The following is a 57,416-nucleotide window of genomic DNA, read 5'->3' as shown; positions in this document are numbered from 1 at the left end:
GGCGATGCCTTCTCGTTCTTTTCAGACGGTGCGCCGCCCTCTTCCTGCTCGGTGTGCGTGGCTTCATTGCCTTTGACCGCTTCAGGTGGGTCGCTCTTTTTGATGCCATGGGCAATGAAGTTCACCACGTCCAAGCGGGTCACGCCTTGTTGGTGGAGGTAGTACACCGCGTGCGAGTCTTTCTCGCCAAAGATAGCGACCAGCACGTTGGCACCGGTCACTTCTTTTTTGCCATTGCCTGTGGACTGCACATGCATGATGGCGCGCTGAATCACGCGCTGAAAACCGAGCGTGGGCTGTGTGTCCACCTCTTCAGTGCCTGACACCTGTGGGGTGTTGTCGGCGATGAAGTTAGAAAGCGACTTGCGCAGATCGTCGATGTTGGCTGAACAAGCGCGCAGCACCTCGGCGGCGCTGGGGTTGTCGAGCAAGGCGAGCAGCAAGTGCTCGACGGTGATGAATTCGTGGCGTTGTTGACGGGCCTCGACAAAGGCCATGTGCAAGCTGACTTCAAGTTCTTGGGCAATCATGTGTTTTCCTTCTGGCTTGCAACTGAGATTCAAATGTATATGGAAACAAATGCCGTTTATTCAATAGGCCTGTTTGTTTAGTGCAAACGATAGGTGTTGTTTTGGGCTGAGGTTTACTCAATGGGCTCGGCCACGCACTGCAGCGGGTGGCCAGACTTACGGGCCGCATCCATCACTTGATCCACCTTGGTGGCGGCTACGTCTTTGCTGTACACGCCGCACACGCCTTTACCGTCTAGGTGGATTTGCAGCATGATTTGCGTGGCTTGTTCACGGTCTTTGCTGAAAAACTCTTGCAACACCATCACCACAAACTCCATGGGCGTGAAATCGTCATTGAGCATCAGCACCTGAAACATCTGCGGCGGCTTGGTGCGCTGCGTCACGCGCTCTAAAACGACCGATCCGCCATCGTCACGGTCGGGCAATTGGACTTTGGGAGTGGGTTTTTTCGTTGGCATGGTGGCATTCTATCGGTCACCCACCCATAAAAAGCCCTGCACTGGCAGGGCTTTTGGGGTGAAAACGAAAGGAATTACATCTGCGCAATCATCACATCGCCAAAGGCAGAGCAGCTCACCTGCTCTGCCCCGTCCATGAGGCGCGCAAAGTCATACGTGACGCGTTTGGTGGCAATGGCGGCTTCCATGGCACGGATGATGGTGTCGGCCGCCTCGGTCCACCCCATGTGGCGCAGCATCATCTCGGCAGACAAGATCATGGAGCCTGGGTTGACGTAGTTTTTGCCTGCGTACTTGGGGGCTGTGCCGTGCGTCGCTTCAAAGCAGGCCACGGTGTCTGACATATTGGCGCCGGGGGCGATGCCAATGCCGCCCACTTGCGCGGCCACGGCGTCAGAGATGTAGTCGCCATTCAGGTTGAGCGTAGCCACCACAGAATATTCGGCAGGACGCATGAGGATTTGCTGCAAAAAGGCGTCGGCGATCACGTCTTTGATGATGATGCTCTTGCCTGTTTTGGGGTTCTTGACGCGACACCAAGGGCCGCCGTCAATGAGTGTGGCACCAAACTCTTTTTGCGCCAAGGCCAAAGCCCAGTCACGAAACCCACCTTCGGTGTACTTCATGATGTTGCCCTTGTGCACGATGGTGACGCTGGGCTTGTCGTGGTCAATGGCGTATTGAATAGCTTTGCGAATGAAGCGCTCTGTGCCTTCGATGGACACGGGCTTGATGCCGATGGCTGAGCTGTCGGGGAAGCGAATGGTGGTGGCGCCCATTTCGGTTTGCAAGAACGTGATGAGCTTTTTGGCTTCAGGGCTTTGTGCGGCGTATTCGATGCCGGCATAAATGTCTTCCGAGTTTTCACGGAAGATGACCATGTTGGTTTTTTCGGGCTCTTTCAAAGGCGAAGGCACCCCTTTGAAGTACTGCACGGGGCGCAGGCACACAAACAAGTCGAGCGCTTGGCGCAAGGCCACATTGAGCGAGCGAATGCCGCCGCCCACGGGTGTGTTGAGTGGGCCTTTGATAGACACCTTGAACTCGCGCATGGCTTGCGCGGTTTCTTCGGGCAGCCATACGTCGGGGCCATACACCTGAGTGGCTTTCTCGCCTGCAAACAGCTCCATCCACTGAATTTGTCGATTGCCGCCATAGGCTTTGGCCACCGCAGCGTCCACCACTTTGCGCATGACAGGGGTTACATCTTGACCCACACCGTCGCCCATGATGAAGGGGATGATGGGTTGGTCGGGCACATTCAGCGAGGCATCTGCATTGGTGGTGATTTTTTGACCTGCAGCGGGCACTTGGATGTGCTGGTAAGACATGTGGGGCGTTTCCTGTGGTGGGGTGAAGTTGCGTTTCGATTCTAGCCAGCAGGGTAGGCACCATTGGCATGAAAACCGCGTCTGGCCTGCGATACAGTCACCTGTATGAAACGCGTACTGCTCACCCTCCTCTTGTCAGGCTTGGCTTTTTCAACCTTGGCCCAAGACACACCGCAAACCAACCTGACCCGCATCAAGCTGCAAGCGGGCATGTTTCAAATCGACACGCAAGTGGCGCAAACGCCTGAGCAGCGAAGCATTGGATTGATGTTTCGCAAAGACATGCCGCAGCACGAAGGCATGTTGTTTGTGTTCGAGCAGCCCGCCACCCAATGCTTTTGGATGAAGAACACCTTGCTGCCGCTCACCGCAGCCTTTGTGGCCGACGACGGCACCATCGTGAACTTGGCTGACATGAAGCCGCAAACCACCGACTCACACTGCTCTGAAAAGCCAGTGCGCTTTGTGTTGGAGATGAACCAAGGCTGGTTTGCGAAGAAGGGCCTGAAAGCAGGGAGCCGCTTGAGCGGCGTGGCGTTTAAGCCTTAAACCACCACGGCGCAGCAAGCCCAAGCAAATCGCAGCTGTAGCTCTTGCACTGACCCACAAAAAAGCCGCCTAGCAAGGCGGCTTTTTTTTACATCTCAACGAACATCACTGCCCGTTGAAACATGACGATTTAAGCAAAGTTGGCTTCAGCAAAAGACCAGTTCACCAAATGGTCAAGGAAAGTCTCGACGAACTTAGGACGCATGTTGCGGTAGTCGATGTAGTAAGCGTGTTCCCACACGTCCACGGTCAACAAGGCTTTGTCGCCAGTGGTCAATGGGGTGCCAGCAGCGCCCATGTTGACGATGTCCACAGAACCATCGGCCTTTTTAACCAACCATGTCCAGCCAGAGCCAAAGTTGCCCACGGCGCTTTTGACGAAGGCTTCTTTGAATGCAGCGTAGCTGCCAAATTTGGCGTTGATGGCAGCAGCCAAAGCACCTGTAGGTTCGCCGCCGCCTTGGGGCTTCATGCAGCTCCAGAAGAAGGTGTGGTTCCAGATTTGGGCAGAGTTGTTGTAGATGCCGCCGCTGGACTTCTTGATGATTTCTTCGAGCGCCATGCCTTCGAATTCAGTCCCTTTTTGCAGGTTGTTCAGGTTCACAACGTAAGCGTTGTGGTGCTTGCCGTGATGAAACTCCAGAGTTTCTTGGCTGTAATGAGGGGCCAATGCGTCGATGGCGTAAGGCAGTGCGGGGAGCGTGTGTTCCATGAAGTCCTCTTGTGTAAAAACGTGAATTGTAAAAACTAAATGTGTGTCGATGGTGCCACACGCAAATCAACCACGCCGTCGGCAAGGGTTGCTTGCAGGACTTGGCCTTCAGCAGTTTGCGCCACTGACGTGACAGCCTGGCCATCGACATCGCTGAGCCATGCAAAACCGCGTTGCAGAACCAACTTAGGGTCTAGCAGCCCTAAGCGCAATGCGGCGCGGTGCAAGCGTTCGCGGGCGGTAGCTGGGGTTTGCTGCACACCACGGGCCAGGCCACTGGCGAGTGTGGCGAGTTCGTTGTGACAGCGCTGGTTGCGGGTTTGCACGGCTTGGCCTAGCCGCTGTTGCAAGCGCAAGAGCTGCATTTTTTCGGCGCTCAGGCCTTCGGATGGGCGGCCCAAACGGGCTTGGGCACGGTCAAGGCGCTGCTCTTGGGTGTCGAGCTGGCGGTGCACGATGGTTTGCAGGGCACTACCCCACAGCTGCAGGTTAGACAGCAGCTCGGCCTGAGGCACCGCGCACATTTCCGCCGCGGCGGTGGGCGTGGGTGCCCGCAGGTCAGCGCAAAAGTCGGCGATGGTGAAGTCGGTCTCATGGCCTACGCCACTGATGATGGGCACGGGGCTGCTGACGATGGCGCGAGCTAGGTTTTCGTCATTGAAAGCCCAGAGGTCTTCCATGGAGCCGCCACCGCGCACCAACAGGATGACGTCGATGTTGGGCTGTTGGCCAAGCTGCTGCAAGGCTTGCACCAAGGTGGGCGGCGCATCAGGCCCTTGCACCAAGGACGGCGCAAATACCACAGGAATGTGCGGCACACGGCGCTGCAAAGCGGTGGCCACGTCGTGCAAGGCGGCTGCACCGAGCGAGGTGACCACGCCAATGCCACGGGGCATGGTCTTTAGGGGGCGTTTGCGCTCGGCGTCAAACAGGCCTTCGGCTTCTAGCTTGGCTTTGAGTTTCAAAAACTGCTCAAACCATGCACCCTGCCCTGCACGACGCATGTGCTCAACCACCATTTGCAACTCGCCACGCGGCTCGTATACACCCAAACGTCCCTTGATTTCGACGAGTTCGCCGTCCGCAGGACGAAAGTCGAGCATTTGCGCGGCACGCTTGAACATGGCGCAACGCAACTGACCGCTTGCGTCCTTGAGGGTGAAGTAGCAATGACCGCTGGCTGCACGCGTAAAACCAGAAATCTCGCCCCGAACGGCTACGGGGTTAAACCGACTGTCTAGGACATCAGCAACGGCGCGGCACAGAGCACCAACTGCCCAAATACGTGGCGTCAAACCTAGCGATTCAGCGCTTGAAGCGGAGGAGTCATCCACAAAAAATAATTCCAGTTTGTTTTAAATCGCAAATCAATAAAATCACCGATCTACGTAGCAAGCCATTGATTTTAAAAGGATTTTCAGCGCCCAATTTTCAATCATTCTGTTGAATCGGCCCATTCATGCGGCTTCAGAGGGGGTGCACCGAAGCTTATCCCCAAAGTTATCCACAGTTCGTGTGGATGGGCTGCTGGGCCATAATTGGCTCACACAAAATTCTCTGGAGTGTTGGCTTTGTTCACCATCATACAAGCGGCTGGCTGGCCGATTTGGCCCCTTTTGATCTGCTCTATCGTGGCCTTGGCCTTGGTCATTGAACGCATGATGAGCCTGCGCAGCCATTTGGTAGCGCCAGAAGGTTTGCTGGAGCAAGCACTCAAAGCCTCGCAGGACAACCTGCCTTCTGAAGATGCCATGCAGCAACTGCACGACCATTCGGTGCTAGGCCGCATCTTGGCTTCAGGCTTGCATGCCATGAAGAACGAGCCGCTAATCAGCGCGGATGACCTGCGCTCCAGCATGGAGTCGGTTGGGCGCAAAGCTGCACATGAACTGGAAAAGCATTTGGTCGCCTTGGCCACCATCGCCTCGGCGGCACCGCTGCTAGGTTTGCTGGGCACGGTCATCGGCATGATTGATATTTTTGGTTCGCAAGCGCCTGGCACAAGCAACCCCGTGCAGCTGGCACAAGGCATCTCAATTGCCCTGTACAACACGGCGTTTGGCTTGATCATTGCTATTCCTGCCCTGATGTTTTGGCGCTACCTGCGCGGCCGCGTGGATGCGTATGTGCTGGGCTTTGAGCTAGATGCTGAGCGTTTTGCGCGCCACTTGCTCGCCATGCGTGCACGTTTGAAGTAACAGGCGCCACACCCCATGGCCATGAAATTTCATCGCGAAAAGAGCCCCGAGCCCGAGATCAATTTGATTCCGTTCATCGACATTTTGTTGGTGGTGGTGATCTTTTTGATGCTCTCAACGACTTACAGCAAATTCACCGAGCTGCAACTCAACTTACCCGTGGCCGATGCCGCAACACCTCAGGAACGCCCCCATGAAGTGGTTGTGTCGATCAGCAGCGAAGGCCAATTCAGCGTGAACCGTAACTTGGTGAACACGCGTGACGTGCAAGGCCTGAGCCAAGCGCTGGCGCAGGCCACGCAACGCATTGACAGTCCCATGATCATCATCAGCGCGGACGCGCAAGCCAGCCACCAATCAGTCATGATGGTGATGGAAGCGGCACGCCGCAATGGCTTGAACCAACTCACCTTCGCAGCCCAGTCGTCCGGCGGCAAAGCCGACTGACGCCCATGAGCGGCCAACCCACGAAGTTTCTGGTTCCTTTATTGCTGCCCATCAGCTGGCTATTTGCTGGCCTTGTGGCGATTCGACGCGCACTTTACCAACACGGCTTTTACAAACAAGAAACCCTGCCCGTACCAGTCATCGTGGTGGGCAATGTGATGGTGGGTGGCGTGGGCAAAACACCCATCACGATGGCGCTGGTGAACCACTTAAAAGCGCAAGGGCTTCGCGTGGGTGTGTTGTCACGCGGCTACGGCCGCAAGACGTCTAGCACGCTGGCGGTGTCCCCCTCCAGCCAATCACAAAACGTGGGTGATGAGCCTTTGCTGATAGCCCGCAGCTGCCAAGTGCCCGTGTTTGTGGGCAATAGCCGTGTAGACGCTGGTCGTGCGCTGCTGTCGCTGTACCCAGATGTGCAAGTACTGGTCTGTGACGATGGTTTGCAGCATTGGCCACTGGCCCGCGACCTTGAACTCTGCGTCTTTGACGAGCGCGGGGTGGGCAACGGCCACCTACTGCCCGCTGGTCCACTGCGCGAAGCTTGGCCGCGCAAGGCTTTGCGTCACGCCACGTCGGGCCAAGAAGTGCCTTGCTTGGTGCTGAGGACTGCGGGCATTGCAGGCCCGCACGAGTTCGCTGTGCAACGCCACTTGGCAGACTTTGCCGTGCAAGCCAACGGAGCCAAACGCTCGCTCAGTAGCTGGTGGGACACACCCGTGCAAGCCTTGGCTGGCATTGCCAAGCCCGAAAAGTTTTTTGCCATGCTGCGTGAGCAAGGCCTGAATGTGACGCATAGCCAAGCCTTGCCCGACCACGCCGACCTGCAAAACCTGCACATCGACACCGCCCAAGGCGATGTGCTGTGCACCGAAAAAGACGCCGTCAAACTCTGGGCGCACCACCCACAGGCATGGGCTGTGCCCCTGCAAACCACCTTACCCACCGAACTGCTGGCTGCGATTGATTTCCATCTAGCAGCCGCACAACACGCAAAGTTATCATCACCCCATGGACACCAAACTGCTTGAACTCTTGGTCTGCCCCGTGACCAAAGGCCCACTGGAATTTAAACGCGACACGCAAGAGCTGGTCTCGCGCAGCGCGCGCTTGGCTTACCCCGTTCGCGACGGCATTCCTGTGTTGCTGGAAAACGAAGCCCGCACCCTGAGCGACGCTGAGCTGGAAACGTAAATGTCGTTTTGCGTTCTTATTCCAGCGCGCATGGCCTCGTCTCGCTTGCCTGACAAACCACTCGCTGACATCGCGGGCTTGCCCATGGTGGTGCGCGTGGCACAACGTGCCAAGCTGTCTGCCGCATCTCGCGTGGTGGTGGCTGCTGACGACGCCCGTATCGTGGCTGCTTGCCAAGCGCATGGCATTGATTCAGTGCTGACCCGCACCGACCACCCTTCTGGCAGCGACCGTTTGGCCGAAGCCTGCGACTTGCTGGGCCTGCAAGACACCGATGTGGTGGTCAACGTGCAAGGCGACGAGCCCCTGATTGACCCTGCTTCTATTGACGCTGCCGCCCACCTTCTGCAAACGCGCAGTGATTGCAGCATGAGCACTCTCGCCCACGCGATTGACAGCGTGGAAGACTTTGCCAACCCCAACGTGGTGAAGGTGGTGCTCGATGCCCACAACACCGCGCTGTACTTCAGCCGCGCACCAATTGCTTGGTGGCGTGATGGATTCGCAGACGGGGGCCTGAATGGCGGCATCACCGCCCTGCCCAGCCCTGCACCCCTGCGCCATGTGGGTTTGTACGGCTACCGCGTGGGGTTTTTGCGCGAATTCCCGAAGTTGGCGCAAGCGCCGATTGAGGTGACAGAGTCCCTCGAACAACTGCGTGCCATGTGGCACGGCCACCGCATTGCGGTGCACGTCACCGACCATTCTCCAGGCCCCGGCGTGGACACGCCCGAGGATTTAGCACGTGTGAGAGCCCTGCTGAGCTAAGCAGCGTAAGGGTTTCGAAGGGAAGCCCGTGATATCCTCGAGTAAGTAATAAAACGTAGACCATTAGGACCAAGCATGAGACTGATTTTGTTGGGCGCCCCCGGTGCCGGTAAAGGTACACAGGCCACCTTCATTTGCCAAAAATATGGCATCCCCCAAATCTCCACCGGCGACATGTTGCGCGCTGCTGTGAAAGCAGGCACCCCACTGGGCATCGAAGCCAAAAAAGTGATGGATGCGGGCGGTTTGGTCAGCGACGACCTCATCATCAATTTGGTCAAAGAGCGCATCACCCAAGCCGACTGCGCCAAAGGTTTCTTGTTTGACGGTTTCCCACGCACCATTCCTCAAGCCGACGCCATGAAGGCTGCTGGCGTGAAACTGGACTACGTGTTGGAAATCGACGTGCCATTTGACGCCATCATCGAGCGCATGAGCGGCCGCCGTTCACACCCGGCTTCTGGCCGCACCTATCACGTCAAGTTCAACGCACCTAAAGTGGATGGCATCGACGACGTGACTGGCGAACCCTTGGTGCAACGTGCCGACGACCAAGAAGAAACCGTCAAGAAGCGTTTGGACGTGTACAGCGCCCAAACCCGTCCCTTGGTGGACTACTACTCTGGCTGGGCCAAGGCTGACGCCGCTGCAGCCCCCAAGTACCGCGCCATCAGCGGAACCGGTACTGTGGAAGAAATCAAAGAACGCGCGTTCCAAGCTCTCGCAGCTTAATTCGCCTCAAGCATCACGCTTGCAAAGAAAAGCCGCTCTGCTGAGCGGCTTTTTTATTGCGCCACCAAATGCAACAGCAACGCCACGCGCGCTTGCACTGCAGTCAAAGAGCCTGCGTGCGACAACATGTCTGCCTCACGCGATTGCACGCCGCCTTGCGCGCAGCGCGAGGCACGCAGGACCTGCGTGCCCAGCTTTTGAGCGTCTAGCAAAGCTGCTTCTAGATCGTGATGCAAAGTGCCATTGCCAGTACCCGCCACCACCCAGCCATGCGGTGCATCTTGCGCCATCAAGGCTCGGACCAAACGGCCATCGGCGCCGGCATGGTTTTGCACCAACTCCACGCGCGGCCCATGCACACAGCCCAGCACCTGCGCTGCGCTGGGCACACGCAAATGTGCAGGATGCATGACATTGGCTTGCGAGGTGAACGGGTTGCGCTGGTGGCTGTGGCTTTTCTGCACGGCATTGCCTGCATGAACTTGGCCAGCACATACCACCGTCACGCCTTGCGAACCTGGCACTTGCACCCAAGCCAAAGCGTCTTTGAGGTTGCCAGGGCCATCGCTGCCGGGCGCATTGGCGGGCAACATGGCGCAGGTCATGGCCACGGGCTTGGCGGGGTGCAATACGGTTTGTAAAAAGTACGCAGTTTCTTCGAGCGTATCTGTGCCGTGGGTGATGACCACGCCTTGAACATCTTCTTGTTCTAACCAGTGCTCCACGCGAGCCAACAGTCTTTGCCAAACGGCAAACGACATGTCTTTGCTGTCGATTTGCGCCACTTGCTCGGTCAGCAGTTCAATGCCGTCATGTGCAACACCCTGCAGCAAATCAGCCACGCGCACTTGGCCAGCTGTGTAGTTTTGTGGCTTGGTGGCATCGATTGCCAGCCCAGCAATCGTGCCGCCTGTGGCTAAAACAACGATTTTTTTAGTTTTTTTTGCATTCATAGCTTGCCAAACTCAAAAAGCTGGTTAAAAATACAGTTACTGGATGTGCAAACAGTTGCATCCTCAATGACACACATTGTGCAGGAGTCCAAGTGATGATTGAAATGCCAAAACTTACCGCCCGTCAGCAACAGATTCTGGAACTCATCCAGTCTGCCATTGCCAACACCGGTTCGCCCCCCACACGCGCAGAAATTGCAGCAGAACTCGGTTTCAAGTCAGCCAACGCAGCAGAAGAACATTTGCAAGCCTTGGCCCGCAAAGGCGCCATCGAGCTGGTCAGCGGCACGTCTCGCGGCATTCGCCTCAAAGGTGGCAACCAACGCAGCTACCAAGAAAGCGCATTCAGCGCCTCTCCTTCTGGCTTCTCACTGCCGTTGGTGGGTCGCGTCGCAGCAGGCTCGCCCATCTTGGCGCAAGAGCATGTGGATCAAACCTATTTTGTTGAAAGCAGCTTGTTCCAACGCAAGCCCGACTACTTGCTGCGTGTGCGCGGCATGTCCATGCGCGACGCCGGCATCATGGATGGCGACCTGCTGGCCGTGCAATCCACCCGAGACGCCAAAAACGGCCAAATCGTAGTGGCCCGCTTGGGCGAAGACGTGACCGTCAAGCGCTTTCGCAAAACTGCCAGCCACATTGAGCTGCTCGCCGAAAACCCCGACTTCAAAACCATCGTGGTCGAGCCAGGTGAGCCCTTTGAAATTGAGGGTTTGGCCGTCGGCCTGATCCGTAACACCATGATGATGTAAGAAAGAACGACCATGAGCCTCGCACTTTTTGGCGCCTATCGCCTCTTGAACCCTTTGCAAAACGTTGTTCGCGGTTTCATGCCCGCCCAAGCACTGCAAAGCACCCGTCGACCCTTGCCTTTGCGTGTTGCACGCGTGATGGAAGCCCAACACAACCGAAGCCACGCAGGCCGCATGGTCATCTCTGGCCGCATGGCCGATGTGTGCGCCGAACTCGACCGTTTGGCCGAGCTGGAAAACCGCCACTGACCGTCATTTCACAAGGCACAATTAGGGGATGAATATTGTCATCCTCGACGACTACCAAGATGTCGTGCGCAAACTGAACTGCGCCTCAAAATTAGAAGCCTATCCAGCCAAGGTATACACCAACACCATCAAGGGGGTTGGCCAGTTATCCGTCAGGCTCAAAGACGCCGAAGTGCTGGTGCTGATTCGCGAACGCACCCAACTCACACGTCAGTTGCTAGAGAAACTGCCCAAACTCAAACTCATCTCGCAAACCGGCAAAGTCGGTAGCCATATCGACATGGCCACCTGTACAGAGCGCGGCATTGCGGTGGCAGAAGGCTTTGGCTCACCTGTGGCACCCGCCGAATTGACTTGGGCGCTCATCATGGCCGCCATGCGTCGCCTGCCTCAGTACATCAGCAACCTCAAACACGGCGCATGGCAACAGTCAGGTCTCAAAGCGGGTTCGATGCCCACCAACTTTGGCCTCGGCCAAGTCTTGCGTGGCAAAACCTTGGGCATTTGGGGTTATGGCAAAACTGGCGAGCTATTGGCAGGCTTTGGCAAAGCGTTTGGCATGCGCGTGTTGATGTGGGGCAGCGAATCTTCACGCGAGCGTGCCGCCAAAGACGGCTTGAATGTGGCGGCTTCACGCGAAGCATTTTTTGAAGAATCAGACGTACTTACCTTGAACTTGCGTTTGGTGGATGCCACGCGCGGCATCGTCAAACAAGCAGACTTGGCCCGGATGAAAACCACCTCGCTGTTGGTGAATACATCACGTGCCGAGTTGATTGAGCCAGATGCGCTGATCACAGGCCTCAACCGTGGACGCCCCGGCATGGCTGCGATTGATGTGTTTGAAAGCGAACCCATCATGCAAGGCCACGCGCTGCTGCGTTTAGAAAATTGCATTTGCACGCCGCACATTGGCTATGTGGAGCAAGACAGCTACGAGCTGTATTTCGGCACGGCCTTTGACAACGTGGTGAACTTCATCAAGGGCACGCCCACCAACATCGTGAACCCTGGTGCCCTGCAAGTGCGCCGCTGAACCACGTCATTTTTTGCATATGAACTCCATTCACAAAACCATCGGCATTTTGGGCGGGGCCACAGAAGCGCTACAAATTGCATCCGAAGGCGTGGCCGACTTCGCCACCATTGACTGCATCTTGCGCGAGCATGCAGGCTTCCAGCTCGGTCCCTTCCAGCTGCTGGACATAGCAGGCATTGACGTGGCGCATGAGGCCATCACCTCTGTTTACCAGCAATACCTGAGCGAGCCGCGCTTTCGTCCTAGCCACATCGCGATGCAACGCATCAACGATGGCAAGCTGGGCCAAAAGACAGGCGAAGGTTTTTACACCTATGTGAATGGCGCAGCACAAATGTCTGCCGATCAAGCTGCACCTAGCGTAGAAGAAATGCCCCCTGTGTGGGTGTCCACCCGCGCCATGCGCCGACCCGAGCTGTTGCAGCTGCTCAAAGACTTGGGTGCAAAAATTGAAACCGGCGCCTCGCCATCAGCGCAAGCGCTTTCAATCGTTGCGCCTTTGGGTTTTGACGTCACGACTGTGGCCATCGTTGAGCGCTTGGACCCCGCCCGCACCGTAGGCATCGACATGTTGATTGACGACAAGCTCACGCACCGCCGAGTGCTGGCAACCAGCCCTGCCACACGCGCGGACATGCGCGACGCCGCACACGCCTTGTTTGCCCGCGACGGCAAAGCAGTGACCGTCATTCGCGACAGCGGTGGTTTTGTGACGCAACGCGTAGTAGCCAACATCATCAACATTGCGTGTGACATGTGCCAACAAGGCCTGTGCACACCTGAAGAAATCGAAGCCACGGGTGCTGTCGACTTAGGCCACGTCATGGGGCCACTCACCATGGGCAACAAATACGGCCCGACCGAAATTTTGGAAGTGTTGTTCAACGTACAAACCGTTTATGGCGACACACGTTACCGCCCTAGCCCATGGCTGCGCCGCCGTGGCGCATTGGGTTTGAGCTTGATGCACGTCGAAAGCTAACGCCCCATGAGCGCTCAACTCAAAAGCACCAACCAAGGTCAGACGCTGATCTTGACCTTGTCAGACCCCACGCTGCGCAATGCCATGGGACTTGCCATGTACGCCGCAGGCATTGAAGCGCTTAACGTGGCCGAGACCAACCCCGACATTCGCAGCGTGGTCATCACGGGCGAAGGCACGCACTTTTGTGCGGGCAGTGATGTGCACAGCCTCAAAACCAACCGCGAGCAACCCGCCGAAGTGCAAGCGCAAATGGTGGAAAGCCTGCACAACTGGATGGAAGCCATTCGCACTTTTCCTAAACCTGTCATTGCTGCAGTTGAAGGCGCTGCCGTGGGCACTGGTTTTTCATTGGCTTTGATGTGCGACTTAGTTGTGGCCGCAGACAACAGCGTGTTTGCCATGGCCTATAGCAACTTAGGCTTGTCACCCGATGCGGGCGGCAGCTGGAATTTGGCGCGCGCCCTGCCGCGTCAATTGGCATCGGAGTTATTGCTGCTGGGAGATCGCATCAGCGCACAACGCTTGCATGAGCTGGGTGTTGTCAACCGCGTGGTCGACAGCGGTCATGCTTTGACAGAAGCATTGGCATTGGCAGAACGCATCAACGCACGCGCACCCAATGTGATGAACAGCATCAAAGAACTCGTCAACGATGCGGGCACACACCACATGACCGATCACTTAGCGCAAGAGCGAAACCAATTTGTGAAGAACTTGCATCACACCAATGCAAGCATTGGCATCCAAGCTTTTCTCAACAAAGAAGTACCTCACTACAAATAAACATCCACTCGGCAGACCCGTTCAAACCACGGGTCTCCAGAGTGACAAATTCTTACTTTCAGGTCACACAAAAGACAGGCTATGGACGATCCTATTCTTAACATCGAAGAACGCGAGGCCATCAACGCAGGACGTTGGTTCTCTTCACTTTCACCTTCACTCAGGCACGATATTCTTCGATGCGCTTACGTCAAACGATGCAAAGACGGCGACTTGATCGCAGCACGCGGCGACTCGGCCGACGAGTGGATGGGCTGTGCCCGGGGTGCAGTGCGCGTGAGCTCCACATCACTGTCGGGCAAGCAAATTACCTTCACCTATGTGGAGCCGGGCATTTGGTTTGGCGACGTGGCAATTCTGGACGGGGACCGTCGCACACACGATGTGTACGCACATGGCGACACGTCCATCTTGTGCGTGGCAAAAGCAGACTTTCAGAAAATTCTCAGCCAGCATGTGGAGTTTTACGAAGCCATGCTGCGCTTGCAAGCGCGTCGCATTCGCCAACTGTTTGGTTTGGTGGAAGATCTCAACACTCTGCCTCTGCGCTCACGCTTGGCCAAACAACTGTTGCACTTGGCGCGCAGCTACGGTGTGGCATGCCTGAACAACGGTCAAGAAATTCGCATTGGCTTGCATCTGGCGCAAGAAGAATTGGCGCAACTCTTGGGCGCTTCACGCCAACGTGTGAACCAAGAACTCAAAGCCATGGAACGCGAAGAAGCCATTCGCATCGAGCCGGGTGGCTTGGTGATTCGCAACCGCGACGCTTTGCTTCACATCAGCGAAGCCGACCACTGAGAGGAGCCTACGCATGAACCGGGACGACACACACACTTCCCAGTCCATGCAAGCGGCGCACAGCCTCGACACTGCAGCATTGACCGCATGGCTGCAAGCACATCTGCCCGGTTTTGAAGGCCCACTCACGCTAGAGACCTTCAAAGGAGGGCAATCCAACCCCACCTACCAACTCATCACACCGAAGCGCAGCTATGTGCTGCGCACCAAGCCCGGCCCTGTGGCCAAGTTGCTGCCATCTGCACATGCCATTGAACGCGAATTCAAGGTGATGCAAGGCCTACACGGCACCGATGTGCCCGTGCCGCAAATGCATGTGCTGTGCGAAGACGAATCCGTCATCGGTCGCGCTTTCTATGTGATGGAATTTGTGCAGGGGCGCGTGCTGTGGGACCAAACCCTCCCAGGCATGCGCAATGCAGATCGGGGAGCCATCTATGACGAAATGAATCGCGTCATCGCCGCATTGCACACAGTCAAGTTTGCAGAGCGCGGTCTAGAGAGCTACGGACGCCCCGGCAATTACTTTGAACGCCAAATTGGCCGCTGGAGCAAGCAATACGTGGCCTCAGTCACGCAGCCAATTCCTGAGATGGACAAGCTCATGGCATGGCTGCCAGCAAACATGCCTGCCAGTGCACTGGACGCAAGCAAAGTGAGCATCGTGCACGGAGACTACCGCTTAGACAACTTGATGTTTCACCCCACCGAGCCACGCGTGTCAGCAGTGCTCGATTGGGAGCTGTCCACACTTGGCCACCCACTCGCTGACTTCAGCTACCTGTGCATGGGCTGGCACATTCCGCCCGGCACTTTCAGAGGTATTGGCGGCGTAGACATTGCAGCACTTGGCATTCCCAGCGAAAGCGAAAACATTCACCGCTATTGCGACCGCACGGGCTTAGCCACACCCGCTGACCTCAAAGCAGACTGGAACTTTTACCTCGCCTACAACATGTTCCGCATCGCGGCCATCTTGCAAGGCATTGCCAAACGCGTCGAAGCCGGTACAGCATCAAGCGACGAGGCCAAGGCCAACGGTGCCGGAGCGCGACCAATGGCAGAGCTGGCATGGAAATTTGCACAACAAGCCTAAGAATAAAAGAGACAAGGAAAACAAAATATGAATTTCGATTACAGCGACAAAGTCAAAGGCCTTCAAGCACGCCTGCTCGCCTTCATGGACGCGCACATTTATCCCAACGAGCAACGCTTCTTCGAAGAGATTGCCGCCAACCGAGCCAAGGGCGACGCATGGGTTCCCACTGCTCTGGTTGAAGAGCTCAAGCCGAAGGCGCGTGCGGCAGGTTTATGGAACTTGTTCATTCCCCACAGCCCACGCGTTCCCGACGGCTTGAGCAATTTGGAATATGCGCCCTTGTGCGAAATCATGGGTCGCGTACCCTTTGCAGCCGAGGTGTTCAACTCATCAGCCCCCGATACGGGCAACATGGAAACGTTCGAGCGCTATGCCAGCGAAGCCCTGAAGGTGCAGTGGCTTGAGCCCTTGCTGCGCGGCGAGATTCGCTCCGCCTTTTTGATGACCGAGCCAGCGGTCGCGTCGTCTGACGCCACCAACATCCAATGCAGCATCGTGCGCGAAGGCAACGAGTACGTGATCAACGGCACCAAGTGGTGGAGCTCTGGCGCCGGCGACCCGCGTTGTGCCGTGTACATCGTGATGGGCAAAACAAACCCCGATGCGCCAAAGCACGCACAACAAAGCATGGTGATCGTGCCAGCCAACACGCCTGGCGTGAAAGTGGTGCGCCCCTTGAGCGTATTTGGCTATGACGACGCGCCTCACGGCCACATGGAAGTCACCCTCACCAACGTGCGCGTACCCGCTGAAAACCTGTTGCTGGGCGAAGGCCGTGGCTTCGAGATTGCACAAGGCCGCTTAGGCCCAGGGCGTATTCACCACTGCATGCGTTCGATTGGCTCAGCAGAACGCGCCTTAGAGCTGATGTGCAAGCGGCTTAACAGCCGCGTGGCGTTTGGCAAGCCTTTGTCAGCCCAAGGCGTGTGGCACGAGCGCATTGCAGACGCCCGCATCATGATTGAGCAAGCGCGTTTACTCACCCTCAAAGCCGCCTACATGATGGACACCGTGGGCAACAAAGAGGCCCGCGCCGAAATTGCCATGATCAAAGTCATTGCGCCTAATATGGCCAGCCAAGTGATTGATTGGGCCATTCAAGCACATGGTGCAGCAGGCATCTCTGACGACTTCCCACTCGCCTATGCCTACTGCACGCAGCGTTGGTTGCGCTTGGCCGATGGCCCAGATGAGGTACACCGCCAATCCATCGCTAAACTCGAGCTGGCTAGAAACATTGCCACAGCACCACAAGACAAAGAAATGCCCATCACACGCGGCAGCTAAGGAATTCAAATGATTGACGTTTATTCATGGGCTACGCCCAACGGCCACAAGGTGCACATCATGCTCGAAGAGTGTGGCTTACGACTCGGCCGCGACTGGCTGGCGCACCCCATCAACATTGGCAAAGGTGACCAGTTCCAGCCTGAGTTTTTGAAGATCAGTCCCAACAACAAAATTCCTGCGCTGGTAGACCCAAACGGGCCTGACGGCAAGCCGATCAACGTGTTTGAGTCGGGTGCAATTTTGTTGTACCTCGCCGCTAAAACGGGTAAGCTTTTACCCAAAAGCGACCGTGCCAAATTTGAAGTGCTGCAATGGCTGATGTTTCAGATGGGAGGCGTCGGTCCGATGCTGGGCCAAGCGCACCACTTTCGTATCTACGCGCCAGAAAAAGTGGAATATGCCTACAACCGCTACACCAATGAAGCCAAACGCTTGTATGGCGTGATGGACAAGCGCTTGCAGACCAGCAAGTTCATTGGCGGCAACAGCTATAGCATTGCCGACATCGCTATTTTCCCGTGGCTACGCAGCTGGCAAAACCAAGGCATCGATTGGGCCGACTACCCTCACCTCAAAGCTTGGTTTGACTTGATTGCCGCACGCCCTGCTGTGCAACGTGGCGTGGAAGTGTTGGCTGATTTACGTAAGCCAATGTATGACGACAAGGCAAAAGAGGTTTTGTTTGGCAAGACACAATTTGCCAAGCGTTGAACCTTAGGGATTAAGGCAACTTGATTTTCAAAATTTTGTTTTTATTACCGTCATTTGAGGCGCAAGTTCCGTTGCTAACGTAGAGGTTGCCGGAATAAATGGCTAGACCTGTTGGGCTGCAAAACCCTTGAGTGGGCGTATTCCAAATCCCAATCGTGTCGCTGACAAAAAGCTCATTAGAGCCATCGCTCATTTTGATTCGGCTGATATACCCACCAACACCATTGTTGTTTGGTCCGTTATTCGCGACATAGGCGTAGTCACCGTCTATGGCAATGCCATTGGGATGATCAAAAGCGCCCCATGCAACGTTGGTATGCGTTCCATTCGCCGGATTGATTTTTGCAATGTTTCCATCAGTCAATGTCGCATAAACAAATCCATTGTGTGCAACTAATGCAGAGGGAAAGCCTGAAAAACCTGTGATGGTAGCTTGCGCATTGATCGAAGCTGAGGAGTACTTCACAATGGATCCAAGGCCAGAAATGTTGCCGACATAAAACTCAGTCGACGATAAAAAGGCAAGGCCATAGTAGTTGCCAGCCACATTGGCAACAACACTAGATCCCCCGTCGGTGTAAACACCAGAACCTGCAGCGTAGTAAACCGATGCGGCGCCAGTGACAGGATCGGTTTTTACAGCGACACCAATCGGGTCATTGACCGAGTAAGAACTCACTCGATTTCCGGTAGTGACATTGAATGTATCAACGCGATTTTCCCCTTGAACGGCGACTGTTAAAAGACCGTTGCCAGAAAAAGTCATCAACTTAGGCAGATTTAAAGTCCAAGATCCAGTATCGAAAAGCGTGATGGTTTTCGACACCACGGCAACAGGCGCCTGATTCGAAGACGCAGAGCCGCCCCCACCCCCGCCGCACCCTGCTAAGCAGACTGCGACGATGAGATCAATGACCAACAATATCTTTTTCATCCTGCTTCCTAAATCGACATCATTCCACTTTACTTGATGCATTCAGGCATACCAACTACAAACTGATAAAGTTGGCACTGTTCCAACCGATTGATCGAACGTCATGTTTAAGAAGTTTTTCCTGTTGACCTGCCTGCTCCTCTGCGCGTGGACAGGCGTGCTCGCACAAGACAAACCTGCTGCATCACGCGCCATCTTGGCCCGCCCGCCCTTGTCTGGCCCGGAGCCGATGTTGTTGTTGGGCCCTAAGAACCGCCCTTACTCAGAGATCATGGTCCACACCACTAAGCTGGACTACTTTGATTGCAAAGGCATCGTCGCACCTTGGTTTCGTGAGCTTTTGGTGGCCGAGATGAACTACTTTGCCGAATTGGTTGAATTGCCGTTCGTCAAAGGCGATGCCTGCGTGGTGAGCATCGGCACTGATAAGAGCCTCACACCGGGGCGCATCAACATTCACCTTTATGTGAACGAGCAACGCTTGACTGCCTGTGTGCGCAACGAACAATGCCCTGTATTTCGCAGCATCAGCCTGATTCCTAAAGACAAGGTGCTGTACCGCTCTTACTTTTTGTCAGACATGTCTCGCAAACTCATTTCCCAGCAATGCGTGACAGACAAAGGTAAGCTGCACACCGACACCACCTGCTACACCGTCCCTTGAGGCTTTTTTGCCCATGGGGCTAAAGCCTCCCCTTGAGCAGTCGATCTTCTAGGGATATGCGTTTGTTTCCCTCCATCCTTCTCGCTGCCATGCTTGTTTTGACAGGCCTTGCGAGCTCGCCTGCGTTCGCCAGCGACGCGCCCAAAAAGCCAGCGGTCAAAGAAGAACCTCCCAAACCCAAGTTCGACTACGTGGAAGAAGCGGGCGAACCAGGCCGCAGTGGCTATGTCTACAAACGTGTGGCTAAACCGAAATTCGAGGAGCCCCAAGAAGTTCCTAAGGCAGAGCCAAAAGAGCCACCAAAACCCGAACCTAAGGATGACCACGGAAAGAAAGACGACCACGGCAAAAAAGACGATGGTCATGGCGCTCCTAAGAAAGAAGAAAAAAAAGATGACGGCCACGGCGCGCCGCCCAAAAAGGACGATAAGAAAAAAGACGATGGCCACGGGGGCGGACACGGTAAAGAAGCCAAAAAAGCAGAGCCACCTGCAGCTAGCGCTGTTTACGACTCAGCGGTCATCAAACTCAACAGCAATAACCGTCCACTCACGCCCGTGGTGTTCAGCAACGCTTATGCTGACTACTTTGTCTGCCATAAAACCATCAAAACCAAGTATCGCGACACAGTACTGGCCGAGATGAACACGTTCGCCGACCGTATGGGTATTGCCCGTGCACAAGACATGCCTTGCATGATCAAAGTAGCCAAGCCCAACACCAGGTTCCCAGGTGCGATTTACATTGAGTTTTATACGGATGTCAAAGCCGAGAAAGCCTGCATCAAAAAAGGCGAATGCGGTTCAACCCGCCTGATGATGTTGCACCCTAAAGACAAAACCGGGTTGAAGAGCCAAGAGGTGTACCGCTCATATGTTCTGACGGACGAAAAGAAGTTTCGTCGCGCCAACTTTTGCGTCAGCCCCGAGGGCCAACTGCTGGGCGAAAAGCACTGCTACGTGGCGCTGAACCCCGATTGGTTGTTCAACTGAGCAGTGGCTTGAGAAAATGGCCTGTCCGACAGGAATCGAACCTGTGACCCACAACTTAGAAGGTTGTTGCTCTATCCAACTGAGCTACGGACAGAAATGAAAAAAGGCCTCGAAAAACGAGGCCTTTTTTGCTTTTGTGGTCGGGGCGATAGGATTCGAACCTACGACCCTCTGGTCCCAAACCAGATGCGCTACCAGGCTGCGCTACGCCCCGATGGTGACATTGTAACCTGCAAATGAACCCGTTTACCAAACATCCCCCGCGAAAATCGCGCTACCGCATTCATTCACAATGGGCCCGTGAAAATTGATTTTGATGGCGTACAAGCATTCGTGGTGACCGCTGAGCTCGGAGGCTTCAACAAAGCTGCTGAACAACTCCACATCACACAAACCGCACTCACCCGCCGTGTGCAAAAACTAGAAGCTTATTTGGGCCTCAAACTGCTCGATCGCACCACCCGCCGCGTAGAAATGACGGTGGTTGGTCGCGACTTTTTGCCCCAAGCTAGGGCCATCGTGAATGAAATGACCTTGGCGGTGAGTCGTCTCAAAGACATGTCACAGCACGCCAGAGGCAACTTCACCCTCGCCTGCGTGCCCAGCATGGCGGCACACATGCTGCCAAATCTCATTCGTCAATATGCCGACGTGTGTCCGGGCAACCGAATTCGCTTACTTGATGCAGCCTCTTACGAGGTACGCAAAGCGGTTCTCAACCACCAAGCTGAAATTGGCATTGCGGTGAACGGGGAGCCGCACACAGACTTGATTGAAACGCCGTTGTTTGACGACCCGCTGGTCTTTATTTGTCGCGACACACACCCCCTTCAGAGCAAAGACTTCGTTACCTGGGCTGACATGCGTGACGCTGATTTAATTGTGGTGAGCAACTTTATGGCCACGCGTGTGTTCATGGATTACCAACTCGCCAAGCACGGCATTCGACTCAGCGGCAATTACGAAGTACAACACCACGCCACCGCCATCAACCTCGTTGCAGCAGGTGTGGGCTGCGCCATTTTGCCGTCGTCAACGCTAGCAGATGGGGATCGACTGCATGTACGCAAAATATCGCTGACAAGCCCCGTGGTCAAACGCAAGGTGGCATTACTTCGCCACAAAAACACCAGCCTCTCGCCAGCAGCGCAAGCATTTCTTGAGTTGATTCAAAAAGAGCACCTCAAACCCAAGACATCCCCGTCTCGATTGTTGCGAAAAAAGAAATAATAAGCGCCGATATTTCACTTCTCAACATAACCGTTTGAGCCGACACTTGCAGCCATGACAACTCAAACTAGTGCAACACCACCCGATGTTCTGGTCATAGGCGGAGGCAATGCCGCCTTGTGCGCGGCCCTCATGGCTGCCGAGGCTGGCGCTTCTGTGCTGATGCTCGAATCAGCCCCACCCGAATGGCGCGGCGGTAATTCTGGACACACCCGCAATCTGCGTTGCATGCACGACGCGCCACAAGACGTGCTGGTCGAGGCATACCCAGAAGAAGAGTATTGGCAAGACTTACTCAAGGTCACAGGTGGCCTCACCAACGAAAAACTGGCCCGCTTGGTCATCCGAGCCTCCTCCACCTGCCGCGATTGGATGCGCCAACACGGTGTGCACTTTCAGCCTCCGCTTTCAGGCGCATTGCATGTGGCGCGCACCAATGCGTTTTTCATGGGTGGTGGGAAAGCTTTGGTCAATGCCTATTACCGCAGCGCAGAAAAGCTAGGCGTGCAAATTCGTTACAACGCTGCCGTTGACAAACTCGACATTCAAAACGGCCAATTTGTCGCCGCCTATGTGGGCACCGAGCGCATCACCGCCAAAACCTGTGTATTGGCAGCTGGCGGCTTTGAGTCCAACCGCGAGTGGCTACGCGAAGCATGGGGACAAAACGAGCGTGGCGAGTGGCCTGCAGACAACTTTCTCATCCGTGGCACGCAGTTCAACCAAGGCGTGTTGCTCAAACACATGTTGGCGCATGGAGCGGACCGCATTGGCGACCCCACACAAGCCCACATGGTGGCAATTGACGCACGCGCACCGCTTTACGACGGCGGCATTTGCACACGCATTGACTGCGTGTCGCTGGGCGTGGTGGTCAACCGCGATGGCCAACGCTTTTACGATGAAGGCGAAGACTTTTGGCCCAAGCGCTACGCCATTTGGGGCCGCTTGGTGGCGCAGCAACCTGGGCAAATTGGGTATTCCATCATTGACGCCAAAGCCATTGGTCGCTTCATGCCACCCGTTTTCCCCGGCGTTCAAGCCAACACCTTGCCAGAGCTCGCGCAAAAACTTGGCTTGCCGGTAGACACATTCATGCAAACCCTCAACGACTACAACGACGGTTGCCGCATCGGCACGTTTGACCACACCAGCCTAGACGACTGCCACACAGAAGGTGTGACACCTGCCAAAACTCATTGGGCTCGCCCTGTGGACACAGGGCCGTTTTATGGTTACGCAGTTCGCCCTGGCGTCACTTTCACTTACCTAGGTCTCAAAACTGATGAAACCACAGCTGTGCGCTTCAACGATGTCCCTAGTGAGAATCTCTTTGTGGCAGGCGAAATGATGTCTGGCAACGTTCTGGGCAAAGGCTACACCGCGGGGGTGGGCATGTCGATTGGCACAGCGTTTGGTCGCATTGCGGGCACACAAGCGGCCAAAGCTGCGCTGATGATCAAGGAGGCAACACATGCAAACGCTTGATGCCCTCGCCCGCGATGCACGCGCATTGGCTAACGGCGACGTCGTGCTGTCTGGCCCTGAAACTGAAGTGGCACGACAGCTGCAAATTTGCAATGCCTGCCGCTACTGCGAAGGCTTTTGCGCCATGTTCCCCGCCATGACACGGCGATTGGAGTTTGGCAAAGCCGACATCCATTACCTCGCCAACTTGTGCCACAACTGTGGCGCTTGCTTGCACGCTTGCCAATACGCACCACCACACGAGTTCGCGGTCAATGTGCCTCAAGCCATGGCGCTAGTGCGCGGACAAACCTATGCAGACTACGCTTGGCCACCTGCGTTGGGGGCGCTCTACAAACGCAATGGGCTCACTTTGTCTTTGGCGTTAGCTGCTGGCTTGTCGCTGTTCTTGCTACTCGCACTGCAAATGAATGGCACCTTGTGGTCTGTGAACTTAGATGGCAACTTCTACAATCTGTTCCCTCACAACTTGCTGGTGAGTTTGTTTGCACCTGTGTTCTTGTTTGCTGCGCTAGCCCTCGCGCTAGGCGTACGACGTTTTTGGCGCGACATCACGCCAGCTACCAGCGGTGCTGCGCTGAGTGTGCCTGCGGCCAGCGAAGCAACCCATGACGTGCTGCGGTTGAAGTATTTGGAGGGTGGTCACGGCGAAGGCTGCAACAACGAAGACGATGCCTTCACCCTGTCACGCAGTCGTGCACATCACCTCACCTTTTATGGCTTCATGCTCTGCTTTGCGGCAACCAGTTTGGCCACGGTTTACCACTACGCGTTTGGCTGGGTGGCGCCTTATGACCTGCCGAGCTTGCCCAAAATTTTGGGCGCAGTGGGTGGTACGAGCTTGTTACTAGGTACCGCAGGTTTGTTCTGGCTCAATTTGCAACGCCACCCCATGCATGGCGATGCAGCGCAAAAGCCAATGGACTTGGGTTTTATTGCGCTTTTATTTTTTACCAGTTTGACCGGCTTGGCTTTGTGGCTGGGCCGCGGCAGCGCTGCTTTGCCAGCTTTGCTGGCCATCCATTTGGGCGTGGTCATGGCCTTATTTGCCACCCTGCCTTACGGTAAATTTGCACACGGTATTTTTAGAACGGCAGCGTTGCTGAGATTTGCAGTGGAGAAGCGACAACCAAACCAAATTGGTTTAGGCGGCGAATAACTTGATAGGGACAAACATGAACAAACGTAACTTCATCAACACCTGCGCCTTGATGGCGCTGAGCTTATCTAGCTTGGCAGTTCAAGCGCAAGAGTTTCCGCCTAAGAAAACCATCACCATGGTGGTGGGCTTTGCAGCTGGTGGTGCGGCCGACACAGCCGCACGCATCATTGCTAAAAAACTCGGCGACAACATTGGCGCGTCAGTGGTCATCGACAACCGAGGCGGCGCGGGTGGCAACATTGCCCATCAATTTGCGGCCAACGGCCCAACCGACGGCAGCACAATCTTGTTTGGTTCTGTGGGGCCACTCACCATCGCGCCGCACATGATGAAGCTGCCCTACGACCCTGTGAAAGACCTTTCGCCCATCACCATGGGCGTGAACTTTCCTAACGTGTTGGTGGTGCATTCAGGCACAGGCATCAAGACGTTTGCTGAGTACATCGCTTACGCCAAAAAGAACCCCAACAAACTCGACTACGCCTCCACAGGCCCTGGCTCTGCGTCCCACCTTGCCGGTGAGTTGCTCGACGACATGGCTGGCATCGATACCGTGCATGTGCCCTACAAAGGTGGCGCGCCTGCATTGCAAGACTTGCTGGGTGGACGTGTCGCAGCTTACTTCTCAACCTTCTCCACAGCACAGGCTTACATCGACAACGGCAAGCTGATTCCCTTGGCAAGCACAGGCGCGCAACGTTTGAAGCAATTGCCCAAAATTCCAACCATTGCGGAATCTGGTTACCCTGGCTTCAGCGCTACCAACTGGTATGCCTTCGTGGCTTCATCCAAAGTGCCAACCCCTGTCTTGGATCGTTGGAACACGGAGCTGGTCAAAGTCCTGAAGTCGCCCGATGTGGTGGAACAACTCAATGGCCATGGTCTTTCGCCTCTGCCCAGTACGCGCGACGAGCTGGCCAAATACATCGCCAAAGAATCGGCCACATGGGGTCGCGTGATTCGTGAACGAAAAATCACAGGCGAATAAATAAAAAAACGGAGAAAAATCATGACATTTGCACCTCACCTCACCCGCCGACTGTTACTGGTTAGCCTTGGTTTATTTCTAGCAGCCTCACATCTTGCACAAGCTGCCGAGATTCGCGTCATCACCTCTGGCGCTTTTACCGAAGCCTACAAAAAGCTTGTGCCTGAATTTGAAAAACAAACGGGCCACAAAGTCATCAGTTCGTTTGGCGCCTCTGTGGGCAATGCCCCTGATTCCATTCCCACGCGCTTTTCCCGTGGTGAGAAGTTTGATTTGGTCATCTTGTCGGATGGCGGCTTAGAGGCCTTGATGAAAAACGGCAATGTCATCCAAGGCAGCCGTGTCGACTTGGTGCGCTCGCAAATTGGCGCCGCTGTTCGCAAAGGTACACCCAAGCCAGACATCAGCACGGTTGATGCATTGAAACAAACTTTGCTCAATGCCAAGTCCATCGCCTACTCGGCCAGCGCCAGTGGCACTTATTTGTCGACCGAGTTATTTCCAAAGCTCGGCGTAGCTGAGCAACTCAAAGACACGGCCAAGAAAATCATGAGCGAGCGTGTGGGTGCCGTGGTGGCGCGCGGTGACGCAGAGCTGGGCTTTCAACAAGTGAGTGAGTTGATTTACTTCAAAGAACTCGACTTCATTGGCACCTTGCCTGAATCTGTGCAGCAGACCATCTTCTTCTCTGCAGGTTTGGTAGAAGGTTCGACTGAGCAAGACACAGCGAAGCAACTGATTCGTTTCTTCCAATCTCCCGAAGTGGCCGATGCCATTCGTCAAACCGGCTTGGATCCCGTCGCCGCCCGATAATGGCGACATGACTGTTGCACGCCACGCCCCTTCTGCACCCGCCCCCCTCAAAGGGGTGCGCATTCTCACCCTCGCCTTGAACCTGCCAGGTCCAGCCGCTGTGATGCGGCTGCAGACCATGGGCGCCAAGTGCACCAAGCTCGAACCGCTGGCGCATGCTGGCATGAGCACAGCAGACCCCATGGGCATTTACAAGCCTGCCGCCTATGAGGTGATGCATCAAGGCTTGAAGGTGCTGCAAGCTGATTTGAAATCAGAACGCGGCCAAGCTGCTCTGCACAAGCAACTGACACAAACCGATGTCCTCATTACCTCGTTCCGTCCATCCGCTTTGGTCAAGCTTGGGCTGGCTTGGAAAGATCTGCACAAGCGCTACCCCGCCTTGTGTGTGGTGAGCATCGTAGGTGCACGCGGCGAACGCGCTGAAGAAGCTGGACACGACCTGACGTATCAGGCCGACAGCGGTTTGGTGAGCGGGCTAGACATGCCAGCAAGTTTGTATGCCGATATGGGCGGCTCTCTGTTTGCAACCGAAGCGGTGCTTCAGGCGCTGCTGCAACGCCAACGCCCTGGCCGCTCGCAAGGCAAAGGCGTGTGTCATGAAGTGGCGTTGAGCGAGGGTGCAGCTTACCTCGCCCTGCCCCGCACATGGGGTCTCACTGCCCCAAACGGCGATGTAGGTGGTGCGCATGCGGGGTACAAGGTCTACCCCTGCAAAAACGGACGTGTAGCCTTGGCTGCTTTAGAGCCGCACTTCGCTGTGCGTTTGTGTGAAGCCGCAGGTTTACCCAAACAAGCCGCCACGCAAATGCACAAGCGCAGCACGCACGAAGGTATTGCCCAATTCTTGGCGACACAAACGCGTCAGCAGCTCAATCAATTAGCCAGCAGCAAAGACATTCCGCTACACACGCTACCGCGTTAATACGAACTTGCCGTGCGGCGCAGGCTTAAAGCAAGTGGCGTAAGGGGTGTGCAGACGCAGGCCAAGGGCTTTCAAAAAACGGCAACACCATCTCGGGCGTGACACCGGCAATGCGCTCGGGTTGCCATTTGGGTGCATGGTCTTTGTCCACCGCCAAGGCGCGAATGCCCTCTACCGTTTCGCTGCTCACACCTCGGCGTGACAGATGGTCAGTTTGAAAACAATGACGTACCAAATCGCGTTCCATACGCAGGTCTTGCGCAAGTGTCATATGGCGACCACGGCGAATTTGTTCTAGCGTGACGCACAACATCAAGGGTGACTGATGGTGCAAGGCCTTCAAAGTTTGTACCGACCAGTCATCTGCGCCCTGCAAGGCTTGCTCTATCGCAGCCACCGTGGGTAAGCCAAACACGCTGTCGACAGGCGCGCTTTGCCATGTGGGCGAAACGGCCAAGGCTTGCTCTGTTGTTGCCTTGCTTTGCTCACGCAGCCAAGCCACCACAGTCTCACCACTGGCCCAGTCTTGCTTCTGCAGTGCATCCCACAGCGCGGGCAAAGCAGAGGAATCAACACACACATCGGCCAAACCCACATGCAGTGATTCACCACCGCGCAACACATGACCTGTGAGCGCTAAATACTCACCCATGTGGTCTGGACACTTGGGTCCTTGGCAACGGCCCAAGAAATATCCGCCGCCCACATCTGGGAATAAACCAATGTGCGTCTCAGGCATGGCCATCTTGGTGCGCTCGGTGACCACGCGCAATGCAGCACCTTGGCTAATGCCCATGCCGCCACCCATGACGATGCCATCCATCAATGCGATGTAGGGCTTGGCGTAGTTTTGAATCAAATGGTTGAGGCTGTATTCCTCAGTGAAGAAGTCTTCCAGCGTCACGTCACCACTCAGTGCAGCTTGGTGGAAATAGCGAATGTCACCGCCTGCGCAAAAGCCGCCGAATGGACCTTCCTTGTTACTGCCGCGGACCACGACAGCCCGCACCTGCGCATCGTCTTGCCATTGCTGCAACACGTGATTGAGTTCACGCACCATCGCCAGTGACAACGCATTCAAAGCTTTGGGGCGATTGAGCGTGATGAGGCCTAAGTGGCCCACGCGTTCAGCGTGAACATCGGTGGTGTAAGTGGACATGGCAGCACTCCTTGTTCAAATCAATGACCCGTATTTTCATGAATTCAAAGGTCGGCCAAACCATGCTGATGAACTCACGCGACAGATAACAAACCAAGACGTCAAAAAGCCGAGGCATGCCTCGGCTTTTTTCTGCAACGCAAGTGGATTACTTGTTGCGCTTGCGTTCGCTTTCGCTCAAGAAGCGTTTGCGCAGACGCACACTCTTAGGTGTGATTTCGACCAATTCGTCGTCTTCAATGAATTCCACACCGTATTCGAGTGTCAGATCGATCGGAGGCGTGATCTTGATCGCGTCTTCTTTGCCAGACACACGGAAGTTGGTCAGCTGTTTGGTGCGTGTGGCGTTGACCACCAAGTCGTTGTCACGGCTGTGGATACCCACAATCATGCCTTCGTAAACAGGGTCGTTCGCCTTGACGAACATACGACCGCGGTCATCCAACTTGCCCAAGGCGTAAGTGAAAATTTCACCGTCATCCATGGAGATCAACACACCGTTCTTACGGCCACCGATGTCACCTTTGTGTGGCTCGTAGCTGTCAAAGATGTTGGAGATCAAACCGGAACCACGGGTCAAGTTCAAGAACTCGTTGGTAAAACCAATCAAACCACGCGCTGGAATACGGTATTCCAAACGAACGCGACCACGGCCATCTGGCTCCATGTTCACGAGTTCGCCTTTGCGCTCACCCAGGGCTTGCATGACGCCGCCTTGATGGGTTTCTTCGATGTCAGCCGTGACCATTTCGATGGGCTCATGACGCACACCGTCGATATCACGGAACACCACGCGTGGCTTAGACACAGCCAACTCGTAGCCTTCGCGGCGCATGTTTTCCAACAAAATCGTCAAATGCAATTCACCACGGCCCATGACTTCAAAGATACCTTCTTCGTCGGTTTCTTTGACGCGCAGTGCCACGTTGTGTTGCAGTTCTTTTTGCAAACGGTCCCAGATTTGACGGCTGGTCACGTACTTGCCTTCACGACCGGCCAAGGGGCTGGTGTTCACGCAGAAGTTCATGGTCAATGTAGGCTCGTCCACCTTCAACATAGGCAGCGGTGCTGGATTGGCGGAGTCGGTCACGGTCACGCCAATGTTCAAGTCAGCGATACCGTTGATCAAGACGATGTCGCCAGGACCAGCTTCGGTCACTTGCACACGGTCCAAACCTTGGAACTTCAAAACTTGGTTGATGCGGCCTTTGATGGTCTTGCCGTCTGGGCCTTCCATGACCACCACATCCATTTGTGGCTTGATCGTGCCTTGGCTGATACGGCCCACACCGATACGACCCACGAAGGTCGAGAAGTCGAGTGCAGAAATTTGCAATTGCAAAGGCGCCGCAGGGTCGCCCTTTTGAGCAGGCACGTGCTTTAAGACGGTGTTGAACAAGGCCGACATGTCCGGACCCCACTGTTCACCAGGTGCACCTTCTTCCATCGAAGTCCAACCGTTGATGCCTGAGGCGTAAACGACAGGGAAGTCGAGTTGTTCGTCGGTCGCGCCGAGTTTGTCGAACAAGTCAAAAGCGGCGTTCACCACTTTGTCTGGATTCGCACCAGGCTTGTCCACTTTGTTCACCACCACGATGGGCTTCAAACCCAAGGCCAAAGCCTTCTTGGTCACGAAGCGTGTTTGAGGCATAGGGCCTTCTTGTGCGTCGATCAACAACACAACGCCGTCCACCATCGACAAGGCACGTTCCACTTCGCCACCGAAGTCCGCGTGACCGGGGGTGTCAACGATGTTGATGTGTGTACCTTCCCAGCTCACGGCGCAGTTCTTAGCAAGAATCGTGATGCCACGTTCGCGTTCGATGGCGTTGTTGTCCATCACGGTGTCGACCACTTTTTCGTGGTCAGCAAAGGTGCCTGATTGACGCAGCAACTGGTCAACCATGGTGGTTTTACCGTGGTCAACGTGGGCGATGATCGCGATGTTACGGATTTGTTTAGTCATGCTTCTCTCTTCCTTTATGCCTGCTGAGCCAGCGTAGGCTGGTTGACAGGCGATCTTTCCAAAATTTGTTGAATTTCTAGGGGACTCAACAATCGTCCCGGAATCAGTTCCCCCGCTTTCACATGGGCACTGCCCAGCAAAGCCGGTGGTTGTTCTCCAAACACACTCACGCGGTCATGGTCTGGCCACTCCCCGCGACGACGCACGCCGCTCAAAAAGCGTCCTGCATTTTCGGCGTCTAAGGTGACAACCGTGTGATCACCCAACAGGCACGAGACGGGCATCAAACGCGCTTCGCGTTGGGGCTCGTCCATGGCTGTCAAATCTTCCAAAGTCACGCAACCGGACTCATCAAAAGGGCCCGTCGCCACACGGCACAAAGCGCTCAAATGGCCGCCACAGCCTAAAGCTTCGGCAATGTCTTCGCCCAAGGTACGGATGTAAGTGCCTTTGCTGCACCTCACGCGCAAACGCAAAAATGGCGCATCGCCCTCGAGCTGCATCTCTAGCAGCTCTAAGTCATGAATCACCACATGGCGTGCTTCGCGCTCAACGGTTTCACCCGCGCGAGCATATTCGTACAAAGCTTTACCGTCCTTTTTCAAGGCGCTGTACATGGGCGGCACTTGTGCGATCGGCCCCATGAAACGGTCTAGCACTTCCACCACTTGACCTACAGTGCAAGTGACAGGACGCTCTGAAATAACGTCACCTTCGGCATCCGCAGTGCTGGTTTTGACACCTAAGCGCACGGTGGTTTCGTAGGTTTTGTCAGCGTCCAAATGGAGCTGACTGAATTTGGTCGCTGCACCAAAGCACAAGGGCAACACGCCGGTGGCCAATGGATCCAGCGTTCCGGTGTGGCCAGCTTTTTCGGCGCGCAATAACCACTTGGCTTTTTGCAGCGCATCGTTGCTGGACAAACCAATGGGCTTGTCCAACAGCAACACGCCATGCACGGGGCGTCGTTGCACCCGTGCGCGCGGCACACGTGTGCTGGGAGCCTTGGTGCTCCCGTCGATCAACCCAGCGGCGCTCATGTCAGTCGTCCTTCGCTTTGGAAGCGACTGCCTTGGCAATCAAGGCGTTCATGTCTGACGCACGCTCAGGCGTGCGGTCGTACACAAAGTGCAAGGTAGGCACGGTGTGGATGTGCAAGCGCTTGAACAAGCCATTGCGCAGGAAACCTGCGGCCTGGTTCAAGCCCTCGCCTGTTTTCACAGGGTCGCCATTCAACACGCTGAAATGCACTTTGGCATGGGCGTAATCAGGGGTGACCTCCACGCCTTGCAGCGTAACCATGCCCACGCGTGGGTCTTTCAACTCACGCGCGATCAAGTCGGCCAGATCCCGTTGGATCTGATCGGCCACTTGGTAGCTGCGGTTGGGGGTGCTGGTCGGTTTGCGTGCCATGCTGGATGCCTATTGAAAGTGCCACTCACGCTTTACAGCGTACGTGCCACCTCTTTGATTTCGAAGAATTCCAACACATCGCCTTCGACGATGTCGTTGTAGTTCTTGATGGTCAAACCGCACTCGAAGTTTTCTTTCACTTCTTTGGCATCGTCTTTGAAACGTTTCAAGCTGTCGAGCTCGCCAGTGAAGATGACCACGTTGTTGCGCAACAAACGCAACTTGGCAGAACGACGGACCAAGCCAGAGGTGACCATACAACCCGCGATCGCACCAATCTTGCTGACGCGCAGCACTTGGCGAATCTCGGCGGTACCGATGACTTCTTCTTTCTTGTCGGGCGTGAGCATGCCGGACATGGCCGCTTTGAGTTCGTCCACCGCGTCATAAATGATGTTGTAGTAACGAATGTCCACGCCATTGTTCTCGGCCAACTTACGCGCACCTGCATCGGCACGTGTGTTGAAACCAATGATCACGGCTTTAGAAGCGATCGACAAGTTCACATCGCTCTCGCTGATGCCGCCCACTGCGGCGTACACCAACTGAACTTTGACTTCTGCGGTCGACAACTTGAGCAACGATGCTGCCAAAGCTTCTTGTGAACCTTGCACGTCGGCTTTGACGATGATCGGCAACAGCTTGACTTCGCCAGACGTCATGTCGGAGAACATGTTCTCCAGCTTCGACGCTTGTTGCTTGGCCAGCTTGGTGTTACGCACCTTGCCTGCACGGTAGGTGGCGATTTCGCGGGCACGACGCTCGTCGGTCATGACCATGAATTCATCACCGGCTTGCGGCACTTCAGTGAGACCTTGAATCTCAACGGGAATGGATGGGCCCGCAGACTTGATCGGCTTGCCGTTCTCGTCCAACATGGCGCGCACGCGGCCATAGGTTTGACCACCCAAAACCACGTCGCCCACGTTGAGCGTACCGGACTGAACCAGCACCGTGGCCACAGGACCGCGACCTTTGTCCAGACGCGCTTCGATCACCAAGCCTTTGGCCATGGCGTCGACAGGCGCTTTGAGTTCGAGCACTTCGGCTTGCAAGAGCACTTGCTCCAGCAACTCGTCAATGCCGGCACCGGTTTTGGCGGAGACTTCACAGAACGGTGAATCACCACCGAACTCTTCAGGCACCACTTCTTCAGCCACCAGTTCGCCTTTGACGCGTTCTGGGTTAGCACCGGGTTTGTCAATCTTGTTGACCGCAACCACGATGGGCACACCAGCCGCTTTTGCGTGCTTGATGGCTTCTTTGGTTTGCGGCATCACGCCGTCGTCAGCCGCCACCACCAAGATGACGATGTCGGTGGCTTTCGCGCCGCGTGCACGCATGGCCGTGAAGGCCTCGTGACCGGGCGTGTCCAAGAAGGAAATCATGCCGCGAGGCGTTTCCACGTGGTAGGCGCCAATGTGTTGGGTAATGCCGCCGGCTTCGCCCGAGGCAACTTTGGCGCGACGGATGTAATCGAGCAACGAAGTTTTACCGTGGTCCACGTGGCCCATGACTGTGACCACAGGGGCACGTGTCAAGGATTCAGCTTGATGACCCGATGCTTCCTCTTCGGTAAAGGCTTCTGGATCATCCAGTGCAGCCACCACCGCTTTGTGGCCCAACTCTTCCACCAAAATCATGGCGGTGTCTTGGTCCAAAGGCTGGTTGATGGTGGCCATTTGGCCGAGTTTCATCAACTGCTTGATGACCTCTGAGGCCTTGACCGCCATCTTGTGGGCCAATTCGCCCACGGTGATGGTTTCAGGCACGTGCACTTCGAGCACGCGCGCTTCGACGGCGGCTTGTGGTGCGCGGTCGTCATCACGGTCGCGATCGCGGCGGCCTTTGGGGCCTCCACGCCAGCTGTTGCGGCCCACGCCACCACTCGCGTCGCCGCGTGTTTTGATGGCTTTCTTTTTGGCTTGTTCATCGGCCCAGCTGGACGACAGCTTGGCGCTCTTGACTTCTTTGTTGCCAGGCGCAGCTGTACCAGGGGCAGCGGGTGCGCCCGGACGTGCACCAGCACCAGGTGTACCGGCAGGCTTGTGCAAAGTGCCTTTGATGGCTTTGGGGTCAGGTGTGGGCTCAGGCTTTTTGGCCACCATCTGCTTTTGAGGCGTGCTCATCATCAAGCGAATGGCTTCGGCTTCGGCAAGAGCTTTGCGACGACGGGCATCCAAATCAACGGCGCGGGCCGTGTCTTCGTCAGCACGCGCTTTGGAGGCTGCAGCTGCTTCCAAACGGGCGGCTTCAGCAGCTTGCAGTTTGACATCCACCACAGGTTCTGCGGCTTCGCTCTTGGCTTCAGGTGCAGCAGACTCGGCCACCACAGCGGCTTCGGCTTGCGCCTTGGCTTTAGCAGCTTCTTGCTTGGCTTGCTCTTTGGCTTCTTGCTCTTCGCGCAGGCGGCGTTTTTCAGCCAGCTCTTCTTCTTGGCGACGGATCAGCTCAGCTTGGCGGCGTGCTTCTTCTTCACGGCGGGCCAACTCGGCATGGTCAATCGCAGGCACAACAGGCTCTTGCACAGCGACAGGCGCGGCTTGAACTTCTGTGGTCTCATCTTCATCACGTTTGACAAAGGTGCGCTTCTTGCGCACTTCCACCTGAATGGTGCGAGCTTTGCCTGTGGCGTCGGCTTGTTTGATCTCGGTGGTCGATTTCTTGACCAAGGTGATTTTTTTGCGCTCAGGCGATGCCGTGCCATGGCTGGCTTGCAAATGGCTCAAGAGCATTTGTTTGTCGCCTTCCGTCAGCACATCGCTGGCGGAAGATTTGGCAACACCGGCTGCCTTGAGTTGATCAAGCAGGGTGTCGGTTGGTTTTTTGAGTTCGCTGGCAAACTCGGCTACGGTCGTACTGGACATATCTGTTGTTCCTCGCCATGACCATTACTCTTGACCCGTGAACCAATGTTCACGTGCCTTCAAGATCAGGGCTTTGGCCTCTTCTTCGCTTTGGCCGGTGATGGCTGTGAGCTCGTCTACGGCCAAATCGGCCAAATCGTCACGGGTGTGTACGCCGCTCTCAGCCAACTGGGGCAAGAACTCCGCATTCAATCCTTCGAGGTCGCGCAAATCTTGCGAAACTTCTTCGACGCTCTCTTCGCGTGCAATTTCCATGGTGAGCAGCGCATCCTTGGCACGTGTGCGCAACTCGTTGACGGTGTCTTCGTCAAAGCTTTCAATCTCCAACATCTCTTGAATTGGCACGTAGGCCACTTCTTCGAGGCTGGTGAAGCCTTCTTCAATCAGGATATCAGCCACCTCTTGGTCCACGTCCAACTTGGCCATGAACAATTCGCGGATGCTGAAGGTTTCGTCAGCTTGCTTCTGAGCCGACTCAGCCGCGTCCATGATGTTGATTTTCCAACCGGTCAATTCAGCAGCCAAGCGCACGTTTTGGCCGCCTCGACCGATGGCGATGGCAAGGTTTTCTTCGTCGACCACCACGTCCATGGCGTGACGCTCTTCGTCCACCACGATGGAGCTCACGTTAGCCGGGGCCAAAGCACCAATCACGAATTGCGCTGGGTCTTCACTCCACAACACGATGTCCACGCGCTCGCCTGCGAGCTCGGTGGTCACCGCATTCACCCGGGTGCCACGCACGCCAACGCAAGTACCGATAGGGTCCACGCGTTTGTCGTGAGAGATCACAGCGATCTTGGCGCGCGAACCGGAGTCACGGGCGCATGATTTGATCTCGAGCATGCCTTGTTCGATTTCTGGCACTTCGTGGCGGAACAACTCCACCATGAATTCAGGCGACGAACGCGACAGAATGATGGGCGCACCGCGCAAGGTGAGGTCCACGTCCATGATCATGGCGCGCACGCGGTCGCCACTGCGGAAGTTTTCCTTTGGAATCATCTCGCTGCGACGCAAGCGGCCTTCGACACGGCCGGATTCGACGATGAGGTCGCCCTTGTCCATGCGCTTGACCGTGCCCACAAAGATTTTGTCGCCGCGGGACATGAAATCGTTGAGCAACATTTCGCGTTCAGCATCGCGGATTTTTTGCAAAATCACTTGCTTAGCAGCCATGGCACCAATACGGCCGATGGGCAAAGACTCAATGTTTTCTTCGATGTATTCGCCTTCTTCGACGTCAGCTACGCGTTCGCGGGCGTCCATCAACATTTCTTCGGCTTCTGGGTTTTGCAAGCCCGCCTCATCAGGCACGACCAACCAGCGGCGGAAGGTTTCGTATTCGCCCGAATCACGGTCCATCGCGACACGGATGTCCACTTCGCCCTGGTACAACTTCTTGGTGGCTTGGGCCAGCGCCAACTCGACGGCGCCAAACACCACATCGCGTTCGACGTTTTTCTCGCGCGAGATTGCCTCGACCAGCATCAACATTTCGCGGTTCATGATCGGTTACTCCTTCTCTTACCTAAGTTCAACGGGGCTTTTTGCCCTTGAAATCCACTATCGGAGCCAGACGTGCTTCTCGCAGCTCGTCCAGCGTGAAACCCAGTGCGTGCACTGGCATTTCGGCTAATCTTTTGGGGCTGACTTTTTGACCAGGCTTGGCCTTGACTTCATCACGCCAAGTGATTTGCCAACCTGCACCATCGTCGGTGCGCTCTAAAGTGCCACGGAATTTTTTACGGCTCGCCGCCACTTGGCCAGCAGCCGCTGCGCCAATGGGAGCCTTAAGCGTGAGGTCAACCTCTTCACCAACAAATCGTTCGAAATCAGTCTGGTGGCGCAAGGGGCGGTCAATACCGGGGGAAGACACTTCAAGGCGGGCGTATTCGGCGCCATCGACTTCCAGCGCAAATTGCAGCTGACGCGTGACGCGTTCGCAGTCTTCCACATTGATGGGCTGAACGGGGGTGTCAGCCGTCCAAGGCATATCGATCGTGATGCGCAAGAGACCGCCGGCGGAGCGTTCAATCTCCACCAGGTCGTAACCTAAGCCGGTCACTGTTTGTTCTACGGTTTGCTGCAAACTCACGTCGAAAAATAGCCTTCTCAATCAAGTGTTCAAAAAACAAACGACCAAAAAAAACGAGCGGTAATTACCCGCCCGTTTGGTCGTGAAGCGCTCATTGTAGCGCCTAAATGCTTGATTATCAAAGGATAAAAGTACTTTTTAGACCTCAGACCCTACCAAAATCTTCGTGTAGGCCGCCTGCGGATTGTTCAACACCTGCTCAAAGCTCCCCGCCTCCACCACCTTGCCTGCCTGCATGACCATGACATGGTGCGCCATCGCACGGATGACCGACACATCATGGGTGATGAGCAAATAGCTCAGCCCCCGCTCGCGTTGGAGCTTTTGCAACAGTTGAAGCACTTGCAGCTGGGTGGTGGCATCTAAGGCGCTGGTGGGCTCGTCCAACACCAAAACCTGCGGCTCGACCACCAAAGCACGGGCGATGGCTAAGCGCTGACGCTGACCGCCTGAAAACTCATGGGGATAGCGCTGCAGCAACCCCGAAAACTCAGTCTCAGTCAAACCTACCGCGGCCAAAGTGACCAAAATACGGCGCAAACGGCCCAAGTCATCCAGCTCAGGCGCGTGCAGGGTCAGCCCCTCAGACACCAGCTCTTGCACATTCATGCGCGGCGACAGCGATGAAAACGGGTCTTGAAACACCACCTGCACTTTGCGACGCAGTGGCAAATCTTGCGCAGACTTACCTTGCCAAGCCACACCATCGATGGTGAGTGTGCCCTCGCTGGGCATCAAGCCAAGAGCCGCCAGAGCCAAGGTGGTTTTACCCGACCCAGACTCACCAATCACACCCAGGGTTTGAGCCGCGCGCAAATCTAAGCTGGCGCCCTGCACCGCCACGAAGTGATCGCCTTTGAACCAACCGCGCCAACCTGCACGACGGATGGGGTAACTCACGCGCAAGGCTCTGGCTTGCATCACCACAGGCGCGTTGCTTTTGGCTTCCACCACATTGCGAGGCGGTTGGCTGTCAATCAGCTTTTGTGTGTAGGGATGGTTGGGATAGGTCAGCACGACATCCACAGCCCCCGACTCCACGATCACGCCTTTTTCCATCACCAACACTTGGTCTGCAAAACGGCGCACGGTGTTCAGGTCGTGCGTAATAAGCAGCACGGCCATGCCAAAGCGTTTTTGTAGGTCGTTGAGCAAATCCAAGATTTGCGCACGCAGCGACACGTCCAGTGCTGTGGTGGGCTCATCGGCCACCAACAGACGCGGGCGACAGGCCAAAGCCATGGCAATCATCACGCGTTGGCGCTGGCCACCCGACAACTGATGCGGGTAAGCGCTGGCACGGCGTACCGGCTCAGGGATACCTGTGAGGATGAGCAACTCCACCGCCTCATGCCAAGCTTCGGCACGGGTCATGCCGCGTTTGAGCTCTAGCACTTCGGCAATTTGGTCGCCCACCATCATCAAAGGGTTCAAGGCCGTCATGGGCTCTTGAAACACAAAGGCAATGTCTTGGCCGCGAATGTTGATCAACTCGCGTTCACTGAGTTTGACCAAGTCGTGGGTATGCGGTGCGTCGGTAGCCTCGGGCGCAAGCGTGTCTGCGTCTTGCGCTGTCCACAACACGCGGCCCGACACGCGAGCGCCTTCGAGCAGTTTGACGAAGCTCAGCGCGGTCACGCTTTTGCCTGAGCCCGACTCGCCCACCAAGGCGAGCTTTTCGCCTAGGTCTAAGTTGAAGCTGATGCCCTTGACAACATCTTCGGCTTGAAAACCAATGCGCAAATCGCGCACTTGAAGCAAAGGCAGTCTCATGCACGGGCCTTTCGGGGGTCCAGCGCGTCGCGCAGCGCGTCTCCCATGAAGGTCAGCAGCATCAAGGTGACCACCAACACAGCAAAGGTGGACAAAGAAATCCACCACGCATCGATGTTGTTTTTACCCTGCGCCAACAGCTCGCCTAAGCTGGGTGTGCCAGGTGGAACACCTAGACCTAAAAAGTCCAGCGAGGTGAGCGACAAGATCGCCGCACTCATGCGAAACGGCAAGAAGGTGACTACGGGAGTCAAGCTGTTAGGCAGCACATGGCGCCACATGATTTGCACATCAGACAAACCCAAGGCTCGTGCAGCACGCACGTAATCAAGCTGGCGGTTGCGCAAGAACTCGGCACGCACGTAGTCAGACAAGCCCATCCAGCCAAACAGACCCAACAAAATCAACAGCAAGGTGATGCTCGGGTCAAACACCGCGGAAAAGATGATGAGCAAATACAACTCGGGCATGGCGCTCCACACCTCGATGAAGCGCTGCATGGCGAGGTCGGTCTTGCCACCAAAAAAGCCTTGCAAAGCCCCCGTCAAGATGCCAATCACGGTACCAAACAAAGTCAGCGCCAAGGCAAACAAAACCGAGATACGAAAACCGTACAACAAGCGCGACAACACATCGCGACCTCGATCATCCGTACCTAACCAGTTATCAGGCGAAGGAGGCGCTGGGTTAGGCGCTTTGGCGAAGTAGTTGAGCGTGCCGTGGTGATAAGGAATGGGCGGATACAAAGCCCAATTGCCGGGCTTGTCAAACTGCGCTTGGATGAAGGGGTCGAGGTAGTCGGTGGGTGTATCGAAGTCACCACCAAAGGTGGTCTCAGGCTGGTTGTGCACGATGGGCATGTAAAAGCTGCCGTTGTAGCGAGCCAGCAAAGGCTTGTCGTTACACAGCACTTCGGCCAACAAACTCAGACCGAAGAAAAACACAAACAACACCAAGCTGTAAAAGCCTAAGCGGTTGTGCCGAAAGCGCAACCAAGCGCGCAGCGTGGGCGACAAAGAGGCTTCAGTCGAATTTGACACGTGGGTCCACCCAAACATAGCAAAGGTCGCTGATCAGCTTGGTGACCAAGCCAATCAGCGTGAACAAATACAAAGTCCCCAACACCACGGGGTAGTCACGGCGCATCACGCTCTCATAACTCAACAAGCCCAAGCCATCGAGCGAGAACAAGGTTTCAATCAACAACGAGCCCGTGAAGAACGCACCGATAAAGGCCGCAGGAAAACCGGTGACCAGCGGAATAAGCGCGTTGCGAAACACATGGTTCCAAATCACACGGCGCTCCGACAAACCTTTGGCCCGCGCGGTGAGCACATATTGCTTGCGAATCTCCTCCAGCATGGCGTTCTTAGTCAGCAGCGTGGTCACCGCAAAAGCCCCCAGCACACTGGAGGTGACGGGCAACACGATGTGCCATAAATAGTCGGTGATGCGCGCCCCCCAAGTGAGCTGCTCCCAGTTGGTCGAGGTCAAGCCGCGCAGTGGGAACCACTGCAGCTGCCCGCCAAAAACGACCAACAAGGCTACGCCCAACACAAAACCAGGAATGGCAAAACCAATCAACACCACCAAGCTGCTGACCAAGTCAAAGGTGGAGCCCGCACGCACAGCCTTGGCCACTCCCAGCGGCACGGAGATGAGGTAACTTAAAAAGAAGGTCCACAGCCCCAAGCTGATGGAGACTGGCATTTTTTCTTTCACCAACTCCCACACAGTTTTGGGATAGAAAAAACTCTTGCCCAAATCAAACACGGCAAACTGTTTGAGCATTTGCCAAAAGCGTTCGGCAGGTGGTTTGTCAAAGCCGTATTGCTGGCGAATTTCTTCGATGCGCGCCGCATCCACACCTTGGCGGCCTCGGTAGCCTGCACCGGCCATGGCTGCCCCCTCGCCGCCACTGTCACGACCTTGCAGCTGCGACACCATTTGCTCCACAGGGCCACCCGGTACAAACTGAATGACCACAAAGGTCATCAGCAAAACGCCGAACAAGGTCGGAATCATCAACAGCAACCGTCTGAGGATGTAAGAACTCATGGCGCATGCTCCGATCGTTTGGTCGCAGCCAAAGTGGCACGGTTGTCAATGGTGGCCCACCAGGTGGACGAGGCCCAGGTTTCAGGCTGGTAGTAGCGCGGGGTCACAGCGGGTAGCTCGAAGCGGCCATTGCGCCACGCCACACGGTGCACGCCACCGTACCAATGCGGCACGCTGAAGTGACCGTGGCGCAGCACACGGTCCAAGGCACGCACAGCCGTGATGAGCTGGGGCCGAGTTTTGGCAGAGATGACGTTTTCCAACAAAGCATCGACCGCAGGGTCTTGAATGCCCATGAAGTTGCCAGAACCTTCGGTGATCGAAGCGCGAGAGCCAAAACGCTCCATCAGCTCTGTGCCCGGCGACTCGCTGCCTACATGGCGGTTGCTGATGATTTCGAAATCAAACACATCCAAACGTTTTTGCAAAATCGCAAAGTCAATGATTTTGTGATTCACCTGAAAACCCAGCTTCTCCAAGTTTTTGGTGTAAGGCGTGATGACACGGCCCAAAGCACCCGAGTTGTCCAAAAACTCAAGCGTGAAGGACTCGCCCTTGGCGTTGCGTAAAGCGCCATCGCGATAAGTCCAACCTGCCTCGGCCAACAAGCCCTTGGCACGTCGCAAATGGTCACGCAAGGTTTCACCTGATTTAGGGTCGAGTGAGGTACGTGGCGGCAGCGGCACCGCCTGTTCAAACACGTTTTTTGAAAGTTTGTCACGCAATGGGGTTAGCAAAGCCAACTCTGCCGCATCGGGTACACCTGTGGCTTCAAAGTCACTGGCCACAAAGTAGCCGCGCACACGCTGGTAGGCGCCGTAAAACAACTGGCGATTCATCCACTCGTAGTCCATGGCCAAGCCAATGGCTTCTCGCACGCGGGCGTCTTTGAACTTGGGCAAACGGGTGTTGAACAAAAAGCCTTGAAAGTCGCCCGCGTTGCCATGTTTGAACTCACTCTTCATCAACTCACGGTTGACAAACTGCTTACCTGTGAAACTCCTCGCCCACTCGCGTGCGATGAACGACTGCATCAAATCAAACTCACCGGCTTTGAACCCCTCCACCTGCGCGGTGTTGTCTTTGTAAAGGCGATAGGTGATGCGGTCAAAGTTGAACAAACCTTTGCGCACATTCAAATCACGCGCCCAGTAGTTGTTGTCGCGTTCGTAGCTCACATCGCGGCCAAATATCACGCGCCCCATTTTGTATGGGCCACTACCAATGGGGATGTCCGTGACGATTTTGTCAAAGGGTTTAGGGTTGCCGTTTTCGCTACCCCACTGGCGGCTGAACACGGGCATGCCACCCACAATCAAAGGCAGCTCAGGATTCACCCGCTTGAATTCAAAACGCACGGTGCGCGGATCCACCACCATCACACTCGCAACCTCAGCAAACAAAGTGCGGAACTGCGGAGAGGCTTGCTTACTGATGAGCTGCTCAAACGAATATTTCACGTCCTCGGCCATGACCGCGTCGCCATTGTGAAAACGGGCTTGCGCACGCAACTTGAAGGTGACGGACCGGCGGTCAGCGGCCACCGCCACATCTTCGGCCAACAAACCATAAGCAGTGGTCGGTTCGTCCATGGTGCCGGTGAGCAGTGACTCAAAGACCAAGCCAGTCAAACCAGGTGCGGCATTGCCTTTGAGGGTAAATGGGTTGTATTTGTCAAAACTCGACAAGCGCGAAGGTGGCACCAGCACCAACTCACCACCTTTGGGTGCGAGTGGGTTGGCGTAGCCGAAATTTTTGAAGTTGGCGGCGTATTTGATGTCGCCAAATTGTGCGTATGCATGCCCCGCCCAAGAGGGGCCAGAGCACAAAAACGCCAACAAAATGAAGAAGCTACGCATGCGACAATTCTGCAAGATTTTTTTGGAGAGATTTCATGAGTACAAAAACTGGTTTCCTGTCTGGCAAAAAGCTTCTGATCACAGGCGTGCTGTCTAACCGTTCCATCGCTTATGGCATCGCCAAAGCTTGCCACGAACAAGGTGCAGAGTTGGCTTTTAGTTACGTGGGAGAGCGCTTTAAGGACCGTATCACAGAGTTTGCCGCTGACTTCGACTCAAAACTGATTTTTGATTGCGATGTGGCCAGCGATGACCAAATCAACCAAATGTTCAAAGACCTGTCGGCCCACTGGCCTACGTTTGATGGTTTTGTGCACAGCATTGGCTACGCACCACGCGAAGCCATCGCTGGCGACTTCCTCGACGGCCTGTCACGCGAAGGTTTCGCCATCGCGCACGACATCAGCGCTTACAGCTTCCCAGCCATGGCCAAAGCCGCTTTGCCCTACCTCAACGACAACTCAGCTGTGCTGACGCTGTCGTACCTCGGTGCCATTCGCACGGTGCCTAACTACAACACCATGGGCTTGGCCAAAGCCTCGCTAGAAGCCTCGGTGCGCTACTTGGCCGAATCTTTGGGCGCCAAAGGCCGCAACCTGCGTGCCAACGGCATCAGCGCCGGCCCGATCAAAACCTTAGCTGCTAGCGGCATCAAAGGCTTTGGCAAGATTTTGAGCGTGGTGGCCGAAGCATCGCCCATTCGCCGCAACGTGACCATCGAAGACGTGGGCAACGTGGCCGCGTTCTTGATGTCTAACTTAGCCGCAGGCGTCACTGCCGAAATTACCTATGTTGACGGCGGATTTAGCCAAGTTGTAGGTGGCATTGCCGAGCCTGTCGCCGAGTAAGCTGGCGCTCCTGGCCACACGGGTGGCCACTTTTGCGGGCACTCAGCCCCAAGGAGACGACCATGCAACGCCGCAATTTGCTTTCACACTTCTCCTTGGGCTATTTGGGCTGCTTGGCTGCTCAGCCCGCCTCGGCTTCACAGCCCATCTCAAATGCTTAGAGCTCGCCCCCACTGTGGCTAGCTAACTCTTACCTTGGCCATGAAAACCTCACCGACTATTGGGTGAGCGAAAAATACGACGGGATTCGCGGCTATTGGAATGGCCAACAATTGCTCAGTCGTAGCGGTAAAGCACTCAACCCGCCAACTTGGTTTATTCAGGGCTGGCCTGCTCGGCCGTTTGAAGGCGAACTGTGGGCTGGATTGGGCAAGTTTGAGCAAGCCGCCTCGGTCATTCAGCAAAAGCAAGCCACTGACGACGAATGGCGCACCCTGCGCCTCATGGTGTTTGACGCTCTTACGCCCAACACACCATTCACAGAACGCGTCGCCCTTTACCAAGACGTAGTGAAGCAAATTGGCAAACCATGAGTGAAAGCGGTGGCGCAAAGCGAAATTCAATCGCATACAGCCTTGAAAACCTTGCTGCAAAAAACAGTTCAAGCGGGTGGCGAGGGGTTGGTGCTGCACTCAGGCAACAGCCTGTATCAAAGCGGCCGCAACGGCGATGTGCTCAAAGTCAAGTTGCACGAAGACGCCGAAGCCAAAGTGGTGGCGCACGAGGCAGGTCAAGGCAAACACGCGCAGCGCACGGGCGCCCTATGGGTACAAACGCCGCAAGGCCTGCGTTTCAAGCTGGGCACTGGCTTGACTGACGCCCAAAGAGAAAACCCACCAGCCGTGGGCCAGTGGGTCACTTATCGCTATCGCGGGTTGACTGACAAAGGCGTTCCGCGCTTTGCCAGTTTTGTGCGCATCAGGCCCGTGATTGAGCGCTAAGGCCTGAGGTCGCGCTTAGGCTTTGACGCAATCAGCGTAATAGCGCTTCACGCCATCGTCACCCACCTCTTCAACCAAGCCATGGATGTCGGTCTCAAAGCCCGGGCATTGCAAGTTGAATTCGCGGGCGAACTTGAGGTAGTCGATGATTTTTTTGTTGAACACTTCACCTGGAATCAGCAACGGAATACCCGGTGGGTAAGGCGTGACCAAACTGGTGGTGATGCGCCCCATCAAATCGTCCACAGGCACGCGCTCGGTGTTGCGGTGCGCAATTTGGGCGTAGGCATCGCTGGGCTTCATCGCAGGTGTCAAGTCGCTCAGATACATCTCGGTCGTCAAACGCGCGATGTCGTACTTGGCATACAACGTGTGGATGTGCTGGCACAAGTCGCGCAGACCCATGCGCTCGTAAGCGCGGTGCTTTTGGCAGAACTCAGGCAGGATGCGCCACAAGGGTTGGTTGCGGTCGTAATCATCCTTGAACTGCTGTAACGCCGTGAGCAGCGAGTTCCAACGGCCTTTGGTAATGCCGATGGTGAACATGATGAAGAAGCTGTAAAGACCCGTCTTCTCCACGATCACACCGTGTTCAGCCAAGAACTTGGTGACGATGCTGGCAGGAATACCTGTCTTATCAAACTTGCCATTCAAATCCAAACCGGGCGTGACGATAGTGGCCTTGATCGGGTCCAACATGTTGAAGCCATCGGCCAAGTTGCCAAAGCCATGCCACTTGGACGACTTACCCTTACCTTTGATGATCCAGCTATCGGCGCGGCCAATACCGTCCTCCACCAACTCATCGGGGCCCCATACCTTGAACCACCAGTCTTTGCCGTACTCATCGTCCACCTTGCGCATGGCACGGCGGAAGTCCAAAGCTTCGGCAATGCTTTCTTCCACAAGGGCAGCGCCACCAGGCGGCTCCATCATGGCTGCCGCCACGTCGCAACTTGCGATGATGCTGTATTGCGGGCTGGTGCTGGTGTGCATCAAATACGCTTCGTTGAACAGGTGGCGGTCCAACTTGGTTTTTTGCGAGTCCTGTACCAACACATGGCTGGCTTGGCTGATACCGGCCAACAACTTGTGAATCGACTGCGTGGCGTACACCACCGAGTGCATCGGGCGCTCGCGTTTCTTGCCCATGGCGTGGTAGGTGCCGTAGAACGGGTTGAAAGCTGCGTGGGGCAACCAAGCTTCATCAAAGTGCAAGTTGGCCACGTAGCCGTCGAGCATGGTCTTGATGGTCTCTGTGTTGTAGAGCACACCGTCGTAAGTGGACTGCGTGAGGGTCAACACACGGGGTTTGACTTTTTTAGGATCCACGCCTTTGAGCAAGGGATTGGCCTTGATCTTGGCTTGAATCGCAGCTGGCTCAAATTCACTTTGTGGAATCGGGCCAATGATGCCGTAGTGGTTGCGCGTGGGCTTCAAAAACACAGGCACAGCGCCCGTCATGATGATGGCGTGCAACACCGACTTGTGGCAGTTGCGATCGACCACCACCACGTCATCCGGTGCCACGGTGTGGTGCCAGACAATTTTGTTGGAGGTGCTTGTGCCGTTGGTCACGAAGAAGCAATGGTCGGCATTAAAGATACGGGCTGCGTTGCGCTCGCTCTCGCCAATCGCGCCGTTGTGATCCAGCAGCTGACCCAGCTCCTCGACGGCATTACACACGTCGGCGCGCAGCATGTTTTCGCCGTAAAACTGGTGATACATCTGGCCCACAGGGCTCTTCAAAAACGCAACACCACCCGAGTGGCCTGGGCAATGCCAAGAATACGAACCATCTTCAGCGTAATCCAGCAAGGCTTTAAAAAACGGCGGCTGCACACCTTCAAGATAGCTTTTAGCTTCACGGATGATGTGACGCGCCACAAACTCGGGCGTATCTTCAAACATGTGGATGAAGCCGTGCAACTCGCGCAAGATGTCATTGGGCAAGTGGCGCGAAGTTTTGGTTTCGCCGTACACATAAATAGGCACGTCTGCGTTTTTGCGGCGCACTTCTTCGATGAAGTTACGCAAGTTCAAAACGGCAGGATCGAGGTCGGGGCCGGGCGTGAACTCTTCATCGTCGATCGACAAAATAAAGGCACTTGCACGTGACTGTTGCTGTGCGAACTGACTCAGATCACCATAACTTGTGGCGCCCATCACCTCGTAGCCCTCACCCTCAATCGCATCGGCTAGTGCACGGATGCCCAAGCCGGAGGTATTTTCAGAACGAAAATCCTCATCAATGATGACGATGGGAAAGCGAAATTTCATGCGGGACTCCGAGCGTTGAAAGCGAGACAGAAACGAATGCGCCGAAGTGTACTCGCCCACTGTTACAATGTTGGTCTTCGGAGCGATGGATGAGTGGTTTAAGTCGCACGCCTGGAAAGCGTGTGTGGGTTAATAGCCCACCGAGGGTTCGAATCCCTCTTGCTCCGCCACCACAAACGTAAAAAAGCGCCTTTTCAGGCGCTTTTTTATTGATCGTCTAAAGGTGGCATTTTTAACTGCTGCTCTCTTGAGCTTTCCTGATGACGTTCTTGGCATCTGCATTGCTGTTTGCTGCCGCTGAACTGATGGGGTTTTGAATGACCAAGCCCAACAAACGTGCGCCGTGCTCGACCGCGATCGAGCCATAAGAAATATCGCCTTGCACGATGGAGTCTTTGTGGAATTCCACACGCTCAGCAGCGTAAATATTGCCTTCCACCTTGCCAGCCACCATCACGCGATGCGCGGTGATGTCACCGGACACCTCACCGGTCTTACCAATGGCCACCGTGACCTTGTTATCTTTGGTGGTTTCGATGTTTCCCACCACTTTGCCATCAATGCGCACACTGTCGAGCAGCACCAGACGACCATAAATTTGGGTCGTACGGCCGATGATGGTGTCAAAACGCTCTTGCGATGGGGACAGTGATTTGTCTCTGAGTTTTTCAAACATGGGCAGGCCTTTTTGATAATTATTCGACTCACTGAGCGCTGGCGGTGCTTTGCATCAACATCTGAGTTGGATTCAGTACGCGTTCGTTGCGAATCACTTCATAGTGCAAATGGGGTCCTGTCGAGCGACCTGTGCTGCCCAGTTGGGCAATGGTTTCGCCGCGCTGAACCTTTTGCCCGACCTCCACCATGCGCTTACTCAAATGCGCATAGCGGGTGGTAAAACCCTCAACATGGCTGACCTCAACCACATTACCGTACGAGGCATCCCAACCTGAACGAGTCACCGTACCTGCCGCAGTGACGAGGATGGGCGAACCTACTTCGGCCACGAAATCTAGACCTTCATGCATAGCCAACTGCCCTGTGAAAGGGTCGTTGCGAATACCAAAACCACTGGTGACGCGAAAGTCTTTGCCCATCGGAATTCCTGTTGGCAAGGCGTGCAGCCAACTCAGCTGGTTGGACCAGTTCTGAGTCAAATTTTTCACGGCCGCCTCAGTCTGGCTAAATTCATCCATGGCAGCTGCAAAATCCTGACCCAAGTCGCGGGTGGGGCTGTGTTGAAAGCGCGGAGGTAGCCATGGTCCACCCCGCGCATCATCTTTCTTGCTGTATTTGTCGCGCAAATTTGTAGGGGTGGCGACTTCCATGAAACGATTTTTGAGAGTTTCAAGCTGACGAATTTCTTGAACGGTTGCGCTCATCGTTTGGCGCAAATTGTCCAGGCGCTCACGGTAAACCGCCTCTACCTTTTGCTGCTCCGCCTCAGTGGTGACACCACCCATGCTGCGAGCCAAGCTAGGGCTCATCTCAATCGCAATTCGAAAACCGATGAAATGCAAAAGCACACCAAAAGTCACCAGCACAAACGCCGAGGCGCACACAGCCACCAGCACTTTTTGGGCTGTGATGGAAATGGTCCGCACCGAGGCGGTGGGCCCAGACACCCACATCAATTGCATAAATAGCTCCGAAAACTTGTCAGGGTTGCTGTGAGACAGGTCACAGTTCGATGGAGAATTGTAGGGAGTTCTCCCCACCAAAGTCAGTTAATTTTGAAGTTAAAGATCAAGAATGTTAAAGAATGCTTTTAAACTCAAAAATACCAAATAATCTGAATAAGTAATTTAAATAACTAAATGAATATCCCTTGGATAGAGCAAAACACAGCACTTCCAACGCCTGAATCTGCACAAAAAAAAGGCAGTCATTTGGCCGGTCTCGTCGCTGCAGGGGGTGGTCTGTCTGTTGAACGCTTGTGCGAGGCATACGAACAAGGGATGTTCCCATGGTTCAGCGAGGGGCAACCTGTCTTGTGGTGGTCGCCAGATCCGCGCATGGTGCTTCAAACGGCAGATTTCAAACTTCATCGCTCCCTGCGCAAGACCTTGCAACAGTTCATTGGCGACGTTCAGTGTGAAATTCGTATCGACCATGATTTCAGCGCCGTGATTGGGCATTGCGCGCGCACCGGCCGCAAAGGTCAGCCCGGCACCTGGATAGTAGATGACATGATTTCAGCCTATGAAGCACTGCATGCCGCAGGCTTTGCACACAGTGTGGAAACTTGGCGCAATGGCCAACTGGTGGGCGGCTTGTATTGCGTGTCCATCGGCGATACCTTGTTTGGTGAGTCTATGTTTGCCCTGCAAACCGACGCCTCCAAAATTGCGCTCGCTGCCTTGGTGGGATTTGCTCGCACGCATGGGCTGACTTGGATAGACTGCCAACAAAACACCCGACACCTTGCATCTTTGGGGGCACGTGAAATGCCACGATCGGAGTTCTTGAAACAGGTACGAGAGGCCGACAAAAACGTCACGCGTACTTGGCAGTTTCATGCCTCGTATTGGCAAACACTCATGTCTGCCAAAGTACTGCCATGACCCACGCCCATGACTTACCCATGCAAACCGTGCAGTTTTATGCCACGGCGCCTTACCCATGCAGCTATTTGCCAAACAAAACAGCACGATCGCAAGTAGCCACACCCAGCCACTTGGTAAACAACGATGTTTATACAACCCTGGTGAACATTGGCTTTCGACGCAGCGGCCTGTTCACCTACCGTCCGTATTGCGATGGCTGCCGCGCCTGCTTGCCATTGCGCGTGGATGCGCAACAGTACCAACCCAACCGCAGCCAGCGTCGCGCATGGGCCAAACACCAGCACTTGGACGTCAGGGTCTTGAAACTAGGCTTTGACCCCGAACACTATGCCTTGTATCTGCGCTACCAAAACCTACGCCACGCAGGCGGCGGTATGGACGAGGACAGCACTGAGCAATACACGCAGTTTTTGCTACAAAGCCGCGTGAACACAAGATTGGTCGAGTTTCGGGAACCTTCCACCACAGACGAAGCAGGTGCATTGAAAATGGTTTCCATCGTCGACGTGCTCAACGATGGCCTGTCTGCCGTCTACACTTTTTACGAACCTGACCCGCATGCCAGCTATGGCACCTACAACGTGATGTGGCAAATCGCACAAGCTAAAAAACTCAAGCTCTCCTATGCCTATCTGGGCTACTGGATTCAAGAAAGCCCCAAGATGCGCTACAAAGCGGACTTTCAACCCCATGAGTACTTGATCGACGATGCATGGTCGAATAGAGATTTCACATGATAAAATTTCACTATGCGTAAAACCACAGTGCCCACCACGCCCAACATCCAAGTCATTGAGCGCATGTTCACACTCATTGACGTCCTCGCTTCGCGCGAAGAAGCCATTTCGCTCAAAGAAATCAGCGAGCGCACAGGGCTTCACCCCTCCACCACCCACCGCATCTTGAACGATTTGGCCGTGGGCCGGTTTGTGGATCGCCCAGAAGCCGGCAGCTACCGCCTTGGCATGCGCCTGCTTGAATTAGGCAATTTGGTCAAAGGCCGTTTGAACGTGCGTGATGTGGCGTTTCAGCCCATGCGTGAGTTGCACAAACTGATTCAACAACCCGTCAACCTCAGCGTGCGTCAAGGCGACGAAATTGTGTACGTCGAACGTGCTTTCAGCGAACGCTCGGGCATGCAAGTGGTACGCGCCATTGGCGGTCGCGCCCCGCTTCACCTCACTTCGGTCGGCAAACTTTTCTTGGCCATGGACGACCCACAACGGGTGCGAGCCTACGCCACACGCACGGGTCTGAGCGGTCAAACACGTAACAGCCTCACGCAGTTACCAGCGCTTGAACGTGAATTGTCCAAAGCCCGTCAATATGGCGTAGCGCGCGACAACGAAGAGCTTGAACTCGGTGTGCGCTGCATGGCTTCTGGCATTTACGACGACCAAGGCAAACTGGTGGCAGGCTTGTCGATTTCAGCCCCAGCCGATCGGCTAGATGACGAGTGGCTCCCTAAACTGCAAGCGACCACGCAAGCTATTTCGCATGCACTAGGCTTCAAACTCAACGAAGCCTGACAACAAAAAAGCCAGCAAAATTGCTGGCTTTTTAAGTGCGTGCATTCAATTAAGTTTGTGGACGACCCGTCACACCTTGATTGGTCTCAACCCACTTGCGCACGCGCTCAGCATCTGCAATTCGGCTAAGTTTGCCTGCAGAGTCCAAGAACACCATGATGAGCTTACGGCCAGACACTTTGGCTTGCATGACCAAACATTGGCCCGCCTCGGAGATATAACCTGTTTTTTGCAAGCCAATATCCCAATTGGGGTTCTTCACCAAACGGTTGGTTGTGTTGTATTGCAAGGTACGGTTGCCCACCTCCACACTGTGGCTAGGTGATGTGGACAGCTGGCGCAAGGTGGCGTCGTGATAAGCATTCCCTACCAAAGTCGCCAAATCTTTGGCGCTGGATTGGTTTTGGCTAGACAAGCCAGTGGGCTCCACGTAACGGGTGTCACGCATGCCCAACTGATTTGCCTTGGTGTTCATCAAGTTCACAAACACGGGCATGCCGCCAGGATATGTCCGGCCCAGGGCGTGGGCTGCGCGATTTTCGCTGGCCATCAAAGCCAAATGAAGCAACTCACCGCGAGTCAAGGTCGCGCCCACGCGCAAACGGGAGCTGCTGCCCTTTTCGGTGTCGACATCGTCTTGGGTGATGGTTATGGACTCGTCCATCGGCAATTTGGCTTCGCTGATGATCAAACCGGTCATCAACTTGGTGATGGAGGCAATCGGCAAAACGGCTTGGTCGTTCTTGCTGATCAGCACTTCATGTGTGTCTTGGTCGATCACGTAAGCCACACTGGACTTTAAGTCCAACATGTCGCTGGTAGCGTGCAATCCAGCCTTTTGACCAAATGAAGGAACAGGTGCAGGTGCTGCTTTGAGCACTTTGGCGCGACGCACATGCGCCTTGACGACTGATGGTTTTGTCTTTTGGACAGTTGGTTTTTTTTGATTGGTTGTCGCTTGAGCGTGCACCGTGCACAACGAGGCAAACAAACCGAGTGAAGTCGCAATGAGGAGTCGTTTCAAGTGGCGTTCCTTAGGCTTGAAAAACACAATTGCGCCAAGTCTAACAAGAAAAGTCACGCAAGATCAAGGACTTGCGTGACTTATTTAACAAAATTGATACGGTATATCCGTTTTTACAATTTAGCCTTGTGCTGCAACTCGGTCAGACTTGCTTTGCAGCTTGTTCAAAGCGCTCAAATACGCCTTGGCCGAAGCCACCACGATGTCTGGATCAGAGCCCACGCCATTGACCACGCGACCACTGTTTTGCAAGCGCACGGTCACCTCGCCTTGGCTCTCCGTCGAGCCGCTGATGGCATTGACTGAATACAGCACCATTTCAGCACCGCTCTTGACATGAGATTCAATGGCTTTAAGAGACGCATCCACCGGGCCGTTGCCATCTGAGTCGCCTTTCACTTCTTTGCCAGCCACAGTAAATACCACGCTGGCGTGCGGACGCTCACCGGTTTCACTGTGTTGCGACAAAGACACAAAAGCGAACTGCTCACTGGCGTTACCAACAGACTCCTCACTCACCAAGGCCAAGATGTCTTCGTCAAAAATTTCGCTCTTGCGGTCAGCCAACTCTTTGAACTTGGCAAAAGACGTATTGATGTCGGCTTCGCTTTCCATTTGCACGCCCAAGTCTTCCAAGCGTTGCTTGAAGGCATTGCGCCCACTGAGCTTGCCCAACACGATTTTGTTGGCGCTCCAGCCCACGTCTTCTGCACGCATGATTTCGTAGGTGTCACGTGCTTTGAGCACACCGTCTTGGTGAATACCTGAAGCGTGCGCAAAAGCATTGGCACCCACCACCGCTTTATTAGGCTGCACCACAAAACCCGTAGTCTGGCTCACCATGCGACTGGCTGCCAAGATTTGCTTGGTGTCAATGTTCATGGCGAGGTCAAAGTAATCACGGCGGGTTTTGATGGCCATGACCACCTCTTCCAAGGAACAATTACCAGCGCGCTCACCCAGTCCGTTGATGGTGCATTCCACCTGACGTGCACCGCCAATTTTCACACCCGCCAAGGAGTTGGCCACCGCCATACCCAAGTCGTTGTGGCAATGCACTGACCAAATGGCTTTGTCAGAGTTGGGCACGCGCTCACGCAAGGTTTTGATGAAGTTGCCATACAACTCTGGAATAGCGTAGCCCACGGTGTCTGGGATGTTGATGGTGGTCGCACCTTCGGCGATCACGGCCTCGACCACGCGACACAAAAAGTCCATCTCGCTGCGGTAACCATCTTCGGCGCTGAACTCGATGTCACCCACCAAGTTATGGGCAAAGCGCACCGACTGCTTGGCTTGCTCAAGCACTTGCTCGGGCGACATACGCAACTTCTTTTCCATGTGCAAGGGAGACGTGGCGATGAAGGTGTGAATACGGGCGCTGTTCGCACCTTTGAGTGCTTCAGCCGCGCGGCTGATGTCACGGTCATTGGCGCGTGACAGTGAGCAAACAGTGGCGTCTTTGATGGCGTTGGCAATGCCCTGCACAGCTTCGAAGTCGCCGTTAGAGCTGGCTGCAAAGCCGGCTTCAATGACGTCAACCTTTAATCGCTCCAACTGACGGGCAATGCGCAGTTTTTCGTCGCGCGTCATGGAAGCGCCGGGCGACTGTTCGCCGTCACGCAAAGTGGTGTCAAAAATGATGAGCTTGTCGGTCATGGTCAGGACTCCTAGATTCCTTAAAAACTTGCAACGTTTGAATTAGCCCCAAAGCAAAAGGCCCGCTGCATGTGCATACGGGCCTTGTGGGGTTTGCGCGTGCGCTACCAACTCCGCCCGGTGTGGGATAGAAGTAGTAGGGCCAGCGAAAAATTTGTCATGCATCTAATTTAGCACAAAGCCAAAGCGCTTGCGACACGCGGTGTCTCATTTGTGCAAGCCGGCTTCATCAGGCTCATCGGTCGAGGTGCTGATGACACTGGTTTGCATGCCTTTGGCACGACGCCAAGCGTACAAGGCATAGCCGCTCAGGCCATAAATCATGAACAAGGCAAACAACACAATGGGTGGGTGGATATTGATGACGGCAATGACCAAAGCCAACATCACAATCACGGCAAACGGCACACTTTTCTTCATCTGCACGTCTTTGAAGCTGTAGAACGGAACATTGGTCACCATGGTCAAACCAGAGTAGAGGCACCAGGCAAACATAGGCCATGCCACGTCGGGGCCTGAGACGCCCATCTCAGTCATCAACCACATGAAGCCCATCACCAATGCAGCCGCGGCTGGCGAAGGCAAGCCCTGGAAGAAGCGCTTGTCCACCACCGCCGTGTTCACATTGAAACGAGCCAAACGCAAGGCTGCGCAAGAGATATAAACAAAAGCCGCCACCCAACCCCAACGGCCCAAACCCTTGAGCGCCCATTCATAAGAGATCAAGGCAGGTGCAGCGCCAAAAGACACCATGTCAGCCAAGGAGTCCATTTGCTCACCAAACGCGCTTTGCGTATTGGTCATGCGAGCCACGCGGCCGTCCAAGCTGTCCAACACCATGGCACAAAAAACACCAATAGCAGCCATTTCATAGCGCTCATTCATCGCCATGACGATGGCATAAAAACCACCGAACAACGCAGCCAAAGTGAACAAGTTGGGCAAAACATAAATGCCTTTGCGGGGCTTGCGGGGCACAAATTCTTCTGTCTGGTCTTGTTGTTCTGTCATGCGTATCGCTCCGAAAAGTAGGGCTACAGTGTAAGCGCTGCGTCAACTGCTGCCTGAAACGACAAAGGCCACCGAGGTGGCCTTTGTCAGTGCAAAAAGCGTGCGCTTAGTTGCGGGTTTGATCAACCAATTTGTTCTTGGAAATCCAAGGCATCATGGCGCGCAATTTTTCACCCACGATTTCGATCGAATGCTCAGCATTCAAGCGACGGCGTGCTGTCATGCTTGGGTAGTTGGTCTTACCTTCCAAGATGAACATCTTGGCGTATTCGCCTGTTTGAATGCGCTTCAACGCAGCACGCATGGCTTCGCGTGATTGCTCGTTGATCACTTCAGTACCGGTCACGTACTCACCGTATTCGGCGTTGTTCGAGATCGAGTAGTTCATGTTGGCAATGCCGCCCTCGTACATCAAATCAACGATCAACTTCAACTCGTGCAAGCACTCGAAGTAAGCCATTTCAGGCGCGTAACCAGCTTCGGTCAATGTCTCGTAGCCCATCTTCACCAATTCAACAGCGCCGCCGCACAACACAGCTTGCTCGCCGAACAAGTCGGTTTCTGTTTCTTCTTTGAAGTTGGTTTCAATGATGCCGCCTTTGCCGCCACCGTTAGCCATGGCGTAGCTCAAAGCCAAGTCGCGGGCTTTGCCAGACTTGTCTTGGTACACAGCGATCAAAGATGGCACGCCGCCGCCTTTGAGGTATTCAGAACGCACGGTGTGGCCTGGGCCTTTGGGCGCAACCATGATCACGTCCAAGTCAGCGCGTGGAATGACTTGGTTGTAATGCACGTTAAAGCCATGAGCAAACGCCAAAGTCGCGCCCTGCTTCATGTTGGGAGCAACGTTGTTGTTGTAAACCTCTGGGATGTTTTCGTCTGGCAACAAGATCATGACCAAGTCAGCTGCTTTCACAGCATCGTTGACTTCCATCACGGTCAAACCGGCTTTTGCCACTTTGTCCCATGAAGCGCCACCTTTACGCAGACCGACCACGACTTTGACGCCGCTTTCGTTCAAGTTTTGTGCGTGCGCGTGGCCTTGTGAGCCGTAGCCGATGATGGCCACAGTCTTGCCTTTGATGAGGGACAGATCACAATCTTTGTCGTAAAAAACTTTCACAGGGTTCTCCTAAAAAATACTTTGAAAAGGGTTGGAATTTAAACGCGCAAGATACGCTCACCGCGGCCAATGCCACAAGCGCCCGTGCGAACAGTTTCAAGAATAGCGCTGCGGTCAATCGCCTCTAAGAATGCATCGTTCTTAGATAGGTCACCCGTCAACTCAATGGTGTAGCTCTTCTCGGTCACATCAATGATGCGACCACGGAAGATGTCGGCCATGCGCTTCATCTCTTCGCGCTCTTTGCCAACGGCACGCACTTTGACGAGCATAAGCTCGCGTTCGGTGTAAGCGCCTTCGGTGAGGTCGACCACTTTGACCACTTCAATCAAACGGTTCAAGTGCTTGGTGATTTGTTCAATCACCTCGTCTGAACCGTGCGTTTGGATGGTCATGCGTGACAAGCTGGCGTCTTCGGTCGGCGCCACAGTCAGAGATTCAATGTTGTAGCCGCGGGCTGAGAACAAACCCACCACACGCGACAAAGCGCCGGGTTCGTTTTCGAGCATCAGGGAGATGATGTGTTTCATGTTGTCATCCTTCCCGTTCACAAGTCTTCGCTGCCGAGCAGCATTTCGGTGATGCCCTTGCCGGCCTTGACCATCGGGAACACGTTCTCTGTGGGGTCGGTACGGAAGTCGATAAAGACCGTGCGGTCTTTGAGGCGGCGAGCTTCGCGCAAGGCAGGCTCGACATCCTCAGGACGCTCGATCAACATGCCCACATGGCCATAGGCTTCTGCCAACTTCACAAAGTCAGGCAAAGCGTCCATGTAGCTGCTGCTGTAGCGGCCTTCGTATTCGATTTCTTGCCACTGGCGCACCATACCGAGGTATCGGTTGTTCAAAGCCAAAACCTTGATGGGCGTGTTGTATTGGAAGCAAGTCGAGAGTTCTTGGATACACATTTGCACCGAGCCCTCGCCTGTCACGCAAAACACTTCGCTGTCAGGCTTGGCCAGTTTGATGCCCATGGCATAAGGAATACCCACACCCATCGTGCCCAAGCCGCCGGAGTTGATCCAACGACGCGGCTCATCAAAGCCGTAGTACTGCGCAGCCCACATTTGGTGCTGGCCCACATCAGAGGTGATGTAGGTGTCGGTACCCTTGGTCATGTTGTGCAACGTCTCGATGACGTACTGTGGCTTGATGACCTCGCCGTTACCACGGTCGTACTTCAAGCAATCGCGCTTGCGCCAAGCTTCGATGGTTTCCCACCAGCCGCTCAATGCAGCCGCGTCTGGTTTCATGCCTGATTCTTTGATCATGTCGATCATCTCGACCAACACGTCTTTCACATCGCCCACGATAGGGATGTCGACCTTCACGCGCTTAGAAATGCTGGAAGGGTCAATGTCGATGTGGATGATCTTGCGTTCGTTCTGCGCAAAGTGCTTGGGATTGCCAATCACGCGGTCATCAAAACGTGCGCCAACGGCCAGCAACACGTCGCAGTTTTGCATGGCGTTGTTGGCCTCCATCGTGCCGTGCATGCCCAACATGCCCAAGAACTTAGGCGCACTGGCGGGGTAAGCACCGAGACCCATCAAAGTATTGGTCACGGGGTAACCCAGCATGTCGACCAAAGTGCGCAGCTCTTGCGAGGCATTACCCAACAACACACCGCCGCCGGTGTAAATGTAAGGACGCTTAGCCGCCATCAAGAGCTGCAAAGCCTTACGGATTTGACCGCCGTGACCTTTGCGCACGGGGTTGTATGAGCGCATATGCACTTCGGCAGGGTAGCCTTCGTAAGCGGTCTTCTTGAAAGACACGTCTTTTGGAATGTCCACCACCACAGGGCCCGGACGTCCGCTGCGTGCAATATGGAACGCCTTTTTCATGGTCAAGGCCAAGTCGCGTACGTCTTTGACCAAAAAATTGTGTTTAACGATGGGACGTGTGATACCGATGGTGTCGCACTCTTGGAATGCATCCAAACCAATCGCATGCGTAGGCACTTGACCGGTGATGATCACCATAGGAATGCTGTCCATATACGCTGTAGCAATACCTGTCACGGCATTGGTGGCACCTGGGCCAGATGTAACCAACGCCACACCCACGTCACCCGTGGCTCGGGCATAGCCGTCAGCTGCATGAACCGCGGCTTGCTCATGACGAACCAACACGTGTTGAATCGTGTTTTGGTTGTAAAGCGCGTCGTAAATGTAGAGAACAGAACCACCGGGGTAGCCCCAAATGTGCTTGACATTTTCAGCTTGGAGCGCCTTCACGAGGATTTCAGCGCCCATGAGTTCTTGTGCATGACCGCCAGCGGCGGTTGCGGAATGCGATTCCGACTTTGTGTTATCCATTTTTGTACCTTTTAACCTGAGTGAATTTCGTCAACGAAAAACCTTGGGTGCTTCTTGGCGAACCCTTGTGGGGCAGCATCGAAACTTTGGACCTTCAGCCATAGACGCATGGTTCGCGCCGGACCCAGACCCGTTTGCCTTTTT

Annotated in this window: 56 protein-coding genes, 3 tRNA genes and 1 pseudogene (1 of these 60 running past the window's edge); 31 read left to right on the top strand and 29 right to left on the bottom strand. The window is 55.1% G+C overall.

What is annotated here, in order from left to right; translation table 11 throughout:
• The 3 genes from clpA to icd form a co-directional block, all read right to left on the bottom strand.
• Positions 1-530 carry the beginning of an ATP-dependent Clp protease ATP-binding subunit ClpA gene (gene clpA / locus RMR24_RS11675; RefSeq protein ID WP_310615248.1) on the bottom strand. 1,804 nt of this gene lie to the left of the window's left edge, so only the first 530 of its 2,334 coding nucleotides appear in the window; its start codon is at positions 528-530; the stop codon falls past the left edge of the window.
• A gap of 113 nt (positions 531-643) precedes the next feature.
• Positions 644-991: an ATP-dependent Clp protease adapter ClpS gene (gene clpS, locus RMR24_RS11670; protein ID WP_310615247.1), complete on the bottom strand. Its 348-nt coding sequence runs from the start codon at positions 989-991 to the stop codon at positions 644-646.
• A 74-nt stretch (positions 992-1,065) separates the two neighbouring features.
• Positions 1,066-2,322 (bottom strand): NADP-dependent isocitrate dehydrogenase, encoded by a 1,257-nt coding sequence (gene icd / locus RMR24_RS11665; RefSeq protein WP_310615246.1) that lies wholly within the window; start codon positions 2,320-2,322, stop codon positions 1,066-1,068.
• 105 nt (positions 2,323-2,427) lie between these two features.
• On the opposite strand from icd, the gene RMR24_RS11660 reads away from it, so the two are divergent.
• Positions 2,428-2,871: a DUF192 domain-containing protein gene (locus tag RMR24_RS11660; protein ID WP_310615245.1), complete on the top strand. Its 444-nt coding sequence runs from the start codon at positions 2,428-2,430 to the stop codon at positions 2,869-2,871.
• Between the two features lie 130 nt (positions 2,872-3,001).
• Here the strand turns inward: RMR24_RS11660 and RMR24_RS11655 are convergent, their stop codons facing one another.
• Both RMR24_RS11655 and xseA read right to left on the bottom strand, forming a co-directional pair.
• Positions 3,002-3,583, bottom strand: a complete 582-nt coding sequence (locus RMR24_RS11655) for a Fe-Mn family superoxide dismutase (protein WP_310615244.1) — start codon at positions 3,581-3,583, stop codon at positions 3,002-3,004.
• Between the two features lie 35 nt (positions 3,584-3,618).
• On the bottom strand, positions 3,619-4,917 hold the full coding sequence (gene xseA / locus RMR24_RS11650) for an exodeoxyribonuclease VII large subunit (RefSeq protein ID WP_310615243.1): 1,299 nt from the start codon (positions 4,915-4,917) through the stop codon (positions 3,619-3,621).
• A gap of 237 nt (positions 4,918-5,154) precedes the next feature.
• On the opposite strand from xseA, the gene RMR24_RS11645 reads away from it, so the two are divergent.
• The 6 genes from RMR24_RS11645 to adk all read left to right on the top strand — a co-directional run bounded on the left by RMR24_RS11645 (position 5,155) and on the right by adk (position 8,919).
• On the top strand, positions 5,155-5,781 hold the full coding sequence (locus RMR24_RS11645) for a MotA/TolQ/ExbB proton channel family protein (RefSeq protein ID WP_310615242.1): 627 nt from the start codon (positions 5,155-5,157) through the stop codon (positions 5,779-5,781).
• Positions 5,782-5,802: 21 nt separating this feature from the next.
• The gene (locus tag RMR24_RS11640) at positions 5,803-6,228 is read left to right on the top strand and encodes a biopolymer transporter ExbD (protein WP_310615353.1); all 426 of its coding nucleotides are present in this window, start codon (positions 5,803-5,805) and stop codon (positions 6,226-6,228) included.
• Between the two features lie 5 nt (positions 6,229-6,233).
• Positions 6,234-7,256, top strand: a complete 1,023-nt coding sequence (gene lpxK / locus RMR24_RS11635) for a tetraacyldisaccharide 4'-kinase (RefSeq protein ID WP_310615241.1) — start codon at positions 6,234-6,236, stop codon at positions 7,254-7,256.
• On the top strand, positions 7,237-7,419 hold the full coding sequence (locus RMR24_RS11630; protein WP_310615240.1) for a Trm112 family protein: 183 nt from the start codon (positions 7,237-7,239) through the stop codon (positions 7,417-7,419). Before lpxK ends, RMR24_RS11630 begins: the two co-directional genes overlap by 20 nt.
• On the top strand, positions 7,420-8,187 hold the full coding sequence (kdsB, locus tag RMR24_RS11625) for a 3-deoxy-manno-octulosonate cytidylyltransferase (protein WP_310615239.1): 768 nt from the start codon (positions 7,420-7,422) through the stop codon (positions 8,185-8,187).
• A gap of 75 nt (positions 8,188-8,262) precedes the next feature.
• Complete coding sequence (gene adk / locus RMR24_RS11620) at positions 8,263-8,919, top strand: adenylate kinase (RefSeq protein WP_310615238.1); 657 nt, start codon at positions 8,263-8,265, stop codon at positions 8,917-8,919.
• 53 nt (positions 8,920-8,972) lie between these two features.
• Here adk and RMR24_RS11615 read toward each other — a convergent pair whose 3' ends face one another.
• On the bottom strand, positions 8,973-9,872 hold the full coding sequence (locus RMR24_RS11615; protein WP_310615237.1) for an asparaginase: 900 nt from the start codon (positions 9,870-9,872) through the stop codon (positions 8,973-8,975).
• 95 nt (positions 9,873-9,967) lie between these two features.
• Between RMR24_RS11615 and lexA the strand changes: the two genes are divergently transcribed.
• The 9 genes and pseudogenes from lexA (at position 9,968) to RMR24_RS11570 (ending at position 17,581) form a co-directional block, all read left to right on the top strand.
• On the top strand, positions 9,968-10,624 hold the full coding sequence (lexA, locus tag RMR24_RS11610; RefSeq protein ID WP_310615236.1) for a transcriptional repressor LexA: 657 nt from the start codon (positions 9,968-9,970) through the stop codon (positions 10,622-10,624).
• A 12-nt stretch (positions 10,625-10,636) separates the two neighbouring features.
• Positions 10,637-10,873 carry a hypothetical protein gene (locus RMR24_RS11605; protein ID WP_310615356.1) on the top strand — a complete coding sequence of 79 codons (237 nt, stop codon included), beginning with the start codon at positions 10,637-10,639 and terminating at the stop codon, positions 10,871-10,873.
• Positions 10,874-10,901: 28 nt separating this feature from the next.
• Positions 10,902-11,909, top strand: a complete 1,008-nt coding sequence (locus RMR24_RS11600; RefSeq protein WP_310615235.1) for a D-2-hydroxyacid dehydrogenase family protein — start codon at positions 10,902-10,904, stop codon at positions 11,907-11,909.
• 52 nt (positions 11,910-11,961) lie between these two features.
• A pseudogene (locus tag RMR24_RS11595) lies at positions 11,962-12,894 on the top strand (3-hydroxyacyl-CoA dehydrogenase family protein); the annotation flags it as partial.
• Positions 12,895-12,900: 6 nt separating this feature from the next.
• Positions 12,901-13,680, top strand: coding sequence for an oxepin-CoA hydrolase, alternative type (locus RMR24_RS11590; protein ID WP_310615234.1), 780 nt, complete (start codon positions 12,901-12,903; stop codon positions 13,678-13,680).
• Between the two features lie 81 nt (positions 13,681-13,761).
• Entirely contained in the window at positions 13,762-14,481 is a 720-nt protein-coding gene (locus RMR24_RS11585; protein ID WP_310615233.1) for a Crp/Fnr family transcriptional regulator, read from the top strand.
• 13 nt (positions 14,482-14,494) lie between these two features.
• The gene (locus RMR24_RS11580) at positions 14,495-15,577 is read left to right on the top strand and encodes a phosphotransferase (RefSeq protein WP_310615232.1); all 1,083 of its coding nucleotides are present in this window, start codon (positions 14,495-14,497) and stop codon (positions 15,575-15,577) included.
• A 27-nt stretch (positions 15,578-15,604) separates the two neighbouring features.
• Positions 15,605-16,867, top strand: a complete 1,263-nt coding sequence (locus RMR24_RS11575; RefSeq protein ID WP_310615231.1) for an acyl-CoA dehydrogenase family protein — start codon at positions 15,605-15,607, stop codon at positions 16,865-16,867.
• A gap of 9 nt (positions 16,868-16,876) precedes the next feature.
• Positions 16,877-17,581, top strand: a complete 705-nt coding sequence (locus RMR24_RS11570; protein ID WP_310615230.1) for a glutathione binding-like protein — start codon at positions 16,877-16,879, stop codon at positions 17,579-17,581.
• A 10-nt stretch (positions 17,582-17,591) separates the two neighbouring features.
• On the opposite strand, the gene RMR24_RS11565 is transcribed toward RMR24_RS11570, so the two are convergent.
• Complete coding sequence (locus tag RMR24_RS11565) at positions 17,592-18,515, bottom strand: hypothetical protein (RefSeq protein ID WP_310615229.1); 924 nt, start codon at positions 18,513-18,515, stop codon at positions 17,592-17,594.
• Positions 18,516-18,639: 124 nt separating this feature from the next.
• On the opposite strand from RMR24_RS11565, the gene RMR24_RS11560 reads away from it, so the two are divergent.
• Both RMR24_RS11560 and RMR24_RS11555 read left to right on the top strand, forming a co-directional pair.
• Entirely contained in the window at positions 18,640-19,179 is a 540-nt protein-coding gene (locus RMR24_RS11560) for a hypothetical protein (protein ID WP_310615228.1), read from the top strand.
• Between the two features lie 89 nt (positions 19,180-19,268).
• Positions 19,269-20,171, top strand: a complete 903-nt coding sequence (locus RMR24_RS11555) for a hypothetical protein (RefSeq protein WP_310615227.1) — start codon at positions 19,269-19,271, stop codon at positions 20,169-20,171.
• 17 nt (positions 20,172-20,188) lie between these two features.
• Here the strand turns inward: RMR24_RS11555 and RMR24_RS11550 are convergent.
• Positions 20,189-20,265 (bottom strand) — tRNA-Arg (locus RMR24_RS11550).
• Between the two features lie 43 nt (positions 20,266-20,308).
• Positions 20,309-20,385, bottom strand: a tRNA-Pro gene (locus RMR24_RS11545).
• An 86-nt stretch (positions 20,386-20,471) separates the two neighbouring features.
• On the opposite strand from RMR24_RS11545, the gene RMR24_RS11540 reads away from it, so the two are divergent.
• From RMR24_RS11540 to RMR24_RS11515, 6 genes are read left to right on the top strand one after another with little or no spacing between them, the layout of a single operon-like run.
• Complete coding sequence (locus RMR24_RS11540) at positions 20,472-21,401, top strand: LysR family transcriptional regulator (RefSeq protein WP_310615226.1); 930 nt, start codon at positions 20,472-20,474, stop codon at positions 21,399-21,401.
• A gap of 54 nt (positions 21,402-21,455) precedes the next feature.
• Positions 21,456-22,889, top strand: a complete 1,434-nt coding sequence (tcuA, locus tag RMR24_RS11535) for an FAD-dependent tricarballylate dehydrogenase TcuA (protein WP_310615225.1) — start codon at positions 21,456-21,458, stop codon at positions 22,887-22,889.
• Positions 22,876-24,048, top strand: coding sequence for a tricarballylate utilization 4Fe-4S protein TcuB (tcuB, locus tag RMR24_RS11530; protein WP_310615224.1), 1,173 nt, complete (start codon positions 22,876-22,878; stop codon positions 24,046-24,048). The genes tcuA and tcuB overlap by 14 nt, the downstream gene beginning before the upstream one ends.
• Positions 24,049-24,064: 16 nt before the next feature.
• On the top strand, positions 24,065-25,039 hold the full coding sequence (locus tag RMR24_RS11525; protein ID WP_310615223.1) for a tripartite tricarboxylate transporter substrate binding protein: 975 nt from the start codon (positions 24,065-24,067) through the stop codon (positions 25,037-25,039).
• 21 nt (positions 25,040-25,060) lie between these two features.
• Positions 25,061-25,852, top strand: a complete 792-nt coding sequence (locus tag RMR24_RS11520) for a substrate-binding domain-containing protein (RefSeq protein WP_310615222.1) — start codon at positions 25,061-25,063, stop codon at positions 25,850-25,852.
• Between the two features lie 7 nt (positions 25,853-25,859).
• Complete coding sequence (locus tag RMR24_RS11515) at positions 25,860-26,777, top strand: CaiB/BaiF CoA-transferase family protein (RefSeq protein ID WP_310615221.1); 918 nt, start codon at positions 25,860-25,862, stop codon at positions 26,775-26,777.
• 25 nt (positions 26,778-26,802) lie between these two features.
• On the opposite strand, the gene RMR24_RS11510 is transcribed toward RMR24_RS11515, so the two are convergent.
• The 11 genes from RMR24_RS11510 to RMR24_RS11460 all read right to left on the bottom strand — a co-directional run bounded on the left by RMR24_RS11510 (position 26,803) and on the right by RMR24_RS11460 (position 41,970).
• Entirely contained in the window at positions 26,803-27,936 is a 1,134-nt protein-coding gene (locus RMR24_RS11510; RefSeq protein WP_310615220.1) for an enoyl-CoA hydratase/isomerase family protein, read from the bottom strand.
• Positions 27,937-28,084: 148 nt separating this feature from the next.
• Positions 28,085-29,902 carry a translational GTPase TypA gene (typA, locus tag RMR24_RS11505; protein ID WP_310615219.1) on the bottom strand — a complete coding sequence of 606 codons (1,818 nt, stop codon included), beginning with the start codon at positions 29,900-29,902 and terminating at the stop codon, positions 28,085-28,087.
• A gap of 14 nt (positions 29,903-29,916) precedes the next feature.
• The gene (truB, locus tag RMR24_RS11500; RefSeq protein ID WP_310615218.1) at positions 29,917-30,942 is read right to left on the bottom strand and encodes a tRNA pseudouridine(55) synthase TruB; all 1,026 of its coding nucleotides are present in this window, start codon (positions 30,940-30,942) and stop codon (positions 29,917-29,919) included.
• Position 30,943: 1 nt separating this feature from the next.
• A complete protein-coding gene (gene rbfA, locus RMR24_RS11495) occupies positions 30,944-31,315 on the bottom strand; it encodes a 30S ribosome-binding factor RbfA (protein WP_310615217.1) in 372 nt (123 codons plus the stop codon).
• Between the two features lie 32 nt (positions 31,316-31,347).
• Entirely contained in the window at positions 31,348-34,182 is a 2,835-nt protein-coding gene (gene infB / locus RMR24_RS11490) for a translation initiation factor IF-2 (RefSeq protein WP_310615216.1), read from the bottom strand.
• Between the two features lie 24 nt (positions 34,183-34,206).
• A complete protein-coding gene (gene nusA / locus RMR24_RS11485; RefSeq protein WP_310615215.1) occupies positions 34,207-35,691 on the bottom strand; it encodes a transcription termination factor NusA in 1,485 nt (494 codons plus the stop codon).
• A gap of 28 nt (positions 35,692-35,719) precedes the next feature.
• Complete coding sequence (gene rimP, locus RMR24_RS11480; protein WP_310615214.1) at positions 35,720-36,280, bottom strand: ribosome maturation factor RimP; 561 nt, start codon at positions 36,278-36,280, stop codon at positions 35,720-35,722.
• A gap of 138 nt (positions 36,281-36,418) precedes the next feature.
• On the bottom strand, positions 36,419-38,053 hold the full coding sequence (locus RMR24_RS11475) for a dipeptide ABC transporter ATP-binding protein (protein WP_310615213.1): 1,635 nt from the start codon (positions 38,051-38,053) through the stop codon (positions 36,419-36,421).
• Entirely contained in the window at positions 38,050-39,111 is a 1,062-nt protein-coding gene (locus tag RMR24_RS11470; protein ID WP_310615212.1) for an ABC transporter permease, read from the bottom strand. The genes RMR24_RS11475 and RMR24_RS11470 overlap by 4 nt, the downstream gene beginning before the upstream one ends.
• A complete protein-coding gene (locus RMR24_RS11465) occupies positions 39,077-40,111 on the bottom strand; it encodes an ABC transporter permease subunit (RefSeq protein ID WP_310615211.1) in 1,035 nt (344 codons plus the stop codon). Before RMR24_RS11465 ends, RMR24_RS11470 begins: the two co-directional genes overlap by 35 nt.
• Entirely contained in the window at positions 40,108-41,970 is a 1,863-nt protein-coding gene (locus tag RMR24_RS11460) for an extracellular solute-binding protein (RefSeq protein WP_310615210.1), read from the bottom strand. The genes RMR24_RS11465 and RMR24_RS11460 overlap by 4 nt, the downstream gene beginning before the upstream one ends.
• A 35-nt stretch (positions 41,971-42,005) precedes the next feature.
• Between RMR24_RS11460 and fabI the strand changes: the two genes are divergently transcribed.
• From fabI to RMR24_RS11445, 3 genes are all read left to right on the top strand, one after another.
• The gene (gene fabI, locus RMR24_RS11455) at positions 42,006-42,818 is read left to right on the top strand and encodes an enoyl-ACP reductase FabI (RefSeq protein WP_310615209.1); all 813 of its coding nucleotides are present in this window, start codon (positions 42,006-42,008) and stop codon (positions 42,816-42,818) included.
• 224 nt (positions 42,819-43,042) lie between these two features.
• A complete protein-coding gene (locus tag RMR24_RS11450; RefSeq protein ID WP_310615208.1) occupies positions 43,043-43,351 on the top strand; it encodes a hypothetical protein in 309 nt (102 codons plus the stop codon).
• Positions 43,352-43,393: 42 nt separating this feature from the next.
• Positions 43,394-43,759 (top strand): hypothetical protein, encoded by a 366-nt coding sequence (locus tag RMR24_RS11445; protein ID WP_310615207.1) that lies wholly within the window; start codon positions 43,394-43,396, stop codon positions 43,757-43,759.
• Positions 43,760-43,774: 15 nt separating this feature from the next.
• Here the strand turns inward: RMR24_RS11445 and RMR24_RS11440 are convergent, their stop codons facing one another.
• The gene (locus tag RMR24_RS11440) at positions 43,775-46,039 is read right to left on the bottom strand and encodes an arginine/lysine/ornithine decarboxylase (protein WP_310615206.1); all 2,265 of its coding nucleotides are present in this window, start codon (positions 46,037-46,039) and stop codon (positions 43,775-43,777) included.
• Between the two features lie 79 nt (positions 46,040-46,118).
• Here RMR24_RS11440 and RMR24_RS11435 point away from each other — a divergent pair.
• Positions 46,119-46,209: transfer RNA gene (locus RMR24_RS11435), tRNA-Ser, on the top strand.
• 62 nt (positions 46,210-46,271) lie between these two features.
• On the opposite strand, the gene RMR24_RS11430 is transcribed toward RMR24_RS11435, so the two are convergent.
• Complete coding sequence (locus RMR24_RS11430; RefSeq protein ID WP_310615205.1) at positions 46,272-46,715, bottom strand: polymer-forming cytoskeletal protein; 444 nt, start codon at positions 46,713-46,715, stop codon at positions 46,272-46,274.
• A 28-nt stretch (positions 46,716-46,743) separates the two neighbouring features.
• A complete protein-coding gene (locus RMR24_RS11425; protein WP_310615204.1) occupies positions 46,744-47,679 on the bottom strand; it encodes a M23 family metallopeptidase in 936 nt (311 codons plus the stop codon).
• A gap of 177 nt (positions 47,680-47,856) precedes the next feature.
• Between RMR24_RS11425 and aat the strand changes: the two genes are divergently transcribed.
• Genes aat through RMR24_RS11410 form a run of 3 tightly spaced genes read left to right on the top strand, consistent with a single transcriptional unit; the run spans position 47,857 to position 50,135 of the window.
• Positions 47,857-48,603: a leucyl/phenylalanyl-tRNA--protein transferase gene (gene aat / locus RMR24_RS11420; RefSeq protein ID WP_310615203.1), complete on the top strand. Its 747-nt coding sequence runs from the start codon at positions 47,857-47,859 to the stop codon at positions 48,601-48,603.
• Complete coding sequence (locus RMR24_RS11415) at positions 48,600-49,343, top strand: arginyltransferase (RefSeq protein ID WP_310615202.1); 744 nt, start codon at positions 48,600-48,602, stop codon at positions 49,341-49,343. The genes aat and RMR24_RS11415 overlap by 4 nt, the downstream gene beginning before the upstream one ends.
• Positions 49,344-49,355: 12 nt before the next feature.
• Positions 49,356-50,135 (top strand): IclR family transcriptional regulator, encoded by a 780-nt coding sequence (locus RMR24_RS11410; protein WP_310615201.1) that lies wholly within the window; start codon positions 49,356-49,358, stop codon positions 50,133-50,135.
• Between the two features lie 49 nt (positions 50,136-50,184).
• Here the strand turns inward: RMR24_RS11410 and RMR24_RS11405 are convergent, their stop codons facing one another.
• The 6 genes from RMR24_RS11405 to RMR24_RS11380 all read right to left on the bottom strand — a co-directional run bounded on the left by RMR24_RS11405 (position 50,185) and on the right by RMR24_RS11380 (position 57,272).
• A complete protein-coding gene (locus tag RMR24_RS11405) occupies positions 50,185-51,159 on the bottom strand; it encodes a serine hydrolase (RefSeq protein ID WP_310615200.1) in 975 nt (324 codons plus the stop codon).
• Between the two features lie 120 nt (positions 51,160-51,279).
• Complete coding sequence (locus RMR24_RS11400; RefSeq protein WP_310615199.1) at positions 51,280-52,818, bottom strand: 2-isopropylmalate synthase; 1,539 nt, start codon at positions 52,816-52,818, stop codon at positions 51,280-51,282.
• 207 nt (positions 52,819-53,025) lie between these two features.
• Positions 53,026-53,829, bottom strand: coding sequence for a CDP-diacylglycerol--serine O-phosphatidyltransferase (pssA, locus tag RMR24_RS11395; RefSeq protein WP_310615198.1), 804 nt, complete (start codon positions 53,827-53,829; stop codon positions 53,026-53,028).
• A gap of 106 nt (positions 53,830-53,935) precedes the next feature.
• Complete coding sequence (gene ilvC / locus RMR24_RS11390) at positions 53,936-54,952, bottom strand: ketol-acid reductoisomerase (RefSeq protein ID WP_310615197.1); 1,017 nt, start codon at positions 54,950-54,952, stop codon at positions 53,936-53,938.
• Between the two features lie 38 nt (positions 54,953-54,990).
• Complete coding sequence (gene ilvN, locus RMR24_RS11385; RefSeq protein ID WP_104797333.1) at positions 54,991-55,482, bottom strand: acetolactate synthase small subunit; 492 nt, start codon at positions 55,480-55,482, stop codon at positions 54,991-54,993.
• Positions 55,483-55,499: 17 nt separating this feature from the next.
• Positions 55,500-57,272 carry an acetolactate synthase 3 catalytic subunit gene (locus RMR24_RS11380; RefSeq protein ID WP_310615196.1) on the bottom strand — a complete coding sequence of 591 codons (1,773 nt, stop codon included), beginning with the start codon at positions 57,270-57,272 and terminating at the stop codon, positions 55,500-55,502.
• Between the last annotated feature and the right edge of the window lie 144 nt (positions 57,273-57,416).

Source organism: Limnohabitans sp. (genome assembly GCF_031539105.1).
Classification (GTDB): Bacteria; Pseudomonadota; Gammaproteobacteria; order Burkholderiales; family Burkholderiaceae_C; genus Limnohabitans.
Note: the sequence above shows the minus strand (reverse complement) of the source record. Positions and strands in the feature narration are given on the sequence as shown.

Coding starts and splice junctions, on each gene's coding strand:
- infB (WP_310615216.1), bottom strand. CDS start 34,182: ATGTCCAGTACGACCGTAGCCGAGTTTGCCAGCGAACTCAAAAAACCA.
- typA (WP_310615219.1), bottom strand. CDS start 29,902: ATGACTAAACAAATCCGTAACATCGCGATCATCGCCCACGTTGACCAC.
- rbfA (WP_310615217.1), bottom strand. CDS start 31,315: ATGGCACGCAAACCGACCAGCACCCCCAACCGCAGCTACCAAGTGGCC.
- aat (WP_310615203.1), top strand. CDS start 47,857: ATGAATATCCCTTGGATAGAGCAAAACACAGCACTTCCAACGCCTGAA.
- RMR24_RS11475 (WP_310615213.1), bottom strand. CDS start 38,053: ATGAGACTGCCTTTGCTTCAAGTGCGCGATTTGCGCATTGGTTTTCAA.
- ilvN (WP_104797333.1), bottom strand. CDS start 55,482: ATGAAACACATCATCTCCCTGATGCTCGAAAACGAACCCGGCGCTTTG.
- clpS (WP_310615247.1), bottom strand. CDS start 991: ATGCCAACGAAAAAACCCACTCCCAAAGTCCAATTGCCCGACCGTGAC.
- RMR24_RS11430 (WP_310615205.1), bottom strand. CDS start 46,715: ATGTTTGAAAAACTCAGAGACAAATCACTGTCCCCATCGCAAGAGCGT.
- RMR24_RS11590 (WP_310615234.1), top strand. CDS start 12,901: ATGAGCGCTCAACTCAAAAGCACCAACCAAGGTCAGACGCTGATCTTG.
- RMR24_RS11615 (WP_310615237.1), bottom strand. CDS start 9,872: ATGAATGCAAAAAAAACTAAAAAAATCGTTGTTTTAGCCACAGGCGGC.
- RMR24_RS11425 (WP_310615204.1), bottom strand. CDS start 47,679: ATGCAATTGATGTGGGTGTCTGGGCCCACCGCCTCGGTGCGGACCATT.
- RMR24_RS11515 (WP_310615221.1), top strand. CDS start 25,860: ATGACTGTTGCACGCCACGCCCCTTCTGCACCCGCCCCCCTCAAAGGG.
- adk (WP_310615238.1), top strand. CDS start 8,263: ATGAGACTGATTTTGTTGGGCGCCCCCGGTGCCGGTAAAGGTACACAG.
- RMR24_RS11525 (WP_310615223.1), top strand. CDS start 24,065: ATGAACAAACGTAACTTCATCAACACCTGCGCCTTGATGGCGCTGAGC.
- RMR24_RS11585 (WP_310615233.1), top strand. CDS start 13,762: ATGGACGATCCTATTCTTAACATCGAAGAACGCGAGGCCATCAACGCA.
- pssA (WP_310615198.1), bottom strand. CDS start 53,829: ATGACAGAACAACAAGACCAGACAGAAGAATTTGTGCCCCGCAAGCCC.
- RMR24_RS11570 (WP_310615230.1), top strand. CDS start 16,877: ATGATTGACGTTTATTCATGGGCTACGCCCAACGGCCACAAGGTGCAC.
- RMR24_RS11565 (WP_310615229.1), bottom strand. CDS start 18,515: ATGAAAAAGATATTGTTGGTCATTGATCTCATCGTCGCAGTCTGCTTA.
- RMR24_RS11380 (WP_310615196.1), bottom strand. CDS start 57,272: ATGGATAACACAAAGTCGGAATCGCATTCCGCAACCGCCGCTGGCGGT.
- RMR24_RS11520 (WP_310615222.1), top strand. CDS start 25,061: ATGACATTTGCACCTCACCTCACCCGCCGACTGTTACTGGTTAGCCTT.
- kdsB (WP_310615239.1), top strand. CDS start 7,420: ATGTCGTTTTGCGTTCTTATTCCAGCGCGCATGGCCTCGTCTCGCTTG.
- fabI (WP_310615209.1), top strand. CDS start 42,006: ATGAGTACAAAAACTGGTTTCCTGTCTGGCAAAAAGCTTCTGATCACA.
- RMR24_RS11600 (WP_310615235.1), top strand. CDS start 10,902: ATGAATATTGTCATCCTCGACGACTACCAAGATGTCGTGCGCAAACTG.
- tcuB (WP_310615224.1), top strand. CDS start 22,876: ATGCAAACGCTTGATGCCCTCGCCCGCGATGCACGCGCATTGGCTAAC.
- RMR24_RS11655 (WP_310615244.1), bottom strand. CDS start 3,583: ATGGAACACACGCTCCCCGCACTGCCTTACGCCATCGACGCATTGGCC.
- RMR24_RS11415 (WP_310615202.1), top strand. CDS start 48,600: ATGACCCACGCCCATGACTTACCCATGCAAACCGTGCAGTTTTATGCC.
- RMR24_RS11510 (WP_310615220.1), bottom strand. CDS start 27,936: ATGTCCACTTACACCACCGATGTTCACGCTGAACGCGTGGGCCACTTA.
- RMR24_RS11605 (WP_310615356.1), top strand. CDS start 10,637: ATGAGCCTCGCACTTTTTGGCGCCTATCGCCTCTTGAACCCTTTGCAA.
- RMR24_RS11440 (WP_310615206.1), bottom strand. CDS start 46,039: ATGAAATTTCGCTTTCCCATCGTCATCATTGATGAGGATTTTCGTTCT.
- RMR24_RS11660 (WP_310615245.1), top strand. CDS start 2,428: ATGAAACGCGTACTGCTCACCCTCCTCTTGTCAGGCTTGGCTTTTTCA.
- RMR24_RS11460 (WP_310615210.1), bottom strand. CDS start 41,970: ATGCGTAGCTTCTTCATTTTGTTGGCGTTTTTGTGCTCTGGCCCCTCT.
- nusA (WP_310615215.1), bottom strand. CDS start 35,691: ATGAACCGCGAAATGTTGATGCTGGTCGAGGCAATCTCGCGCGAGAAA.
- RMR24_RS11630 (WP_310615240.1), top strand. CDS start 7,237: ATGGACACCAAACTGCTTGAACTCTTGGTCTGCCCCGTGACCAAAGGC.
- icd (WP_310615246.1), bottom strand. CDS start 2,322: ATGTCTTACCAGCACATCCAAGTGCCCGCTGCAGGTCAAAAAATCACC.
- truB (WP_310615218.1), bottom strand. CDS start 30,942: ATGAGCGCCGCTGGGTTGATCGACGGGAGCACCAAGGCTCCCAGCACA.
- RMR24_RS11640 (WP_310615353.1), top strand. CDS start 5,803: ATGAAATTTCATCGCGAAAAGAGCCCCGAGCCCGAGATCAATTTGATT.
- RMR24_RS11575 (WP_310615231.1), top strand. CDS start 15,605: ATGAATTTCGATTACAGCGACAAAGTCAAAGGCCTTCAAGCACGCCTG.
- lexA (WP_310615236.1), top strand. CDS start 9,968: ATGATTGAAATGCCAAAACTTACCGCCCGTCAGCAACAGATTCTGGAA.
- RMR24_RS11580 (WP_310615232.1), top strand. CDS start 14,495: ATGAACCGGGACGACACACACACTTCCCAGTCCATGCAAGCGGCGCAC.
- lpxK (WP_310615241.1), top strand. CDS start 6,234: ATGAGCGGCCAACCCACGAAGTTTCTGGTTCCTTTATTGCTGCCCATC.
- tcuA (WP_310615225.1), top strand. CDS start 21,456: ATGACAACTCAAACTAGTGCAACACCACCCGATGTTCTGGTCATAGGC.
- RMR24_RS11555 (WP_310615227.1), top strand. CDS start 19,269: ATGCTTGTTTTGACAGGCCTTGCGAGCTCGCCTGCGTTCGCCAGCGAC.
- RMR24_RS11410 (WP_310615201.1), top strand. CDS start 49,356: ATGCGTAAAACCACAGTGCCCACCACGCCCAACATCCAAGTCATTGAG.
- RMR24_RS11400 (WP_310615199.1), bottom strand. CDS start 52,818: ATGACCGACAAGCTCATCATTTTTGACACCACTTTGCGTGACGGCGAA.
- RMR24_RS11465 (WP_310615211.1), bottom strand. CDS start 40,111: ATGAGTTCTTACATCCTCAGACGGTTGCTGTTGATGATTCCGACCTTG.
- RMR24_RS11470 (WP_310615212.1), bottom strand. CDS start 39,111: ATGTTTGGGTGGACCCACGTGTCAAATTCGACTGAAGCCTCTTTGTCG.